General features: G+C 71.9%; 48 protein-coding genes. 27 read left to right on the forward strand and 21 right to left on the reverse strand.

Going from position 1 to position 54,908, the window contains the following annotated elements; genetic code table 11:
- Positions 1–58: 58 nt before the first annotated feature.
- The 3 genes from ACFUUZ_RS23335 to ACFUUZ_RS23345 are packed head-to-tail and all read right to left on the reverse strand — an operon-like array spanning position 59 to position 8,548.
- Positions 59–739, reverse strand: a complete 681-nt coding sequence (locus ACFUUZ_RS23335) for a hypothetical protein (protein ID WP_378699548.1) — start codon at positions 737–739, stop codon at positions 59–61.
- Positions 736–2,130: a condensation domain-containing protein gene (locus ACFUUZ_RS23340; RefSeq protein ID WP_378699550.1), complete on the reverse strand. Its 1,395-nt coding sequence runs from the start codon at positions 2,128–2,130 to the stop codon at positions 736–738. Before ACFUUZ_RS23340 ends, ACFUUZ_RS23335 begins: the two co-directional genes overlap by 4 nt.
- A gap of 28 nt (positions 2,131–2,158) precedes the next feature.
- On the reverse strand, positions 2,159–8,548 hold the full coding sequence (locus tag ACFUUZ_RS23345; RefSeq protein WP_378699552.1) for a type I polyketide synthase: 6,390 nt from the start codon (positions 8,546–8,548) through the stop codon (positions 2,159–2,161).
- Positions 8,549–8,797: 249 nt separating this feature from the next.
- Here ACFUUZ_RS23345 and ACFUUZ_RS23350 point away from each other — a divergent pair, with 249 nt between their 5' ends.
- From ACFUUZ_RS23350 to ACFUUZ_RS23385, 8 genes are all read left to right on the forward strand, one after another.
- Positions 8,798–11,002 carry an MMPL family transporter gene (locus ACFUUZ_RS23350; RefSeq protein ID WP_378699554.1) on the forward strand — a complete coding sequence of 735 codons (2,205 nt, stop codon included), beginning with the start codon at positions 8,798–8,800 and terminating at the stop codon, positions 11,000–11,002.
- A 25-nt stretch (positions 11,003–11,027) separates the two neighbouring features.
- Positions 11,028–12,011, forward strand: a complete 984-nt coding sequence (locus ACFUUZ_RS23355; protein WP_378699557.1) for an alpha/beta hydrolase — start codon at positions 11,028–11,030, stop codon at positions 12,009–12,011.
- Positions 12,008–13,429, forward strand: a complete 1,422-nt coding sequence (locus ACFUUZ_RS23360; protein WP_378699559.1) for an MFS transporter — start codon at positions 12,008–12,010, stop codon at positions 13,427–13,429. The genes ACFUUZ_RS23355 and ACFUUZ_RS23360 overlap by 4 nt, the downstream gene beginning before the upstream one ends.
- A gap of 52 nt (positions 13,430–13,481) precedes the next feature.
- A complete protein-coding gene (locus ACFUUZ_RS23365; RefSeq protein ID WP_378699561.1) occupies positions 13,482–14,897 on the forward strand; it encodes a hypothetical protein in 1,416 nt (471 codons plus the stop codon).
- Between the two features lie 30 nt (positions 14,898–14,927).
- On the forward strand, positions 14,928–16,127 hold the full coding sequence (locus tag ACFUUZ_RS23370; protein ID WP_378699564.1) for an AAA family ATPase: 1,200 nt from the start codon (positions 14,928–14,930) through the stop codon (positions 16,125–16,127).
- Positions 16,124–17,326 carry a VWA-like domain-containing protein gene (locus ACFUUZ_RS23375; protein WP_378699566.1) on the forward strand — a complete coding sequence of 401 codons (1,203 nt, stop codon included), beginning with the start codon at positions 16,124–16,126 and terminating at the stop codon, positions 17,324–17,326. Before ACFUUZ_RS23370 ends, ACFUUZ_RS23375 begins: the two co-directional genes overlap by 4 nt.
- A 156-nt stretch (positions 17,327–17,482) precedes the next feature.
- On the forward strand, positions 17,483–18,736 hold the full coding sequence (locus tag ACFUUZ_RS23380; protein WP_378699568.1) for an ATP-binding protein: 1,254 nt from the start codon (positions 17,483–17,485) through the stop codon (positions 18,734–18,736).
- 39 nt (positions 18,737–18,775) lie between these two features.
- A complete protein-coding gene (locus tag ACFUUZ_RS23385; RefSeq protein ID WP_378699570.1) occupies positions 18,776–20,830 on the forward strand; it encodes a thioredoxin domain-containing protein in 2,055 nt (684 codons plus the stop codon).
- A 3-nt stretch (positions 20,831–20,833) separates the two neighbouring features.
- On the opposite strand, the gene ACFUUZ_RS23390 is transcribed toward ACFUUZ_RS23385, so the two are convergent.
- Complete coding sequence (locus ACFUUZ_RS23390) at positions 20,834–22,318, reverse strand: adenylate/guanylate cyclase domain-containing protein (RefSeq protein ID WP_378699572.1); 1,485 nt, start codon at positions 22,316–22,318, stop codon at positions 20,834–20,836.
- 17 nt (positions 22,319–22,335) lie between these two features.
- Complete coding sequence (locus ACFUUZ_RS23395) at positions 22,336–23,028, reverse strand: hemolysin III family protein (RefSeq protein WP_378699574.1); 693 nt, start codon at positions 23,026–23,028, stop codon at positions 22,336–22,338.
- Positions 23,029–23,123: 95 nt separating this feature from the next.
- On the opposite strand from ACFUUZ_RS23395, the gene ACFUUZ_RS23400 reads away from it, so the two are divergent.
- Positions 23,124–23,930, forward strand: a complete 807-nt coding sequence (locus ACFUUZ_RS23400) for an isoprenyl transferase (RefSeq protein WP_378699576.1) — start codon at positions 23,124–23,126, stop codon at positions 23,928–23,930.
- Between the two features lie 13 nt (positions 23,931–23,943).
- Here ACFUUZ_RS23400 and coaA read toward each other — a convergent pair whose 3' ends face one another.
- A complete protein-coding gene (gene coaA / locus ACFUUZ_RS23405; protein WP_378699578.1) occupies positions 23,944–24,876 on the reverse strand; it encodes a type I pantothenate kinase in 933 nt (310 codons plus the stop codon).
- Positions 24,877–25,043: 167 nt separating this feature from the next.
- Between coaA and ACFUUZ_RS23410 the strand changes: the two genes are divergently transcribed.
- Genes ACFUUZ_RS23410 through ACFUUZ_RS23420 form a run of 3 tightly spaced genes read left to right on the forward strand, consistent with a single transcriptional unit; the run spans position 25,044 to position 28,097 of the window.
- Positions 25,044–26,252, forward strand: coding sequence for a DUF885 domain-containing protein (locus ACFUUZ_RS23410; protein WP_378699580.1), 1,209 nt, complete (start codon positions 25,044–25,046; stop codon positions 26,250–26,252).
- A gap of 43 nt (positions 26,253–26,295) precedes the next feature.
- Positions 26,296–27,588, forward strand: a complete 1,293-nt coding sequence (gene glyA, locus ACFUUZ_RS23415; RefSeq protein ID WP_378699582.1) for a serine hydroxymethyltransferase — start codon at positions 26,296–26,298, stop codon at positions 27,586–27,588.
- A gap of 38 nt (positions 27,589–27,626) precedes the next feature.
- On the forward strand, positions 27,627–28,097 hold the full coding sequence (locus ACFUUZ_RS23420) for a limonene-1,2-epoxide hydrolase family protein (RefSeq protein ID WP_378699584.1): 471 nt from the start codon (positions 27,627–27,629) through the stop codon (positions 28,095–28,097).
- 4 nt (positions 28,098–28,101) lie between these two features.
- Here the strand turns inward: ACFUUZ_RS23420 and ACFUUZ_RS23425 are convergent, their stop codons facing one another.
- Positions 28,102–28,377, reverse strand: a complete 276-nt coding sequence (locus tag ACFUUZ_RS23425) for a hypothetical protein (RefSeq protein WP_378699587.1) — start codon at positions 28,375–28,377, stop codon at positions 28,102–28,104.
- A gap of 295 nt (positions 28,378–28,672) precedes the next feature.
- On the opposite strand from ACFUUZ_RS23425, the gene ACFUUZ_RS23430 reads away from it, so the two are divergent.
- Positions 28,673–30,049 (forward strand): PhoH family protein, encoded by a 1,377-nt coding sequence (locus tag ACFUUZ_RS23430; protein ID WP_378699590.1) that lies wholly within the window; start codon positions 28,673–28,675, stop codon positions 30,047–30,049.
- 147 nt (positions 30,050–30,196) lie between these two features.
- A complete protein-coding gene (locus ACFUUZ_RS23435) occupies positions 30,197–31,054 on the forward strand; it encodes an acyl-ACP desaturase (RefSeq protein ID WP_378699592.1) in 858 nt (285 codons plus the stop codon).
- 93 nt (positions 31,055–31,147) lie between these two features.
- On the opposite strand, the gene ACFUUZ_RS23440 is transcribed toward ACFUUZ_RS23435, so the two are convergent.
- Entirely contained in the window at positions 31,148–32,548 is a 1,401-nt protein-coding gene (locus ACFUUZ_RS23440) for a class II fumarate hydratase (RefSeq protein WP_378699594.1), read from the reverse strand.
- A 154-nt stretch (positions 32,549–32,702) separates the two neighbouring features.
- On the reverse strand, positions 32,703–33,746 hold the full coding sequence (glpX, locus tag ACFUUZ_RS23445) for a class II fructose-bisphosphatase (RefSeq protein ID WP_378699596.1): 1,044 nt from the start codon (positions 33,744–33,746) through the stop codon (positions 32,703–32,705).
- A gap of 110 nt (positions 33,747–33,856) precedes the next feature.
- Here glpX and ACFUUZ_RS23450 point away from each other — a divergent pair, with 110 nt between their 5' ends.
- Positions 33,857–34,423, forward strand: a complete 567-nt coding sequence (locus tag ACFUUZ_RS23450; protein WP_378699598.1) for a DUF4245 domain-containing protein — start codon at positions 33,857–33,859, stop codon at positions 34,421–34,423.
- 109 nt (positions 34,424–34,532) lie between these two features.
- Here the strand turns inward: ACFUUZ_RS23450 and ACFUUZ_RS23455 are convergent, their stop codons facing one another.
- From ACFUUZ_RS23455 to ACFUUZ_RS23465, 3 genes are read right to left on the reverse strand one after another with little or no spacing between them, the layout of a single operon-like run.
- Positions 34,533–34,760: an exodeoxyribonuclease VII small subunit gene (locus ACFUUZ_RS23455; RefSeq protein ID WP_378699600.1), complete on the reverse strand. Its 228-nt coding sequence runs from the start codon at positions 34,758–34,760 to the stop codon at positions 34,533–34,535.
- Positions 34,761–34,762: 2 nt separating this feature from the next.
- Entirely contained in the window at positions 34,763–36,004 is a 1,242-nt protein-coding gene (gene xseA, locus ACFUUZ_RS23460) for an exodeoxyribonuclease VII large subunit (protein WP_378699602.1), read from the reverse strand.
- Positions 36,001–36,756, reverse strand: a complete 756-nt coding sequence (locus ACFUUZ_RS23465) for a lipid droplet-associated protein (RefSeq protein ID WP_378699604.1) — start codon at positions 36,754–36,756, stop codon at positions 36,001–36,003. Before ACFUUZ_RS23465 ends, xseA begins: the two co-directional genes overlap by 4 nt.
- Before the next feature lie 114 nt (positions 36,757–36,870).
- Between ACFUUZ_RS23465 and ACFUUZ_RS23470 the strand changes: the two genes are divergently transcribed.
- Entirely contained in the window at positions 36,871–37,875 is a 1,005-nt protein-coding gene (locus tag ACFUUZ_RS23470; RefSeq protein WP_378699606.1) for a 4-hydroxy-3-methylbut-2-enyl diphosphate reductase, read from the forward strand.
- 1 nt (position 37,876) lies between these two features.
- Here the strand turns inward: ACFUUZ_RS23470 and ACFUUZ_RS23475 are convergent, their stop codons facing one another.
- On the reverse strand, positions 37,877–38,626 hold the full coding sequence (locus ACFUUZ_RS23475; protein WP_378699608.1) for a DUF6542 domain-containing protein: 750 nt from the start codon (positions 38,624–38,626) through the stop codon (positions 37,877–37,879).
- A 150-nt stretch (positions 38,627–38,776) separates the two neighbouring features.
- On the opposite strand from ACFUUZ_RS23475, the gene ACFUUZ_RS23480 reads away from it, so the two are divergent.
- Together ACFUUZ_RS23480 and ACFUUZ_RS23485 are read left to right on the forward strand one after the other, a co-directional pair.
- Positions 38,777–39,952, forward strand: coding sequence for an exonuclease SbcCD subunit D (locus ACFUUZ_RS23480; protein WP_378699610.1), 1,176 nt, complete (start codon positions 38,777–38,779; stop codon positions 39,950–39,952).
- Entirely contained in the window at positions 39,949–43,350 is a 3,402-nt protein-coding gene (locus ACFUUZ_RS23485; RefSeq protein ID WP_378699612.1) for an AAA family ATPase, read from the forward strand. The genes ACFUUZ_RS23480 and ACFUUZ_RS23485 overlap by 4 nt, the downstream gene beginning before the upstream one ends.
- Before the next feature lie 2 nt (positions 43,351–43,352).
- Here the strand turns inward: ACFUUZ_RS23485 and ACFUUZ_RS23490 are convergent, their stop codons facing one another.
- From ACFUUZ_RS23490 to ACFUUZ_RS23515, 6 genes are all read right to left on the reverse strand, one after another.
- Positions 43,353–43,904 carry a methylated-DNA--[protein]-cysteine S-methyltransferase gene (locus ACFUUZ_RS23490; RefSeq protein ID WP_378699614.1) on the reverse strand — a complete coding sequence of 184 codons (552 nt, stop codon included), beginning with the start codon at positions 43,902–43,904 and terminating at the stop codon, positions 43,353–43,355.
- Positions 43,904–45,364 carry an AlkA N-terminal domain-containing protein gene (locus ACFUUZ_RS23495; RefSeq protein WP_378699616.1) on the reverse strand — a complete coding sequence of 487 codons (1,461 nt, stop codon included), beginning with the start codon at positions 45,362–45,364 and terminating at the stop codon, positions 43,904–43,906. Before ACFUUZ_RS23495 ends, ACFUUZ_RS23490 begins: the two co-directional genes overlap by 1 nt.
- A 96-nt stretch (positions 45,365–45,460) precedes the next feature.
- On the reverse strand, positions 45,461–45,631 hold the full coding sequence (locus tag ACFUUZ_RS23500) for a YbdD/YjiX family protein (protein ID WP_378699642.1): 171 nt from the start codon (positions 45,629–45,631) through the stop codon (positions 45,461–45,463).
- Positions 45,632–45,687: 56 nt separating this feature from the next.
- Positions 45,688–47,934 (reverse strand): carbon starvation CstA family protein, encoded by a 2,247-nt coding sequence (locus ACFUUZ_RS23505; RefSeq protein WP_378699618.1) that lies wholly within the window; start codon positions 47,932–47,934, stop codon positions 45,688–45,690.
- 104 nt (positions 47,935–48,038) lie between these two features.
- Positions 48,039–48,440: a VOC family protein gene (locus ACFUUZ_RS23510; RefSeq protein WP_378699620.1), complete on the reverse strand. Its 402-nt coding sequence runs from the start codon at positions 48,438–48,440 to the stop codon at positions 48,039–48,041.
- Positions 48,441–48,450: 10 nt separating this feature from the next.
- Positions 48,451–49,284 (reverse strand): helix-turn-helix domain-containing protein, encoded by an 834-nt coding sequence (locus tag ACFUUZ_RS23515; protein ID WP_378699622.1) that lies wholly within the window; start codon positions 49,282–49,284, stop codon positions 48,451–48,453.
- A 35-nt stretch (positions 49,285–49,319) separates the two neighbouring features.
- On the opposite strand from ACFUUZ_RS23515, the gene ychF reads away from it, so the two are divergent.
- The 3 genes from ychF to ACFUUZ_RS23530 all read left to right on the forward strand — a co-directional run bounded on the left by ychF (position 49,320) and on the right by ACFUUZ_RS23530 (position 51,959).
- Positions 49,320–50,414, forward strand: coding sequence for a redox-regulated ATPase YchF (gene ychF / locus ACFUUZ_RS23520; RefSeq protein ID WP_378699624.1), 1,095 nt, complete (start codon positions 49,320–49,322; stop codon positions 50,412–50,414).
- 56 nt (positions 50,415–50,470) lie between these two features.
- Entirely contained in the window at positions 50,471–51,373 is a 903-nt protein-coding gene (locus ACFUUZ_RS23525) for a hypothetical protein (protein ID WP_378699626.1), read from the forward strand.
- 91 nt (positions 51,374–51,464) lie between these two features.
- A complete protein-coding gene (locus ACFUUZ_RS23530) occupies positions 51,465–51,959 on the forward strand; it encodes an HD domain-containing protein (RefSeq protein ID WP_378699645.1) in 495 nt (164 codons plus the stop codon).
- Here ACFUUZ_RS23530 and ACFUUZ_RS23535 read toward each other — a convergent pair.
- Positions 51,952–52,422: an NUDIX hydrolase gene (locus ACFUUZ_RS23535; RefSeq protein WP_378699628.1), complete on the reverse strand. Its 471-nt coding sequence runs from the start codon at positions 52,420–52,422 to the stop codon at positions 51,952–51,954. The two genes, ACFUUZ_RS23530 and ACFUUZ_RS23535, sit on opposite strands and share 8 nt — an antisense overlap.
- Positions 52,419–53,174 (reverse strand): helix-turn-helix domain-containing protein, encoded by a 756-nt coding sequence (locus tag ACFUUZ_RS23540; protein WP_378699630.1) that lies wholly within the window; start codon positions 53,172–53,174, stop codon positions 52,419–52,421. Before ACFUUZ_RS23540 ends, ACFUUZ_RS23535 begins: the two co-directional genes overlap by 4 nt.
- Positions 53,175–53,321: 147 nt before the next feature.
- Between ACFUUZ_RS23540 and ACFUUZ_RS23545 the strand changes: the two genes are divergently transcribed.
- From ACFUUZ_RS23545 to ACFUUZ_RS23570, 6 genes are all read left to right on the forward strand, one after another.
- Positions 53,322–53,552 carry a helix-turn-helix domain-containing protein gene (locus ACFUUZ_RS23545; protein ID WP_067652935.1) on the forward strand — a complete coding sequence of 77 codons (231 nt, stop codon included), beginning with the start codon at positions 53,322–53,324 and terminating at the stop codon, positions 53,550–53,552.
- Complete coding sequence (locus ACFUUZ_RS23550) at positions 53,549–53,716, forward strand: hypothetical protein (protein ID WP_378699632.1); 168 nt, start codon at positions 53,549–53,551, stop codon at positions 53,714–53,716. The genes ACFUUZ_RS23545 and ACFUUZ_RS23550 overlap by 4 nt, the downstream gene beginning before the upstream one ends.
- Complete coding sequence (locus tag ACFUUZ_RS23555) at positions 53,716–53,865, forward strand: hypothetical protein (protein ID WP_378699634.1); 150 nt, start codon at positions 53,716–53,718, stop codon at positions 53,863–53,865. The genes ACFUUZ_RS23550 and ACFUUZ_RS23555 overlap by 1 nt, the downstream gene beginning before the upstream one ends.
- The gene (locus tag ACFUUZ_RS23560; RefSeq protein WP_378699636.1) at positions 53,862–54,263 is read left to right on the forward strand and encodes a hypothetical protein; all 402 of its coding nucleotides are present in this window, start codon (positions 53,862–53,864) and stop codon (positions 54,261–54,263) included. The genes ACFUUZ_RS23555 and ACFUUZ_RS23560 overlap by 4 nt, the downstream gene beginning before the upstream one ends.
- A gap of 11 nt (positions 54,264–54,274) precedes the next feature.
- A complete protein-coding gene (locus tag ACFUUZ_RS23565) occupies positions 54,275–54,532 on the forward strand; it encodes a hypothetical protein (protein ID WP_378699638.1) in 258 nt (85 codons plus the stop codon).
- Positions 54,529–54,908 (forward strand): RRQRL motif-containing zinc-binding protein (locus tag ACFUUZ_RS23570; protein WP_378699640.1); only part of this gene is annotated, 380 nt, incomplete at its 3' end. The genes ACFUUZ_RS23565 and ACFUUZ_RS23570, both read left to right, overlap by 4 nt.

Genomic DNA, 54,908 nt, shown 5'->3' on the forward strand with positions numbered 1-54,908 from the left:
GTATAAGAGACAGACCCCGCGCCGGCTCGGCCGGCGCGGGGTCGCGAATTACCGTGAGCTACGAGACCAGCTCCATGGTCCCGCGCGGGTCCCATGGCATGGGCCCGGTGGGGAAGCCGAAGCGGATCATGCGGTGCGGCGCCGCCACCTCGATGTGCGCCACCGCGGGCGGAAGGAACCCGCTGAGCATCTTCTCCAGCAGCGCGTTCAACCCGGAGAGCCGTGGCCGCAGCCGCACCTGCCAGCACTCCACCTCCCCGGCGGGCACCTCGATCACCGAGCGCTGCTCCACCTTGGCGCTCACCGGGACGTGCACCGAGAAGGCGAGCCAGAGCGCGAGCTCCTCTTCCACGCCGTCGGCGAAGTCGAGCCCGCGGAGCAGGGTGAGCCCGCCCGCCAGCGGCATGAGGTCGGCCGGGAAGGGGGCGACGCCGCCACCGAACCGGAGGTGCGTCGTCCCGACGAAGGTCGCCTCCTCCCGGCTCACCACGGTCCCGCCGGAGCGGGTCTCGGCCCGGTAGCTCGCCGCCCTGAGCCGATCCCCGACCCGCTGGAACCGCTGCTCGACGTTCACCGAGAAGTCCCCGGACCCCACCTGGGTGATCGTCCGGTACCCGTCCCGGTCGTGCCCGATCGCATGGACCAGCTCGACCGCGGACGGCTGGTTCGCCACCCGCAGGGTGTAGACGGACTTCTCCCCGTCCGGGATCCCGGGATCGCGAAACACCGTGTCGATCACGACTTCCCCTCCGCCGCCGCCGCGAAGACCCGCCGCAGCACCGTGACGTACCGCTCGACCGATTCGTGCGCCACCGGGGTGTCCGGGTAGATGACGCTCAGCGTGGTCTCGCCTGCCAGCCGGTTGATCCAGATCAGAACCTGCTCCGAGGCAGCGCGATTGGCGTACAGCCCCGCCGACGCCGCGTCGAAGAACTCGTTCCCGAGCAGCTCCCGCGCGTCCACGAAGGAGATCATCGGGCAGGACCAGCCGGGCTTCAGGTCCAGGTCGGAGTCGGCGGGCAGCAGCTCCACCACCCGCTGGAACGAGGTGGGCGCCAGCCGGAGCCCGTTCTCGTAGGCGTGCTGCGCCAGCTTGACCACCCGGTCGAACGAGGTGGCGCCGAGCGGGAAGGCGACCGGGAGCAGCGTCACGTACCAGCCGACCGATGCCCGCTCGGCGAGGCTGCTGCGCGTGCTCACCGGGGTCATGCCGAAGTAGTAGTCGCTGTCGAGCAGCTCCCGCTCGACCAGCGCGGCGGCGGCGAAGATGCCGCCGACGAACTCGGCGCCGTTCGCCCGGCACCGCTCCTCGAAGCGGGACGCGGTGTCCTCGTCGAAGAGCGTGACCGTGCGGTGCGCGCTGCGGTTGTAGCCGTCCGTGCGCTTCCCCAGCTCCAGCGGGAAGGACGGCAGCCTGCCCTCGTTGCCGCGGATGAGCTCCAGCCACTTGCGCACGCCGGGCGAGGTGAGCGACATCTGCCCGGTGTAGGCCCGCTCGGCGGTGCAGTACGCCAGGTAGCTGGCGGCGGGTTCCAGCATGTCGGGGGCGTCCGGCCAGACCTCGCGGGTGTAGAGCATGGCGAGGTCGAAGCCGGAGAGGTACTGCCCGAAGCCGTCGGTGTGCAGGTGGTCGACGGCGAGGTAGACGGTGGTCGACTCCGCGCGCTCGATCGCCCCGAAGGTGAAGCAGTCCCACTCGAACGGGCCGGGGGTGGTCTTCTGCACGTGCTCCCGGACGGTGGCCGGGTCGTCGACCCGGCCGTGCTCGACCGGCACGAACTCGACGTCCTCGGCGGGCACCAGGTGCCGCTGGACGACCCCGCCCTCGATCCGGAACCAGGTCCGGAAGGTGTCGTGCCGCTGCAGGAAGGCATTGACCGCGGTGGTCATGGCCTCCCGGTTCAGCTCGCCGGTGGGGATCTCCGCGGTGACCAGGCAGAGCCCGGAGTAGCGGAACTCCGCCGCGGCGTGCTGGGCGGCCGCCTTCAGGTACTGCTCCTGCTGGTGCGAGGGCGGGGCGGGGTGGGCCGGTGCCAGCCCGGCCCGCACCACCGACTCCGGTGACGCGGTCCAGGTGGTCAACCGGCCCGGCGCCGGTGCCCAGTCGTCGATCAGGCCGAATTCGACCACGGTGCAACCTCGTTTCGACGGGTGCCGGTCACGATGGCGCGCCCACCGGCACCGGCTCGGCCGCGGCGGCCTCGGCGATGAGCTTCGACGGGTCGAGCCCGCCGCTCGCCGACTCCGCGGCCAGGATCAGCTCGGCCACCTTCGGCCCGGCCTGCTCCAGGCTGAACGAGCGCCCCATCTGCAGCGACATCAGGTCGATGCCGAGCGTCTTGGTGACCCTGGCGCCGAGCTCCACCGCCATCAGCGAGTCCAGCCCCAGCTCGGGGACCGGGACCGTCATGTCGATGGACTCCACCGGCACCCCCATGACGACCGCGAGCTCCTCGGCCATCTTGCGGGCGACGAAGGCGCCGCGCTTGCCCTCCTCGATGGCGGCCACCTCGGCGCGCAGCTGCGCCAGCTCCGAGGTGTCCTTCGCCGAGACCTGGGCCAGCGCGATGGTGCGGCCGGTCCTGGTCAGCTGCGGGAAGGTACCCGTCAGCTTGCCCCAGTCGGTCGGGATGATCCCGGCCCTCGGGTCGCCGAGCCGCAGCGTCTGCTCCAGGTAGGCGGTGGCGTCGGCCATGTCGAGCGGGTCGAAGCCGACCAGGTCGAGGTACTTGACCGCGGTCTCGTCGGCCGCCATGCCGCCGGTGGCGCCGGAGAGGTGGCCCCAGCCGATGCAGAGCGCCCGCTCGCCGCCCCGCGCCCACTCCTGCGCCATGGTCTCCACCGCGACATTGGCGGCGCAGTAGTTGTACTGGCCGTAGATGCCGTACATGGAGCCGCCGGAGGAGCAGAGCACGAACATGTCCAGGGTGATCCCGGCCTCCGCCACGGCCCGGTGCAGGACCCGGGCGCCGTGCACCTTGGGCCGGTACACGATGTCCAGCTCGCGGTAGGTCATGGCGGCCAGGCGGTTGTCCGCCACCGAACCCGCCGCGTGGAACACCCCGCGCAGCGGGTGCTCGGCGGTGTGCGCCCTGGCCACGATGGCCGCGACCGCGTCGGCGTCGGTGATGTCGGCGCGCTCGTCGACCACCTCGACCCCCGCCGCGTGCCAGGCCTCCAGCTGCCGGTGCGCCTCGTCGGTGGTCGGCCCGCTGCGGCTGATCAGGACCAGCCTGCGCACGCCGCGCAGCGCGAGCCAGCGCCCGATCGCCATGCCGAACCCGCCGAACCCGCCGGTGACGAGGTACGTTCCGGCCGCGTCGAACTCGACCTCGGGCAGGTACGGCCGGACCGCGGGCAGCGGGGAGTCGATGCGCAGCGCGATCCGGTTCAGCCCGGTGGAGCGGATGGTCTCCTCGAAGGCGGTCGCCACCTCGTCGGTCTCGAAGGACCGGTAGGGGAGCGGGGTGTAGGTGCCCGCCAGCACCTTCTCGTAGACCCGCTGCAGCAGCGCGATGAGCCGCTGGGCGTCGACCGCGACCAGGCGGTCCAGGTCCATGGAGAAGTAGGCCACGTTCTTGTCGAAGTTGGCCAGCTCCAGCAGCCCGCCGGTGTAGATGTCGGCCTTGCCCACCTCGACGATGCGGCCGAACTCGGCCACCGCGTTGAAGTTCTGCCGCAGGATCTCGCCGGGCGCGCTGCTCAGCACCACCTCGACGCCCTTGCCGCCGGTGATCGCCAGGACGTCGTCCACGAAGTTCAGCGAGCGGGAGTCGACGGCGTGCTCGGCGCCGAGCGCGAGCACGTGCGCCCGCCGCTCCTCGGTGCTCGCGGTGCCGATGATCCGCGCGCCGCGGTCCTTGGCGACCTGGATGGCCGCCGTGCCGACGCCGCCCGCGGCGCCGTGGATCAGCACCCACTCGCCCGGCTCGATCCTGGCCAGGTCGTGCAGCGCGTACTCGGCGGTGCCGAAGGCGATGGTGCTGGTGCAGTAGCCGGGGTCGGCGTCAGGGGGCAGCGGGATGGCCCGGTTCCGGTCCACCAGCACGTAGCGCTGCATCATGCCCTTGGTGGCGATGGCGACCTGGTCGCCGACGGCGATGTCGGTGATGCCGGAGCCGACCCGCACCACCTCGCCGACGCCCTCCATGCCGGGCACGGTGCCGAAGTAGGTCGGGGCCAGCTCGCGCTCGCCGAGCAGCCCGATCACCTTGAGCGGGTCCTTGTAGTTCAGCCCGATGACCTTCATCCTGACCTCGACCTGGCCCGCGCCGGGCTCCGGCCGCGGACACTCGCGCCAGGCCAGCGCGGAGAGCACCCTGGTGCGCGGCATCTCCAGGGCGAAGTTGGCCTCCGGGTCGGCGAGCGGGGCCGCGGTGTCCAGCGCCTCCAGGCGGTCCGGGAGCGGCTTGGTCACCAGCGGGGCCCAGCGGGTGCCGGAGCGCAGTGCTACTTCGTCCAGGTTGTCGTTCCAGAAGGCGCCGGGGACGGCCAGCTCGGTGACCAGGTCGGCGGTCTCGGTGGCGGGCTCGACGTCGATGAGCCGCCAGCGCAGCGTGGTCTGCTCGTTGAGCAGCACGCGGCGCGCGCCCGCCAGCGCGGCCTGGCCGGTGTCGGGGAGCGCCGGGTCGTCCGGGATGGCGAAGGCGCGCTCGGTGACCAGTGTGACGTGGCACTCGCCGTCGCCGAAGACATCGCCGATGCCGCGCTGCTCGCCCTCGGCGGGGTGCGCGAAGGCGTCGATGGCGACCGCGACCTGCTCCAGCGTCCAGAGGTCGGCCACGTCGTCCTCGACGGCGCCCGCCACGACCACCACGTGCAGCCGCTCGGTGCCGTCCGCGCGGGTGGCGGCGAGCGTGTCGGCGAGTCCGGCGGCGGGCTCCTCACCGGGCAGCCCGGCCAGGTGCAGCCTGGCGCCGGGGATCGCCTCGGCCAGCGCCTCGGCGCGGCTGTTGGTGCCGCCGAGCGCGACCACGACGGTGCTGACCGAATCCTGGGGCAGCGCGGTGGGGTCGAGCGGGTCGCGCTGCTCCATGGTCTCGACGTAGAAGAAGTCGGCCATCCGGCGCAGGGGGTCCTGGCCGGGGGTGAGCGCGCCGATCTGCAGCCCGCTCAGCCGCATGACCAGGTTGTGCTCGTCGTCGAGCAGGTCGACGTCGGCGCGCAGCTTCGCCTTCGGATCGCGCCGGGCGACCACGGTGACCCGCTCCGGCAGCGGCGCGACCATGCGCGCCGCGGCGACCCCGACCGGCACCAGCGTGCCCTCGTCGATCCTGGATTCGGCGAAGAGCAGCGCGGCGGTCTGCATGGCGGCGTCCACCACCGCGGGGTGCGCGAGGTGGCCGGAGCCGGCCGCGATCGAGCCGTCCACGGTGGCGACCACCGCGTCCTTCCCGACGCGGGCGGTGAGCACCCGCTGGAAGGCGGGGCCGTACTGCAGCCCGGCGGCGGCCAACCCGGTGTAGAACATGGCCGGGTCGACGTCGACGCCGACCGCGATCTCCGGCACCTCGACCTTCGTCTGCCGGTGGCTGCCGGTGAGCGTGCGGCCGGTGGCGTGCAGCGTCCACGCGGTGCCGGTGGCCGAGCGGGAGCGGATGACGAAGCGGCCGCTGGCCTCCTCGATGGTGAGCGCGAGCAGCGGGGTGTCCGGCTGTCCCATGATGAGCGGCGCCACGAAGCGCACCTGCTCCAGCGCGACCCGGTCGACGCCGAGCCGCTTGGCGGTGGCGCTGAGCGCCGCGTCCAGGTAGGCCGCGCCCGGCATGATCTTGATGTTGTTGACCACATGGTCGGCGAGCCACGGCAGCAGCTCGGTGCCGACCTGCAGCAGGTAGTCCGGCCTGCCCTCGACGTCGGGGTCGCCGAGCATGGCGTACCCGCCCGGCGTGCCGAGCCTGGCCTGCTCGAAGAGCGGGAGCGCGGAGTGCAGCCGGGTGCGCTGCCAGGGGTAGCGCGGCAGCGGGGTGTGCGGAACCGTGCCGTCCTCGGCCGGGAACAGGGCGTCCAGGTCGAGCACGCCCGCGCCGTACAGCCCGATCAGGGTGCGGCGCACGCTCTCCGAGTCGGGCTGCTTGCGGTCCAGCGTCGGGACCGTGGTGCCGTTCACGTCCGCGCCGAGCAGGATCTCCCGGATATTGCCGGAGAGCACCGGGTGCGGGCCGACCTCGAGGAAGACCCTGCGCTCGGCGATGAGCTTCGCGATGGCGTCGGCGAAGCGCACCGGCTCGCGGACATTGGCGCACCAGTACTCGGCGCCCCAGTCCGGGCCGGTCACCTCGTCGCCGGTGACCGAGGAGTACAGCGGGATCGTCGGCTGCCGCGGATCGAGCTGGGCCAGGACCGTGCGCAGCTCGTCCAGGATCGGGTCCATGAGCCGGCTGTGGTAGGGCACCTCGACCCGCAGGCGGCGCGCGAAAACGCCGTCCTCGGTGAGCTTCTCGGCGATCTCGTCCAGCCGGTCGACATCGCCGGAGAGGGTGAGCGAGCTCGCGCTGTTGATCGCGGCGATATCCACCCGCGGGTCGTTCTCGACCAGTTCGCGGGCGGCGTCGGCGCTGAGCCCGACGGCGAGCATGCCACCGGTCCCGGCCGTGGTGGCCTGGAGCCGGGCGCGGTGGTAGGCGACCAGCACGGCGTCGCGCAGTGAGAGCACCCCGCTGACGTAGGCCGCGGAGACCTCGCCCACGCTGTGCCCGACGATGGCGGCGGGCGCCACCCCGTACCGCGCCAGCTCGCGCACCAGCGCCACCTGCACCAGGAAGTTCGCGGGCTGCGCCACCTCGGTGCTGGTGACCCGCGACTCCTCCTCCGGCTTCAGCAGCTCCTCGATGATCGACCACCCCGCGAGCGCGCGGAACTCGTCGTCGATCTCCTTCGCCGCCTCCGCGAAGGGCCCGTCGGTGGCGAGCAGCTCGCGCGCCATGCCCCACCACTGCGGGCCCATGCCGGAGAAGACGAAGACCGGCTCGGTGCTGCGCGCCACGATGGTGCGGACCGCGTCCCTGCCCTCGCCGCCCGCGAAGGCGCGCAGGTCGCGCACCAGCTCGTCGGTGTCGCCGAGCAGCATGCCGGTGCGGTACTGGTGGTGCGCCATCCGGGTCCAGGCGGCCTCGGCCAGCCGGGCCGGGTCGGCGCCGCCGGTGATCAGGTCGGCGAAGCGGCCCGCCAGCGCGCGGGCGGCGGCGGTGCCGCGGGCCGAGATCGGCAGCACGCCGTAGTGTTTCGGCGCGCGAGCGGGCTCGACGACGGTGGCGGGCCGGTACTCCTGCAGGATGGCGTGCGCGTTGGTGCCGCCGTAGCCGAAGCCGTTGACCGCGATCGACATGGGCGGGGCGTCGGCGGGCAGCGGCTCGGCCTCGGTCTGGACGTGCAGCCCCAGCTCGTCGAAGGGGATGTCCGGGTTGGGCTTGTCGATCCAGCCCTGCGGCGGGATGGTCCGGTGCTTGATCGCCAGCGCGGCCTTGATCACGCTGGCGACGCCCGCCGCGGCCTCGGTGTGCCCGATGGTCGACTTCACCGAGCCGACGCCGAGCGACTCGGTGCGCCCGGACGGCGCGCCGAAGACCCGCCCCAGCGCGCGCAGCTCCACCGGGTCGCCGACCAGGGTGCCGGTGCCGTGTGCCTCCACGTAGGTGATCGACTCCGGGGCCAGCCCGGAGCGCACGCACACCTGGCGGGCCAGCGACTCCTGCGAGTCCACGTTCGGCACGGTGATCGCGGTGGTGCGGCCGTCCTGGTTCGAGCCGGTGGCCTTGACCACGGCGTAGATCCGGTCGCCGGCGCGCACCGCGTCGTCCAGCTTCTTCAGCGCCACCATGCCCGCGCCCTCGCCGCGGCCGTAGCCGTCGGCGGCGGCGTCGAAGGACTTGCAGCGGCCGTCGGTGGCGAGGAAGCCGCCCTTGCACATGAGGACGAAGGTCTCCGGCTGCAGCATGACGTTCACGCCGCCCGCCAGCGCCACCTCGCAGTCGCCGTTCGCCAGCGCCTGGCAGGCCAAATGGAAGGCGACCAGCGACGACGAGCAGGCCGTGTCCACGGTGATCGCGGGCCCGACCAGGTTGAGCGCGTAGGCGATCCGGTTCGACAGCATCGTGTAGGAGGCGCTCGCCGGGGTGTGCATGTCGGTGTGGAACAGCGCGGGGCCGACCACGCCGATCACCGACTGGTCCACCACGAACCCGCCCACGTACACGCCGACCGAGCTGCCCGCCGCGTGCCGCGCGATCCCGGCGTCGTCCAGCGCCTCCCAGGTGACCTCGAGCATGAGCCGCTGCTGCGGGTCGAGCACCGTGGCCTCGCGCGGCGAGATGCCGAAGAAGTCCGGGTCGAACTCCCACGGGTCGGTGGTCATGAAGGCGCCGTGCTTGGTGTAGCTGCGCCCCGGCGTCCGCGGCTCGGGGTCGTAGTAGCGGCGGTAATCCCACCGGTCCGACGGCATCTCGACCACACCGTCACGCTTGTCGAGGACGAAATCCCAGAAAGTGTCCGGGGAATCGATTCCACCTGCAAAACGGCAACCGATACCGACAATTGCGATATCCGACATGCACATCCTCCCGAGCCGGATTGATTCGAGCGCCATCGATGTCGGGCGACTCGTGAAATTGGCCTGCGCAGCTGGCGACTGGGGTCAGCGTAACCACGCTCACAGGTGCCGCTCGATGTTTCAGGGACAGTTCACAACACGCTCTCGAATCGGTTGTGGAATCTCGAACCGACCGAATCGGGGGGCTGTGGATGCCGTTGCCGGTGCTTATGTTTCAGGTGTCCCGGAGTGGGGTTCCAAGGTCGGGAGGTGGCTTTGTCCGGTGGATTCGGCCGGTGGATCGAGCTGATCGTCCGGCGTCGATTCCTGGTGCTCACGGTGGTCGTCGGCGGGCTGCTCGCGCTCGGCGGGTACGGCCTCGGGCTGCACGCGCACCTCAGCGTGAGCGGCTGGGACGACCCCGGCTCGGAGTCGGCGCTGGCGCTGCGGGTGCAGGACGAGGCGTTCGGCCCCAACCACGTCGCCGACGTGCTGCTGGTCTTCCACGCCCCCGCCGGGCGGACCGTGGACGACCCGGCGTTCGCGGCGACCGTCACCGGCTTCCTGAACGGGCTGCCCGAGCGCTTCCCGGACCGGATCGAGAAGATCAACGGCAGCTACTGGGAGACCGACACCGGGCTCGCGGTGCCCGACGTCTTCGGCACGCCCGACGGCGAGCACGCCTTCGCCTCGGTCGCGGTGCGCGGCCGGGACGACACCGAGGTGCTGAACAACTACCGGCAGGTCGCCGACGAGTTCGTGCTGCCCGGCGTCGACCTGGAGGTGGCGGGCGCGCAGCCGGTCGCGCTCGCGCTCAACGACACCATGGCGCACGACCAGCGGCGGATGGAGCTGATCGCCATCCCTGCGGTCGCGGTGCTGCTGTTCTTCCTGTTCGGCGGGGTGGTGGCGGCGGCGCTGCCGCTCATCGTCGGCGGGCTCACCGTGGCCGGGGCGTGGGGCGTGGTGCGGCTGCTGACGCACGTCATGGAGGTGAACTCGTTCGTCTCGCCGGTGGTGTCGATGATCGGGCTCGGCCTCGCCATCGACTACGGCCTCTTCATCGTGAGCCGGTTCCGCGAGGAGCTGGCCGCGGGCAGGCCGGTGCCGGAGGCGGTCGCCCGCTCGGTCGCGACGGCGGGCCGCACCGTGGCCTTCTCCGCCACCATCGTGGTCGTCGCCTCCGGCGCGATCCTGCTGTTCCCGCACGGTTTCCTGCGCTCCTTCGCGCTCGGCGCGATGATCACGGTGGCGCTGGCCGCCGCGGTCTCGGTGACCGTGCTCCCCGCCGTGCTGGCGATCCTCGGGCACCGGGTGGACCGGCTCGGCTTCAACCGCTTCCACGCCCGCCGCGCCGACATCGAGCAGCGCAACAACCCGTGGGGCCGGATCGCCGGTGGGGTCATGCGGCGGCCGTGGCTGGTGGCGGTGCCGGTGGTGGCGCTGCTGCTGCTCCTCATCGCCCCGGTGCGGGAGGTGCAGTTCGGCGGGATCTCCGAGCGTTTCCTGCCCCCCGAGCACCCGACCCGCCTCGCCCAGCAGCACTTCGACGAGCTCTTCCCGCTGCGCCAGATCAACCCGGTCGACCTGGTGGTGATCACCTTCGACACCGCCGTGATCGGCGAGGTGGTCGAGCGCGCGAACGGCGCCCCCGGGCTGGAGGCGCCCTTCCCGCCCGCGCTGCACGCCCAGTCCGACCTCGGCGTCTTCACCACGAACACCGTGGTCATGGACTCGCACGACGCCGACGCCACCATCGACTACCTGCGCTCGATGCCCACCCCGCCGGGGACAACCGTGCTGGTCGGCGGGCAGCCCGCGAGCGAACGGGACAGCGTGGACGCACTGCTCGACCGGCTGCCGCTCATGGTCGTCCTGGTCTTCCTGATCACCACGGTGCTCATGATGGTGGCCTTCGGCTCGATCGTGCTCCCGCTGCAGGCCGGGCTCCTGAACCTGCTCGGCCTCGGCTCCACGCTCGGCGTGCTGACCTGGATCTTCGTCGCGGGCAACGGCGCAGGGGTGCTCGGCTTCACCCCGCAGCCGATCATGGCGCTGGTCCTGGTGCTGATCGTCTCGGTGATCTACGGCCTCTCCACCGACTACCAGGTCTTCCTGCTGGCCAGGATCGTAGAGGCGCGGGCCGAGGGCGCCTCCACGACCGAGGCGGTGCGTGACGGCATCGCCCGCACCGGCTGGATCATCACCGCCGCCGCGCTCGTCCTGCTCGTGGTCTGCGGCGCCTTCGCGCTCTCGGACCTGGTGATGATGCAGTACATCGCGGTCGGCATGGTGACCGCGCTGGTCATCGACGCCGCCGTGCTGCGCGTGCTGCTCGTCCCCGCCGTCATGGCGATCTGCGGGGACGCCTCGTGGAGGGGAATTGGGAAACGTATCGAACCGCCCCGCACCGCACTTGGTGAGAACCACAGTAATTCCCGAATTCCGGTATCGGCCGGCCGTGCACAACGTTGACTACGGTCCGGGGCCAGGAGTGGATATGCCGAAGAATCTGCGACGAACGGGCGCGGTCGTGCTCGCTTTCGCGCTACTGCTCGCCGGGGTGTGGTCGGATGCGCACGCCGAGCCGAGCGCTGCCGCGGAAATAGCGGAAATCCGACCGGGCCCCGGAAGGCAGCAACAGGTGGAGGTGTATTCCGCCGCCATGGACCGCGTGGTGGAAATCGCCGTGCTGCCCGCCGCCGACCCGGAGAAACCGGCGCCGACGCTTTATTTGCTGAATGGTTCCAGCGGCGGCTCCGACGGGAATTGGATCGACCGCACCGATATCGCCGAATTCTTCGCGGACGAGCAGGTCACCGTGGTCGTCGTGCTGGACGGCGCGGGCAGCTACTTCACCGACTGGCGCGCCGACGACCCGGTGCTCGGCAAACAGCGCTGGGGCACCTTCCTCACCGAGGAGCTGCCGCCGCTGATCGATGCCGAGTTCGACGGCACCGGGGCCAATGCCATCGCGGGCGTCTCGATGGCGGGCACCTCGGTCTTCCAGCTCGCGCTGGCGGCCCCCGGCTTCTACCGGGCCATCGGCTCCTACAGCGGCTGCGTGCGCACCAGCGACCCCGCCGGGCAGACCATCGTGCAGGCGGTGATCACCACCCAGCGCGGCACCCCCGCGAACATGTGGGGCCCGCCGACCGACCCGGCCTGGCGCGCCAACGACCCCTTCCTGCAGGCCGACAGGCTGCGCGGCACCGCCGTCTACGTCGCCACCGGCACCGGGCTGCCAGGGCCGAGGGAGAACATCGCCGACGCGGGCGACCTCCCGAACCTGCTGTACCAGTTGATGTTCGGCGCCCCTTTGGAGGTGGTGGCGAACGCCTGCACCAGGCAGCTGCAGGAGCGGCTGCGCGCCGCGAACATCCCGGCCACCTTCGACCTGCGGCCCACCGGCACCCACGCCTGGAGCTACTGGCAGGACGACCTGCACCGCTCCTGGCCGATGTTCCGGGCGGCGCTGCGATGACCAGGCAGGAGGCGACCACCGCGATCGGGGCGTTCAGCGCCTGCCTGCTCTCGGTCTTCATGCAGATGATCGACGTCACCATCGTCAACACCGCGCTCCCGGTGATCACCACCGAGCTCGGGGCCTCGCGCGCGCAGCAGCTGTGGGTGGTGGCCGGGTACTCGCTCGCCTTCGCCTGCGCGCTGCTCACCGCGGCCAGGCTCGGCGCGATCCTCGGGCGCCGCCGGATGTTCCTCTGGTCGGCGGCGGCCTTCACCGCCGCCTCGGTCTGGTGCGGATTGTCCGACAGCGCACTGGAACTGGTGCTCGCCCGGATCGTGCAGGGCGTGGCCGGGGCCGGGATGGCGGCGCAGACCATCGCGGTGATCACCGCGACCTTCCGGCGCGACCACCAGCCCTACGCCTTCGCCGTGTACGGCGCGGTCGCCGGGTTCGCGGGGATGCTCGGCCCGATCCTCGGCGGCGTGCTGATCACCGTCGACCCGCTCGGGCTCGGCTGGCCGGTCATCTTCCTGATGAACCTGCCGCTCGGCATCATCGCCATCGCGCTGGCGCTGCGCTTCTTGCGGATCGGCCCCGCCCCCGAGCGCCCCCCGCTCGACCTGCGCGGCTCGGTGCTCGCCACCGCCGCGCTGTTCCTGCTGCTCTTCGCGCTGGCCGACAGCCAGCAGGCCGGGTGGCGGCTGCTCCACCTCGCCTGCGTGGCTGCTGCGCTCGCGCTCGGCGCGGGCTTCGTCGCCTACGAGCGCGCCACCCGGCGCCGGGGCGGCACCGCGCTGGTGCGGCTCGACCTCTTCGCCGACCGCGGCTTCGCCGTCGGCTCGGTGCTGGTGACGGTCTTCTTCGGGCTCTTCACCGCCTTCGTCTTCACCGTCTCCATCCTGCTCCAGGACGTCCTCGACTTCTCCGCCCTGCGCACCGGCATCGCCATGACCCCGTTCGCCATCGGCGCGGGCGCGGGCGCCATCATTTCGCCGATCCTGGTGAACCGCTTCGGCATTCGCGCCCTCGCCGCGGGCATCGCCTCGTTCGGGTTCTGGGTCGTCGTCGGCGTCTGCTACCTGCACATCACCGACGGCGCGGTGAACCTGCTGCTGGTCACCGGCCCGGTCTTCCTGGCCGGGTTCGGTGTCGGGGTGTTCGGGATCCCCCTGCAGCCGATCATGCTGGCCGGGCTGAACGACCGCGACCTCGGCGAAGCCTCCGGGCTGCTGCCGACCGTCGAGCAGATCGGCAACTCGGTCGGGCTCGCCGTCCTCGCCGCGCTCTTCTTCCGCGCGCACACGCTCGGCGGGAGCATGGTCATGCTCTCCGCCATCGCGGTGGTCGCGGTGCTGCTCGCCGGGGTCACGCTGGCGTTGCCGGAGCGCAAGGCGGCCATCGGCGCCACGCCGTGGGTGCTATCGTCGAGAGCGTGATTGCCTCTTCTGAGCAAGGAACGGGGGTCTCGTTCGCGCACGGTGCGTGCTGATGAACGATTCCCGACTCTCCCTCTGGCTCCGCGTCCGCGAATTCGCGGTACCGGCCGCCATGATCGAAACCTGTACCGTTCGGCGGCTCGCCGGTGACTGGGCCGGGGCCTGCGCCGCGGCCGGTTTCGATCTCGACCTCGATCCGCGGGCGCTACCGCCCCCGATACGCACCGATCTCCGCCACCTCGCGCCCGATCTGCTGCGCTGGCACCTGCCCCGGGTCGCCCCCGACGGGCTGCTGCGGCCGGGGCTGACCTTGACGCTGGCCCGGTACGGGCCGGTGCACCTGGTGGTGCGGACCGCGCCTGCCTGGGCGGATGCCGGGCAGCGGGTCAGCATCGCGCTGTGGGACGGGGGTGCGGCGGGTGCACACCCGCACCCGCGGCCCGACCGGCGCTTCCGGCTCGATCTGCACCGGCACCTGTGGGACGCTCGCCGGGCGGGTGAACTGCGGATGCGTTGCGGTGCAGGAGATTATCTCGACATGCACGCGGCCGGTGTGGGCACCGTCGGCTTGCGTGCGGCCGCAGTGGACGCCATCGCCTTGCGTGCGGCCGGTGCGGACACCCTCGGCCTGAGTGCGGCTGGATCGGAGACTGCCGACCCGCGGGCGTCCGGCGCGCGTAACGGCATCTCGTGGGTGTCCGAAGGGGCCGGTCGTGCGGCTGATTCCGGCGAGCAACCCCTGCCGTCCGGTTGCGCCACCGAGCGCTGGGCGGACGAAGCGCGAATCCTCCTGCACGCCGACGCCCTCCCGCCCGGACCCGTCCTGGTCCGGGTCGGCGCCCGCCGCCGCGCCCTCGTCGACCCGTACCCGGACGCACCCCGCCCCCGAGGCGCACTCCCGGTCCTCCCCGACGCCGCCACCTGGACCCTCCCAGACCTGCAACTCCTGCGCGCGGGCGCGATCACTCCTGACCGCCTGCACCCCCTGGTAGCGAACGCACTCGCCCCCGGCCACACCCGGACCACCAAACCCGACACCGCACAGCAACTGCTGGTCGACTGCCGCGGCGAACAGCATCGCCTCGGCATGCGCGACGGCACCCTCACGGCCCTCGACCACACGCAGGCCGAACTGCACCGCGAGGAACTCCTGGTCGCCCTCACCGGCACCCCGCTGCCCTGCCTGCGCGTGATCGACCGGGCGCACCGCAACCCCGACGCCCTCGCAGGCGTCGGCGAACGCCTGCGCCACGGCGACATCACCGGCGCGCTCGCCGTCGTCGAGGGGCTGCTCGGCCCCGACACCCTGCTCCGCGACGGCCCGCTCCGCGCCGAACTGGAAGCCGCCGCCGAGCGCAAGATCACCCACGGCCTCTACCGCGCCGGGCTCACCCCGGTCGGCCCGCCACCCCGGCGCGCGCAGCGCCGCGTCTCCGGCGCCCACCCGCGCCACGCCACCCACCGCTGATCCCCCCTACTTCCCCCACGGTGATGCCCCATGCCTGAAATGTCCCAGCTGAACGCTGCCCGCGAACTCCTCACCCTGCTCCGCGCGACCACCACCGAACCCCGCCCCGACACCCAGCTCGACGCCCTCACCCTCGCCGTCGCCGCCGACCTCCCGGTGCTGCTCTGGGGCGAGCCGGGCATCGGCAAGACCGCCGCCCTCACCCAGCTCGCCGCCACCCTCGACCTCCCGCTCACCACGGTGATCGCCAGCGTGCACGAGCCGTCCGATTTCTCCGGGCTCCCCGTCATCGGCGCCGACCCCGCCACCGAGGGTGTCCCGATGGCGCCGCCGGACTGGGCCGTCCGGCTGGTCCGCGCGGGCCGCGGCCTGCTCTTCCTGGACGAGCTCTCCACCGCGCCGCCCGCCGTGCAGGCCGCCCTGCTCCGGCTCGTGCTGGAGCGCCGGATCGGCACCCTCCACCTCCCGGACGGCGTGCGCATCGTCGCCGCCGCCAACCCGCGCGCCTCCGCCGCCGACGGCTGGGAGCTGAGCCCGCCGCTGGCCAACCGCTTCGTCCACCTGTACTGGACCCACGACCACGACGTGGTGGTCCGCGGCCTCGGCGGAACCTGGCCGCGCGCCACCCTGCCCGCGCTCGACCCCGAGAAGTTCACCGCCGCTGTCGATTTCGCCCGCCGCGCGGTGTGCGAGCTGCTCGCCGCCCGACCCCTGCTCGTGCACCGGCTGCCGAGCGGCGAGACGCAGCGCGGCGGCGCATGGCCGTCACCGCGCAGCTGGGAGATGACGGTTCGGCTGGTCGCCTTCGCCACCGCCGCGGGCGTCGGCCGGGACGTGCTCTCCCTGCTGGTCCGCGGCGCCGTCGGCGACGGCCCCGGCTTCGAGCTGCTGAGCAGCATGGACCGCATGGACCTGCCCGACCCGGAGACCCTGCTCGCCGACCCCGCCGCCGCCGAGCTCCCGGACCGCGGCGACCTGCGCCAGGCGGCGCTGGACGGCGTCGTCGCCGCCGTGCGCAAGCGTCCGGAGCGGGCGCGCTGGGACGCGGCCTGGGCACTGCTGGTCCGCGCCGTCGAGACCGGCCCGCCGGACCTCGTCGTCGTCCCCGCCACCACGCTGGCGACCCTGCGCCGGGACGACTGGGTGGTGCCGGAGGCGATCGAGCGGCTCGCCGGACTCGTCGCGGTCGCGCAGGGAGCGGACCGCGCCGCCGCGCAGGTGGGCCGATGACCACCGAGAAGCTCTACTCCGCCCGGCTGCTCGCCGCCAAGGCGCGCCCCTACCTCGCCACCGTCCTGTACGCGCTGCACCTCGTCGAATCGCGGCGGGTGCCGACCATGGGCGTCGACCGGTACTGGCGCTGCTACGTCTCCCCGGCCTTCGTCGAGCGCACCCCGGTCCCCGAGCTCGCCTCGGTCCTCGTGCACGAGGTCTCGCACCTGATCCGCGACCACCACGGCCGCAGCGACCGCTTCGCCCGCGCCAACGACCTCACCGGCCCCGCCGAGCGGCTCCGGATGAACATCGCCGCCGACGCCGAGATCAACGACGACGCCTTCGGCGACGGGCTGGTCCAGCCCGAAGGTGCCGTACTGCCCGCGACCCTCGGCCTGGAGAGCGGCAAGCTCATGGAGGAGTACCTGCGCGAATTCCGCCTCGGCCGACACACCCAGGAGATGGCCTGGCTGGACTGCGGCAGCGGCGCCGACGGCCTCGACCGCGGGTGGGAACTCGGCCCCGACGGCGCCGACGCCCTCAGCGACCAGGACCGCGAAGCCGCGCGCTTCCGGGTCGCGCAGAGCATCGCGGGCACGCCGGGCACCGCGTCCGGCAGCTGGCGCCGCTGGGCCGAGCAGGTGCTGCACCCGCCGCAGCCGTGGCGCGACCTGCTCGGCGCCGCCCTCCGCGCCGCCGCCGCGGCCGGGGGTGCGGGCGACGACTACACCTACGGCCGCCCCGCCCGCCGCTCCACCGCGCTCCCCGGCCTGGTCCTGCCCAGCCTGCGCCGCACCCCGCCCCGCGTCGCCGTCCTCATCGACACCTCAGGCTCGGTCTCCGACACCGACCTCGGCAGCGCCCTGCTCGAAACCGCCGCCATCGCCCGCGCCGTCGGCGGCCGCCGCGACCTCGTCACCGTCATCTCCTGCGACGCCGCCGCCCACATCGCCGCCCCCCTCTGCCGCGCCACCGCCATCCCGCTCATCGGCGGCGGCGGCACCGACCTGCGCGCAGGCTTCAAGAAGGCCCTGCGCACCCGACCCGACGTCATCGTCGCCCTCACCGACGGGTACACCCCCTGGCCCGACACCCGCCCGCCCTGCCGCACCGTCGTCGGGCTGTTCGGCGGGCCGACGGCGAGTTACCACCGGAATTACGGCTACCTCCGCGAGCGTCCGCCGCCCTGGGCCCGGGTGGTTCGGATCGGGTGACAGTGCCTTGAGGTCATGGGCAGAACGCGCAGTCCCGACACCGGCCAGGCGTCCAGCGCCGAAGCGTCCAAATGTCCACGAAAGTAGCGTCCAGATGACCACCAACTCTGCGTCCAGATGACCACGAGTACGGTCTCACGGTGCCATACTGGCACGGTGAACGCGCGAAACATCCTCCCGCGACGGGCCGAGTCGTTGATCGGCGAAGCGCTGGCGGATACCCGGGTGGTGCTGGTCAACGGCGCGCGTCAGACGGGTAAGAGCACGGTCACCCGGCTGGTCGGCGGCGCTCGCGGGGACGTGGTCTTTCGGCTGTTGGACGACCCGGCCACCCTGCGCGCCGCGCAGGACGATCCCGCGGGTTTCGTCGACCGCGAATCCGGGCTCATGGTCATCGACGAGATCCAGCTCGCTCCCGAACTGCTCCGTCCCATCAAGCTGACGGTCGACCTCGACCCGACGCCGGGCAGATTCCTGCTGACCGGCTCTTCGCGCATCCTCGCCCTGCGCACCCTGCCCGACGCGCTGCCCGGCCGCATGGAGGTGATCGAGCTGTGGCCGTTCTCCCAGGGAGAGGTGGACAGCGGGCCGGATCGCTTCGTCGACGCCGCTTTCCAGCACGGCCCCGCCGTGGAGCACTCGACGACGCTGCGCCGCAGGGACTACCTGGAGCGGGTCGTGGTCGGCGGTTTCCCGGAGGCGCACCGACGCACGCCCCGGCGCCGGTCGGCGTTCTTCGAGTCCTACCTGCAGACCCTGATCGAACGCGACGTTCTCCAGCTGGCGAGCATCGAGCGCCACGGTGAAATGCTGAAACTCCTGAGCCTGCTTGCCGCGCGAGCGGGCGGTCTACTGGTGCCATCGACCCTGGCCGGGCAGTCCGGAATTCCCCGGACCACGCTGGTGCGATACCTCGAACTCCTGCAGTCGGTCTTCCTGATCAAGAGCATCCCGGCCTGGTCGCCGGGCTCGACGCAGCGCGCCATCGGCACCCCGAAGCTGGCCCTCGTCGACAGCGGCATCGCGAGCCATCTGCTCGGCCAGAGCGTGGCACGCCTGGACGAGCTGGGCGGCGCCGCCGGGCCGATGCTGGAGAACTTCGTCGCGATGGAGGTCGCGCGACAGCTCAGCTGGTCCGAGGAGCGGGTCCGCATGTTCCACTACCGCACGAAGGACAAGGTCGAGGTCGACGTGGTGCTGGAGACACCCGATGGCCGGATCGTCGGGATCGAGGTGAAGGCGGGCGCGACGGTGCGGTCGGAGGATCTCGCCGGACTGCGGAATCTGGAGGCGGCCGCGGGGGAGCGGTTCGTCGCGGGATACGTGCTGTACACCGGCAAGCAGACCCTGCCCTACGGCCCGAAGCTCCGGGCGGTGCCGATGGACGCGCTCTGGCACTGCGCCCCGTGAAGAACGTGTGCGACCGGACATCTGTGGAACGCTGAACGTATGAACCGGCTCGGAACCGCGACCTCCCCGTACCTGCGCCAGCACGCCGACAACCCGGTGCACTGGCGCGAGTGGAGCAGCGAGGCGCTGGCGGAGGCGCGGGAGCGGGACGTGCCGATCCTGCTCTCCATCGGCTACGCCTCCTGCCACTGGTGCCACGTGATGGCGCACGAGTCGTTCGAGGACGAGGCGACGGCGGCGCAGATGAACGCCGACTTCGTCTGCGTGAAGGTGGACCGCGAGGAGCGGCCGGATCTGGACGCCGTCTACATGAACGCGACCGTCGCCATGACCGGGCACGGCGGGTGGCCGATGACCTGTTTCCTGGCGCCGGACGGGTCGCCGTTCTACTGCGGCACCTACTACCCGCGGGTGCCGCGCGGCGGGTCGCCGTCGTTCACCCAGGTGCTCACCGCCATCACCGACACCTGGCGCAACCGGCGCGACGAGGTGGATCAGGCGGCGGCGCAGGTGGCGGAGGCGCTGCGCGCGCAGGCGACCGGGCTGCCGGACGCGGGCGGGGCGATCGGCGCGGACCTGCTGGACCACGTGGTGGGCGCGGTCCGCAAGGACGAGGACACGGCGTTCGGCGGGTTCGGGGGCGCGCCGAAGTTCCCGCCGTCGGCGCTGCTCGCGGGGTTGCTGCGGAGCTGGGAGCGCACCGGCGACCCGGAGACCTACGCCCTGGTCGAGCGGACCGCCGATGCCATGGCGCGCGGCGGCATCTACGACCAGCTGCGCGGTGGTTTCGCCCGGTACTCGGTGGACGAGCGGTGGCTGGTGCCGCACTTCGAGAAGATGCTCTACGACAATGCGCAGCTGCTGCGCGCCTACGCGCACCTGGCCCGCCGGGAGCTGCCCGCCGAGACCGGCACGGGTGGGCAGTCGCTCGCCGCGCGGGTGACGGCGGAGACCGCAGCCTTCCTGCTGGACGACCTCGGCACCGAGCACGGCGGGTTCGCCTCCGCGTTGGATGCCGACACCCCGGTGCGCCCGGGGGAGCCCGGCGTCGAGGGCGCCACCTACGTCTGGACCCCGACCGAGCTGATCGCCGAGCTCGGCCCCACCGAGGGGGCATGGGCCGCAGCGCAATTGGGCGTGACAACGGCGGGCACGTTCGAGCACGGCACCTCGGTGCTCACCCGGCTCACCGAGCCGGACGACCCGGAGCGGCTGGACCGGGCGCGCACGGTGCTGCGCGACGCCAGGGACCGGCGGCCGCAGCCGGAGCGGGACGACAAGGTGGTCACCGCGTGGAACGGCATCGCCATCACCGCGCTCGCCGAAGCCGGTGCGGCGCTGGATGTTCCGGCGTGGGTGGCGGCGGCGCGGCGCTGCGCGGAGTTCCTGCTGCGGGTGCACGTGGTGGACGGCCGGGTGCTGCGCGCCTCGCTCGGCGGCGCGGCCGGGGGATCGCCAGGGGTCCTGGAGGATTACGCCTGGCTGGTCACCGGGTTGCTCGCGCTGCACCAGGTGACCGGGGAGCCGGAGTGGCGGGCGCGCGCCGAGCAGATCCTGGACGCCGCGGTCGCGCACTTCGCCGACCCGGAGGAGCCGGGCAGCTGGTTCGACACCGCCGACGACGCCGAGACGCTGGTGGCGCGGCCGCGCGACCCGATCGACGGCGCCACCCCGGCGGGGGCGTCGTCGCTGGCCGAGGCGCTGCTCACCGCCGCCGCGCTGGCCGAGCCGGAGAACGCGGTGCGGTACCGCGAGCTGGCGGATCGCACGCTGGCCCGCGGTGCGGTGGTGCTGGCGCGGGCGCCGCGCTCGGCGGGGCAGTGGTTGACCGTCGCCGAGGCGGCGTTCCACGGTCCGCTGCAGATCGCGATCTCGGTGCCGCCCGGCGGTGACGCCGCCGAACTGCTCGCCGCCGCGCGCGCCTCCGCACCCGGCGGAACGGTGATCGTCGCGGGCGCACCGGACTCGGCGCCGCTGCTGGCTGAACGGCCACCGGTCGGCGGGCAGCCCGCCGCCTACGTCTGCCGCGGCACCGTCTGCGACCTCCCGGTCACCGGCGCCATCGACCTGACGGCATCGCTCGCCCGTCGCTGAGGGTCACGACGGATCCGCATCCGTCCAGCACGGCGTGGGCTCGCCCATCCCGCGCAACTGAATATCCGCGAGATGCACCCAGTGCGTCCGCTCCGCACCCGCCGCCGCCTCGATGACGTCCGCGCTCACCAGCACCCGCCGCGGCACCCGCTTCGCCTCGCTGGTGAGCCGGGCCGCCCGGTTCACCGCGTCCCCGATCACGGTGAACTCCAGCCGGGTATCCGCGCCCACGTCACCGGCGAAGACCAACCCCCGCGCCACCCCGATCCCGATGTCCAGCTCCCCGGCGGCCCGCACCTCGTCCCGAATCCGCCGAGCGGCGCGCAGCGCGGGCGTCGCATTGTCCGGCAGCGCGATCGGCGCCCCGAAGATACAGAGCGCGGCATCGCCCTCGAACTTGTTGACCAGCCCGCCGTTCTCCTCGGTCGCGGCGATCACGGTGGCGAGCAGCCGGTTCAGCTTGGCCACGAACTCCTGCGGCGGCAGCCCGGTGGAGAGCGCCACCGACCCGGTGACGTCGACGAAGAGCGCCGAGACCACCCGCACGTCCCCGGTCAGGTCGACGCCGCGCGCCACCAGCGCCCGCTCCGCCACCTCGGGGCCGACGTGCCGCCCGAACACCTCGCGCAACCGCTCCCGATCGCGCAGGCTGGCGGCGAGCTCGTTCACCGAGTGCTCCAGCCTGCCGATCTCACCGACGCTGCCGACCGGAACCCGCACGTCGAGCTCGCCGAGCGTGATCCGGTCCAGCGCGAGCCGCAGCGTGCGCACCGGCGAGGCCACCGCCCGAGCCAGGAAGGCGGTCGCCAGCGCGCCGACCGCGAAGCCGACGGTCGAGAGGTAGAGGGCGGTGCGCACCCGGTCCGGCGCGCCCGCGACCGGGTCGGCGAGCACCGTGATGAGCAGCAGCATCGGCATGGCCCCCGCCACCGCCCAGGTGACCAGCACCCTGGCCAGCACCGACGAACTCCAGTGCATGGTCGCGCCGAGCACCGCCGCCACCACCGGGATGGCGGGCCGGATCAGCCGGTCCACGATCAGGAAGGTCAGCGCCGACGATTCGAAGGCGCCGAGCGTGAAGATGGCGGTGGTGACCGCCGGGTTCGTGCTGTCGGCGAAGAGCGAGAAGAGCACCGCCGCGATCACCACGCCGGGGATCCACAGCGCGAGCGCCCGCACGGTGATCGCCACCGGCAGCCGGAGCAGGTCGCGCGCCTCGTTGGGGGTGGGCTTGCGCAGGTCGTCCAGCCAGCCGAAGTGTCTGCGCCGGTCGCGCACCGCGAGGACGACCCCGGCCAGGAACCCGATGGTCGGGTAGATCGCGACCAGCAGCAGCGCCGCGCGCCAGTCCGGGCCGAGCCGACCGAGGAAGCCGTTCAGCCACAGCGCGGTGACGATCACGCCGAGGCCGCTGAGGTTGGCCGCGATCACGACGACGGCGAGCCCCCAGCGGGCCTGCAGCGCCCACAGCATGAGGCGAGCGATCACGGGTGCAACCTACCCGGTCAGCGCAGCAGGACCAGCCAGATCGCGGCGTAGTGGCTGAGCGCGGCCAGCACGGTGGCGGCGTGGAAGAACTCGTGGTGGCCGAAGTCGTCGGGCCACGGATTCGGCCACTTCGTGGCGTAGAGGATGGCGCCGACGCTGTAGATGAGGCCGCCGACGACCAGCAGCACCAGCGGCGCCAGCCCGACCTCGGCGTGCAGCTGCCCGGCGACCGGCACCACCGCCCAGCCGAGCAGCAGGTAGAGCGGCACCCCGACCCAGCGCGGCGCGGTCGGCCAGAGCAGTTTCAAAGCCACCCCGGCGAGCGCCCCCGCCCAGACCACGGCGAGCAGCGTCCGCCCGGTGGAGCCGGGCAGCCCGAGCAGCGCGAACGGCGTGTAGCTGCCCGCGATGAAGACGAAGATCATGGAGTGGTCCGCGCGCTTCATCCGGATCCGCGCCTGCGGTGTCCGCCAGGTGACCCGGTGGTAGACCGCGCTCACCCCGAACAGCGCGCACACCGTGACGCCGTAGACCAGGGTCGACACCACCGCCGTCGCCGAGACCGTGGTCGCCACCCCGACCAGCGCGACCACCGCGATGGCGGCGACCCCGACGGCCCAGGTGTGGATCCAGCCGCGCAGCCGCGGCTTGCCGATCGCCTCGGCCAACTCCTCGGCGGGCGACGCGGCGGCGCCGACGGTTTCGGACACGGGATGCCTCCTACTGAACTCATCGGTAACCTACGGAACCGTAAGTTAATGGTGGCAGCCACCCTACCGGCCCGCAATCGTCGGATGCTGTGTTCATGGTCTCGAGGCGTAGGGTGACCCGGGTGGAGCTTGGAAGTCAGGTGCGGGGGTTGCCCTATCGCCTCTACGAGTCCCGGCTGTCGAAGCAGCTCGCGGGCAAGGAGCACCCCCGGCACGTCGCGGTCATGTGCGACGGCAACCGGCGCTGGGCGCGGGAGAACGGGTTCACCGACGTCAGGCACGGGCACCGCGTCGGCGCGCTGAAGATCGCCGAGCTGGTCGGCTGGTGCGCCGACGAGGGCATCGAGATGGTCACCGTCTACCTGCTCTCCACCGAGAACCTGCAGCGCGACCCGGAGGAGCTGGAGACGCTCTTCGAGGTCATCACCGACGTGGTCGAGGAGCTCTCCGCCCCGGAGCAGGACTGGAGCGTCCGGCTGATCGGCTCGCTGGACGGCTTCCCCGAGCTCATCGCCAAGCGGCTGCGCACCGCGGCCGAGCGCACCATCGGCAGGCCGGGCGTGCACGTCAACGTCGCGGTCGGGTACGGCGGGCGGCAGGAGATCACCGACGCGGTGCGCGCGCTGGTGCGCCAGGAGATCGCCGCGGGCGAGACCGGCGAGGACCTGGTGCAGTCGATCACCGTCAACGCCATCGGCCAGCACCTGTACACCTCCGGCCAGCCCGACCCGGACCTGGTGATCCGCACCTCCGGCGAGCAGCGGCTCTCCGGATTCCTGCTCTGGCAGAGCGCCTACTCGGAGATCTGGTTCACCGAGGCGTACTGGCCGGAATTCCGCCGCGTCGATTTTCTCCGCGCGCTCCGCGATTTCGCCGCGCGGCACCGCCGTTTCGGCATCTGACCTGTCGGATATCTCACAATTTCCGCAAGCGGAGCCGATTGATGGTGTGATCCGCGTCCTTGCGCAGCACCAGGGTGGCGCGCGGGCGGGTCGGCAGGATGTTCTCCACCAGATTCGGCCGGTTGGTCGAGTTCCAGATGTCCCGCGCCGCGATGACCGCCTGGTCGTCGGTGAGCGCCGAGTAATGGTGGAAATGCGCCCTCGGGTCGGCGAAGGCGCCGTCGCGCAGCGTGAGAAAGCGCTGCACGTACCAATTCTCGATGTCCTCGATCCGCGCGTCCACGTAGATGGAGAAGTCGAACAGGTCGGAGACCATGAGCCGCGGCCCGGTCTGCAGCACGTTCAGCCCCTCGACGATGAGGATGTCCGGCTGGCGGACGCAGTGCTTCTCGTGCGGCACGATGTCGTAGGAGACGTGCGAGTACACCGGCGCGCACACCTCGGCCGCCCCCGACTTCACCTCGGTGACGAATCGCAGCAGCTTGCGGCGGTCGTAGCTCTCCGGAAACCCCTTGCGGTGCATGATCCCGCGGCGGGTCAGCTCGGCGGTGGGGTAGAGGAACCCGTCGGTGGTGACCAGGTCGACGCTGGGGTGGTGGTCCCAGCGCGCGAGCAGCGCCTGCAGCACGCGCGCGGTGGTCGACTTGCCCACCGCCACGCTGCCCGCCACCCCGATGACGAACGGCACCTGGCTGTCCGGGTGTGTTTCGCCGAGGAACGTCGCGGTCGCCGCGAAAAGCCGCTGCCTGGCGGCCACCTGGAGGTGGATCAGCCGGGCGAGCGGCAGATAGACCTCCGCCACTTCTTCCAGATCGATCTGTTCCCCGAGCCCGCGCAGCCCGAACAGTTCTTCCTCGGTCAGTACCAGCGGAGTCGATTTGCGGAGTTTTCGCCATTGCTTCCGGTCGAATTCCACATACGGACTCGGCTCGCCCATTCGTGCCACTTACCCGATGCCTCCTCCGTGCGAACACGCTCCGTCGCGCGCCGGCGAGGTGAATTCGATCCGCACCTCGCCGCACAGCCGAATTGTGCTCCGCGCCGCGGGCGCACCGCACGCGGGGTCGCGATCGGCACCGCCCCCGTGCCGGGTTTCGCGCTAGTCTCGGCCGAATGGAAGCGCATCCGCTCGTCACCGAGTACCTGCGGCTCGGCCTCGCCTTCGACCGCCTGGAGGAGGGCTTCGTCGACGCCTTCACCGGCGACCCGGAGCTGCGCCGCGCGGTCGAGAACGCCATGGCCCCCGAACCCGCCGAGTTGGCGCACCGCGCCGCCGCGCTCCGCGCCGAGCTGCCGAGCGCCGGGCTGCCGCCGGAGCGCACCGAGTTCATCGACGTGCACCTGCGCGCGCTGGAGTGCTCAGGGCGCAAGTTCGCCGGGGCCGAGATCGGCTTCGTGGACGAGGTGCGCGCCTACTTCGACGTCGAGATCGCCCCCGGCGACGAGGCCGTGTACCGGGAGGCGCACCGGAAGATGGCCGAGGTGCTGCCCGGCGACGGCCCGCTGGCCGAGCGGATCACCGCGCACCGCAAGGCCGACGAGATCCCGCCGGAGCGGCTGCGCGACTGCGTCGCGGCCTTCTCCGGCGCGCTGCGCGAGCGGGTGCGCGAGCGCTTCCCGCTGCCGGACAGCGAGCACGTGACCTACGAGGTGGTCGGCGACAAGCCGTGGTCCGGCTTCAACTACTACAACGGCGGCTACCACTCCACCGTCGCCATCAACTCCGACCTGCGCCAGCAGATGGCGAACCTGCCGCACCTGATCGCGCACGAGTCCTACCCCGGCCACCACACCGAGCACTGCCGCAAGGAGGCCGGGCTGGTCGCCGCAGGCCAGGACGAGCAGACGCTCTTCCTGGTCAACACCCCGCAGTGCCTGATGGCGGAGGGGCTGGCCGACCTGGCGCTGAAGGCCATCATCGGCCCCGGCTGGGGGCTCTGGGCGCAGGAGATCTACGCCGACCTCGGGCTCCGCTTCGACGGCGAGCGCGCCGAGCAGCTCTCCCAGGCCTCGGCCGGGCTGCTCGGGGTGCGGCAGGACGCCGCGCTGCTGCTGCACGACCGGCACCGGGACGCCGACGAGGTGGCCGGCTTCCTGGAGCGCTGGGCGCTCACCACCCCGGAGCGGGCGCGGCAGTCGCTGCGCTTCCTCTCCTCGCCGCTGTGGCGCGCCTACATCAGCACCTACGTCGAGGGGTACCGGCTGCTCGGCGGCTGGCTGGACGAGGCCGCCGACCCGCCCGCCAGGGCCGAGCGCTTCCGCCGCCTGCTGGACGAACCGCTGACCCCGGGGGCACTGCGCCGCGAGCTCGCAGCCGCCTGACCCGCTGCCCGGCCGCGAGCAGCTGGTCCATAGAATCGGCGGGGTGACGCAGACGACCGCTTCGGTGAACACCCAGTCCCTCGCAGAGCTCGACCCCGAGGTCGCGGCCGCGGTGGCGGGCGAACTCGCCCGCGAGCGCGACACCCTCGAGATGATCGCCTCGGAGAACTTCGTGCCGCGCGCGGTGCTGCAGGCGCAGGGCAGCGTGCTCACCAACAAGTACGCGGAGGGCTATCCCGGCCGCCGCTACTACGGCGGCTGCGAGCACGCCGACGTCGTCGAGAACCTCGCCCGCGAGCGCGCCAAGGCGCTCTTCGGCGCCGAGTTCGCCAATGTCCAGCCGCACTCCGGCGCGCAGGCCAACGCCGCGGTGCTGCACGCGCTGCTGGAGCCGGGCGACAAGCTGCTCGGGCTCGACCTCGCACACGGCGGGCACCTCACGCACGGCATGCGGCTGAACTTCTCCGGCAAGCTCTACGACGTGCACTCCTACGGGGTCAGCAAGGAAGACCACCGGGTCGACATGGACGAGGTGCGCACCATCGCGCTGGAGTCCCGGCCGAAGGTGATCGTGGCGGGCTGGTCGGCCTACCCGCGGCAGCAGGATTTCGCGGCCTTCCGCTCGATCGCCGACGAGGTCGGCGCCTACCTCTGGGTGGACATGGCGCACTTCGCCGGGCTGGTCGCCGCCGGGCTGCACCCCTCTCCGGTGCCGCACGCCGACGTCGTCTCCTCGACCGTGCACAAGACCCTCGGCGGCCCGCGCTCCGGGATCATCCTGGCCAAGCAGGAGTACGCCAAGAAGCTGAACTCCGCGGTCTTCCCGGGCCAGCAGGGCGGGCCGCTCATGCACGCCGTCGCGGCCAAGGCGGTGGCGTTCAAGATCGCCGGGACCCCGGAGTTCAAGGAGCGCCAGGAGCGCACGCTCTCCGGCGCCGCGCTGCTCGCCGAGCGGCTGACCGGCTCGGACGTCGCCGGTAAGGGCATCAGCGTGCTGACCGGCGGCACCGACGTGCACTTGGTCCTGGTCGACCTGCGCAACTCCGAGCTCGACGGCCAGCAGGGCGAGGACCTGCTGCACGAGATCGGGATCACGGTGAACCGCAACGCCGTCCCGTTCGACCCGCGCCCGCCGATGGTCACCTCCGGGCTGCGCATCGGCACCGCCGCGCTGGCCACCCGCGGCTTCGGCGACGCCGAGTTCACCGAGGTCGCCGACATCATCGCGGGCGCGCTCGCGGGCGGCGAGCTGGAGCCGCTGCGGGCTCGGGTGCGCAAGCTGGCGCAGGACTTCCCGCTGTACTCCGGGCTGGAGGAGTGGGGCCTGCTCGGCTAGGGCTGTCGCCGTCGCGGGTATCCGCCTATCGTCGGTACATGGCCGACGATCTGGAGACCACCCGCAACGGCGGCACCGCGCCGCAGTCGCTGAACGGCAGCAGCCCCGGCACGCAGTCGGTGCGCACCGTCCGCGCCTTCCTGGAGGCGATGGAGCGCGGCGACGCCGACGCCGCCGTCGAGCTGCTGCACCCGGACGTGGTGTGGAAGAACACCACCCTGCCCGACGTGCGCGGCGCGCGCCGGGTCGCCGGGGTGCTGCGCGGGCTGGAGCGCCCGTCGCTCGGCTTCGCGGTCGAGGTGCACCACATCGCCGCGGACGGCGCGGTGGTGCTCACCGACCGCACCGACGTGCTCCGCTTCGGCCCGGTCGCCATCCGGTTCTGGGTGATGGGCACCTTCGTGCTCCGCGAGGGGAAGATCGTGCTCTGGGACGACCACTTCAGCTGGGAGAACTTCCTGCGCGGCACCGTCGGTGGCGTCGTCCGCGCGGTGTTCTCCCGGCGCTGACCCGCTACTCGGAGTGCTCGGCGAGGTACTCCAGGTAGAACGGCCGCAACTGCTCGGCCACCTCGCCCTCCCCGGCGTGCAGGTAGTCGTCGATCAGCGGCAGCACGTACGTGATGTCGGCCTCGCTGTCGCCTGCCCGGCCCGCCGTCGCCTCGGCCGCCGGGATGCGCTTGAGCAGTTGCCACAGGTATTTCACGTCGGCGCGGCGCACCGCCAGCTTGACGGCCCGGTCGTGCAGCTCCTTGGACGACAGTGCGGCGAGATCCTCTGGTACGGCCATGCCCGCGACTTTAACCGCAGCCTGCGCGGAGCGCCGCTGCCTGGTCGTTAACGACATATTCACCGCCAGTCCCGCGCTACATCCAGCGCGGTGTCGGGGGTCGGCGGTAACTTCGTTGGTGCGGACCGCGTCGTTGTGGTTCGTACGGGAGGTCCTGACCGTGACTGAGGCAATCAGTACGAGGGGGCCGGCACCCGGCCCTCGTGGCGGTTGACGCAAGTCGGCCTTCATCAGGACGGACCGGTCCAGCGCGATCGTTCGTGCGGGTGCCGTGCGAACACTTTAGGAGCCCACCGTGACTGCTGCACGCTCCGTTTCCGCTCCCGCGTCGTCCATCTCACCGGCTGAAGCAGACTCCCCGCGAGGGGAAGCCGGGGACGGCTTGAAGACCTTCGTCATCGACACCTCCGTCCTGCTCTCCGATCCCTGGGCCTTCACCCGGTTCGGCGAGCACCACGCGGTCCTCCCGCTGGTGGTCATCGGTGAACTGGAGTCCAAGAGGCATCACCACGAGCTGGGTTGGTTCGCCCGCGAGGCGCTGCGCAACCTGGACGATCTCCGGCTGCAGCACGGCAGGCTGGACGAGCGGTTGCCGATCGGGACCGAGGGCGGAACCCTCCAGGTGGAACTCAACCACACCGACCCCGCGGTGCTCCCCGTCGGCTTCCGCACCGACACCAACGACTCCCGCATCCTCGCCTGCGCGCTGAACCTGGCGGCCGAGGGCGCGCGGGTGGTGCTCGTCTCCAAGGACATCCCGCTGCGCGTCAAGGCCTCCGCGGTGGGGTTGGCGGCGGAGGAGTACCACGCCCAGGACGTGGTGACGTCGGGCTGGTCCGGGATGGTCGAGCTGGACGTCGCGGGCGACCGGGTGGACGCGCTGTACGCGGAGGGCTCGATCGATCTGGAGGAGGCGCGGGAGCTGCCCTGCCACACCGGCATCCGGCTGCTCGGCCCGAACTCCAGCGCGCTGGGCCGGGTCACGCCGGACAAGCGGGTGCAGGTGGTCCGCGAGCGCGAGGCGTTCGGGCTGCACGGCCGCTCCGCCGAGCAGCGGATCGCGCTGGACCTGCTGCTGGACGAGAGCGTTGGCATCGTCTCGCTGGGTGGTCGCGCGGGGACCGGCAAGTCGGCGTTGGCCCTGACCGCGGGGCTGGAGGCCGTGATGGAGCGGCGCACGCAGCGCAAGGTGGTGGTGTTCCGGCCGCTGTACGCGGTGGGCGGCCAGGAGCTGGGGTACCTGCCGGGCAGCGAGAGCGAGAAGATGGGCCCCTGGGCGCAGGCCGTCTTCGACACCCTCGACGGGCTGGCCAGCCGCGAGGTGCTCGAGGAGGTGCTGAGCCGGGACATGCTGGAGGTCCTCCCGCTCACGCACATCCGCGGCCGCTCGCTGCACGACTCCTTCGTGATCGTGGACGAGGCGCAGTCGCTGGAGCGCAACGTCCTGCTCACGGTGCTCAGCAGGCTCGGCAGCGGGTCCAGGGTGGTGCTCACGCACGACGTGGCGCAGCGCGACAACCTGCGGGTCGGCAGGCACGACGGCGTCGCCGCGGTGATCGAGAAGCTGAAGGGGCACCCGCTCTTCGCGCACATCACGCTCACCCGCTCGGAGCGCTCGCCGATCGCGGCGCTGGTCACCGAGATGCTGGAGGAGTACGGGCCGAACGCCTGAGTCGCCGCCGTCCGGCGGTCCCTTCCGGGGCCGCCGGGCGGTTGCCGGTTGGTATCCGCCCCTCGCGGGCGCGGCGTTCCGCTGGGTACTGCCCAGTTTCTGGACCGGGCATCCCCGTATCGGGCGCCGACCCGCTACCTTGTCTGCGTGCACACAGTGTTGACCGACCGCGAGTTGCTGGATTCGCTCACCGACGAGGTGGAGCTGAACCTGCACCGCCACGTCCAGATCGCCGACGGCTGGCAGCCGCACGACCTCGTCCCGTGGTCCGACGGGCGCAACTTCGGCTTCCTCGGCGGCGAGGACTGGGACCCGAGCCAGTCCCAGCTCGGCGAGGTGGCCAAGCTGGCGCTCACGGTGAGCGTGCTGATCGCCGACAACCTGCCCTCCTACCACCGCGAGCTGGGCAAGTCGCTGCGCAGCGGGCCGTGGTGGCGCTGGGTCGGGCGCTGGACCGCGGAGGAGAACCGGCACGAGATCCTCATCCGGAACTACCTCATGGTCACCCGCTCGGTGGACCCGGTGGAGCTGGAGCGGCTGCGCATGGACCACATGACCAAGGGCTTCCGGCGCGCCCCGCTGCACCTGATCGACGTGCTGGCCAACGCCGCCTTCGAGGAGGCCGCCTCCGGGATCAGGCACCGCAACACCGCCGCGCTGAACGAGAACCCGATCGTCACCGCCATCGCCGAGCGCATCGCCCGCGACGACGAGCTGCAGTCCGAGTTCTTCGCCGACCTGGTCTCCGCCGCCTTCGACCTGGCGCCGGACCAGACGCTGCGCGCCATCGCCGACCGGATCGCCGACTTCCGGGTGCCCACCGTCGCGCTGCCGGACGGCCGCAACAGCGACGACGTGCTCGCCGAGGCCGGGATCTACAACCCCGCCGACGAGAACCGGCTGGTCTTCGCCCCGCTGCTCGACCGGTGGAAGGTCTTCACCCGCACCGACCTCGGTGAAGAGGGCGAGAAGGCGCGCGCCGAGCTGGCGCACCTGAAGGGCTGACAGCGCGCCCCGGCCGGCGGCAGGCCCCGCGCGGGCTGCGCCTTCCGGCCGGGGCCGAGCCGCGCGGCGCGAGCCGCCCGCGCGGGGGCGGTCCTACTTCTCCTCGACCCGCGCCATCGACAGCACGTCGAGCCGACGGTCCAGCTCCTCCTCGCTGAGCTTGTCGCCGATGAGATCCCGGTCGATCACCGTCTGCCGGATGGTCTTGCCCTCCTTCAGCGCCTCCTTGGCGACCGCCGCCGCCTCCTCGTACCCGATCGCCGAGTTCAGCGGGGTCACGATGGAGGGCGAGGACTCGGCCAGCGTGCGCAGCCGCTCGGTATTGGCGACCAGCCCGTGCACGCAGCGGTCCGCGAAGAGCCGCGAGACGTTCGCCAGCAGCCGGATGGACTCCAGCAGGTTGCGGGCCATGACCGGGATGTAGACGTTCAGCTCGAAGGCGCCGCTCGCGCCGGAGAACGCCACCGTGGCGTCGTTGCCGATCACCTGCGCCGCCACCTGGGTGACCGCCTCCGGCAGCACCGGGTTCACCTTGCCCGGCATGATCGAGCTGCCCGGCTGCAGGTCGGGCAGTTGCAGCTCGCCGAGCCCGGTGAGCGGCCCCGACCCCATCCAGCGGATGTCGTTCGCGATCTTCGTGAGGCTTACCGCGACCGTGCGCAGCGCGCCGGACGCCTCGACCAGCCCGTCCCGCGCCGCCTGCGCCTCGAAGTGGTCCTCGGCCTCGCGCAGCGCCTCCAGGTCGGTGCTGCGGCGCAGCTCGGCCACGACCCGCGCGCCGAAGTCGGCGGGGGCGTTCAGCCCGGTGCCGACCGCGGTGCCGCCGATCGGCAGCTCGCCCAGCCGGGGCAGGGTGGCAAGCACCCGCTCGATCCCGGCCGCGATCTGCCTGGTGTAGCCGCCGAACTCCTGCCCGAGCGTCACCGGCACCGCGTCCATCAGGTGCGTGCGGCCGGACTTCACCACGGTGCGCCACTCGCTCGACTTGTCCTGCAGCGCCAGCCGCAGGTGGTCCAGCGCGGGGACCAGCTGGGTGACGACGGCCTCGGTGGCGGCCAGGTGCACCGCGGTCGGGAAGGTGTCGTTGGAGGACTGCGACATGTTCACGTCGTCGTTCGGGTGCACCGTGACGCCCGCGTTCGCCGCGATCGAGGCGATCACCTCGTTGGCGTTCATATTGGAGCTGGTGCCCGAGCCGGTCTGGAAGACGTCGATCGGGAACTGGTCGTCGTGCTTGCCGTCGGCGATCTCGCCCGCCGCGGCCACGATGGCGTCCGCCTTGGCCGGGTCGAGCAGCCCGAGGTCCTTGTTCACCGTGGCACAGGCCGCCTTGAGCAGCCCGAGCGCCCGGATCTGCGCCCGCTCCAGCCCGCGGCCCGAGATCGGGAAGTTCTCCACCGCGCGCTGGGTCTGCGCCCGCCAGAGCGCGTCCACCGGAACGCGAACTTCCCCCATCGTGTCCCGCTCGATCCGATACTGCGATTCCTCGGTCATACCCCGACCCTAGGCCGCGCTCCGGCGCGATGGGGGAGCCACGTTCGAGAGGAATCGCACAGCTGCTCCGGGATGAACGCCGCGCGTTCGCGCCGACGTCCCGGAACCGGCCGCGGCCTCGGCGCAGGGGTGCGCGCCGAGGCCGGGGAGCGGCTCAGAACTGCGGCGGGATGGCGTTCTCGTCGCCGTCGAAGTCGACGGAGGAGTACTCGCGCAGCTTGGTGAGGCGGTGGTAGGCGTCGATCATCCGCACCGTGCCGGACTTGGAGCGCATGACGATGGAGTGCGTGGAGGCGCCGCCGCCGAAGTAGCGGACGCCGCGCAGCAGGTCGCCGTCGGTGACGCCGGTGGCGCAGAAGAAGACGTTCTCGCCGGAGACCAGGTCCTCGGTGCCGAGCACGCGGTCCAGGTCGTGGCCCGCGTCGACCGCCTTCTGCTTCTCCTCGTCGTCCTTCGGCGCCAGCCTGCCCTGGATCTCGCCGCCCATGCAGCGCATGGCGGCGGCCGCGATGATGCCCTCCGGGGTGCCGCCGATGCCGACCAGGATGTCGGTGCCGGAGTCGGGGCGGGCCGCGGCGATGGCGCCCGCCACGTCGCCGTCGGAGATCAGCCGGATGCGCGCGCCCGCGTCGCGGACCTGCTGGATCAGGTCGGCGTGGCGGGGGCGGTCCAGGATGCAGACGGTCAGGTCGGACTTGTGCAGCCCCTTGGCCTTGGCCACCCGGCGGATGTTCTCCGAGATCGGCACCGAGATGTCGACCACACCGGCCGCCTCCGGGCCGACCGCGATCTTGTGCATGTAGAAGACCGCGGAGGGGTCGAACATGGCGCCGCGCTCGGCCACCGCGAGCACCGAGATGGCGCCGGGGGAGCCCTTGGACATGAGCGTGGTGCCGTCGATCGGGTCGACGGCGAAGTCCACGTCCGGCCCGGTGCCGTCGCCGACCGCCTCGCCGTTGTAGAGCATGGGCGCCTCGTCCTTCTCGCCCTCGCCGATCACCACGATGCCGCGCATGGACACCGAGCTCACCAGCTGGCGCATGGCGTCGACGGCGGCGCCGTCCCCACCTTCCTTGTCCCCGCGGCCGACCCAGCGGCCCGCGGCCATCGCACCGGCCTCGGTGACGCGGACCAGCTCGAGCGCGAGGTTGCGGTCGGGTGCCTCACGGCGGCTCGGTGCGGGCGAAGTTGCCGTCATCGCGGGGTGCCTCCTTGGTTCGGGAAATCCACCGCGATTGTCTCACTACGACCGGTACGCCCGTACACCCCTGTGCACGGGCTGCGCCGCAGGTGGGGATACTGGGAGGCGTGCCATCCCAGAAGCCACGCATCCTGCACGACTATAAGGATCTGTTCCTCTCGCTGATCCCGCTGGTGCTGATCGCCGTGGTGTTCGCCGGGCTGGCCAGCCAGTGCAGCTTCGCCGCCACCGGTCCGACCGAGGGGCGGATCCCGCACTTCGACGTCGCCGCCGCGCTCGGCTCCGACGCCCGCACGCTGGACTTTCCCATTCGGAACCCGGAGCTGCCCGCCGACTGGACGCCGAACTCCGGCAGCCGGGAGACGATCACCGCCGCGGGCGGCGGGCCGGTCAGCACCGTCGGCTACGTGACCGGCGCGGGCACCTACATGCGGCTCACCCAGAGCAGTGCCACCGAACAGCAGCTCTCCCGCTTCGTGCTCGGCTCCCGGTATGCGACCGGGACGGTCGACGTCGGCGGTGAGAAGTGGGCGGTCTACAGCCAGCCCACCGAGGAGACCGCCTGGGTCACCGACCTCGGCGGCGTGCGCGTCCTGATCACCGGCGCGGGCAACGACGCCGCCTTCCGCACCCTCGCGGGCGCCGTCACCGCCGCGCAGCCCCTGCAGCCCTAGGCACCGCCGCGGTCGTCGGCACCACCGCGCGTGGGCTCGCTTGCGCGCGGAGCCCCACGCGGGTGCGGGCCGCCGCGCACGCCGACAGGCTGCCGCTCCGCGCAGCGGACTACTCTCCGTGCTCGAGGTCAGCGCGGGCGAGCGCGTTCTCGACGCGCTCGCGGGCACCGGCGAGGTGCTCCTCGCAGCGATTGGCCAGCGCCTCACCGCGCTCCCAGAGCGTGAGCGATTCGTCCAGGTCGAGCCCGCCCTGCTCCAGCATCTTCACCACGGTGGCGAGCTCGTCGCGGGCCCGCTCGTACCCGAACCCCGCGATCTCGTCGACCTCGTCCGGCACGATCAGGCTCCTGTCCTCTCGGTCCCGAGCGCGGCCGCGCTGATCGCGCCGTCCGCGACCCGGATGCGCAACTGACTGCCCGCGGGCGCTTCGTCGATGCCGCGCACCACGTGCCGCTCGGCCCCGCTGACGCGCTGCACGACAGCGTAGCCGCGCGCCATGGTGGCGGCCGGACCCACCGCGACCAGCTGCTCCCGCAGGTGCCGCAGCGCGATCCGCTCCCCGCTCACCCGGTGCTCGACGGAGCGCCGCGCGGCGCTCCGCAGCCGCTCGACCTCCTCGGCCCGCCGCTCGACCTCGCGCAGCGGGTCGGCGAGCACCGGCCGCGAGCGCAGCTGCGCCAGCGCCCGCTCCTCGCGCTGCACCCAGCCGCGCAGCGCCCCCGCGGCGCGCTCGCGCAGCTCGCGCACCCCGGCCAGCTCGGCGGCGGCGTCCGGCACGATCCGCTTGGCGGCGTCGGTCGGGGTGGCGGCGCGCAGGTCGGCGACGTAATCGCTGAGCGGGCTGTCCGGCTCGTGCCCGATCGCGCTCACCACCGGGGTGGTGGCCGCGACGATGGCCCGGCACAGCGCCTCGTCGGAGAAGGGGAGCAGGTCCTCGACGCTGCCCCCGCCGCGGGCCAGCACGATCACCTCGACCGCCGGGTCGGCGTCCAGCTCGGCCAGCGCCTTCAGGATCTGCGGCACCGCCGCCGCGCCCTGCACCGCCGTATTGCGGATCTCGAACCGCACCGCGGGCCACCGGTTCCTGGCCACGGTCAGCACATCGTGCTCGGCCGCGCCCCCGCGCCCGGTGATCAGCCCGACGGTGCCGGGCAGGAACGGCAGCGGCCGCTTGAGCCGCGGGTCGAAGAGCCCCTCCGCGTCCAGCAGCGCGCGCAGCCGCTCGATCCTGGCCAGCAGCTCGCCGACCCCGACCGCGCGGATCTCCAGCACCCGCAGCGAGAGGCTGCCGCGCGCCGGGTAGAACTGCAGCTTCCCGTAGACGACCACCCGCGTGCCCTCGCGCAGCGGCACCGGCGCCGACCGCACCAGCTCCGGGTCGCAGGTCACCGCGAGCGACATGTCCGCCGACGGGTCGCGCAGGGTCAGGAACGCGGTCCTGGTCCCCGGCCGCAGCGAGAGCTGGGTGATCTGCCCCTCGACCCAGACGCTGCCCAGCTTGTCGATCCACTGCGCCACCTTCATCGAGACGGTGCGCACCGGCCACGGCTGCTCCGCGGAGTTCGCGGGGCCGGAGGTCACTGGGCCCGCACGGTGGCGATCCGGTTGGTGAGCATGGTGAGGAAGGGCGCGCGGGCCTGGGTCCGCTCCTCGTAGGCGAGCAGCGCGGAGAGGTCGTCCACCGAGAGCATGCGCAGCCGGGCGCGCAGCTGGGCCAGCGTCATCGACGGGTAGTCGTACTTCGCGGCGACCGCGGGCAGCTCCGGGTCGGGCGTGGCCCGATCCGGCTCGGCCCCGCTCTGTTCCGGCTCGGGCGCGCCCTGCTCCGGCGCGGACGCGGGGCGCGCAGGCTCGTCGACCGGCTGCGGCGCGGAGCCGGTTTCCAGCGGCTGCGCGGGGGTGATATCGGTCACCGAGGCGATGGCCTCGTCCGGCACCGGCTCGGCCGCGATCTCCGGCGCGCTGTAGCTCGGCGCCGTCGCGACGTGGCCGTTCCCGCTGCCGATATCGTCGCCGGTGTAGCGGTCGAAGCGGCTGACCCTGGCGTCCGCGATCCCGCCGGGGGCGAAATCGTCGCGGTATTCGTCGAGATCCTCGTCGAATGTCGCCCATTCCGGTTGCTCCACCGGATTTCCGCCGAGGCGCTCGAAGACCGCGTCGCCTTTCAGCGCCAAACTGGTGACGAACTGCTGCACGTGCATCGACGTCTGCAGCAGCTGGCTCACCGCCGTGATCGGGAAATGAATTGCCGCGCTCGGCAACCTGCGGCTCTCTTCGAGGGCGTACACGGCGGCGCCGGCCGCGACCCTGGCCAGGAACGGTGGTCGGAACATGGTTCCAGCCTGCCCGAAACGGTGTGTGATGCAAAGGACGAGTGTCACGGGGTGTGATTCTCCCGTGCGCACCGCGGGCGGCGGCACCCGGTTCCGATCCGTATTCTGTGGGGCATGTCCTCGGCTATTTCCCTGAACGTCGGAATCGCGCGCTCCGCCGGTTCCTCCGGTGCGGCCGATGCGAAGCGGGTGCTGCTAGCTGAACCGCGCGGTTACTGCGCGGGCGTCGACCGCGCCGTCGAGACCGTGGAGAAGGCGCTGGAGAAGCACGGCGCTCCGGTCTACGTCCGCAAGGAGATCGTGCACAACCGGCACGTCGTGGAGACGCTGCGCGAGCGCGGCGTGATCTTCGTCGACGAGACCGACGAGGTGCCCGAGGGCGCCCTGCTGGTCTTCTCCGCGCACGGCGTCTCGCCCGCGGTGCACGCCTCGGCCGCCGAACGCAGCCTGCGCACCATCGACGCCACCTGCCCGCTGGTCACCAAGGTGCACCAGGAGGCCAAGCGCTTCGCCCGCGACGACTTCGACATCCTGCTGATCGGCCACGAGGGGCACGAGGAGGTGGAGGGCACCGCCGGTGAGGCGCCCGACCACGTCCAGCTCGTGGACGGCCCCGGCGGGGTAGAGGGCGTCACGGTGCGCGACGAGAACAAGGTCATCTGGCTCTCCCAGACCACGCTCAGCGTGGACGAGACCATGGAGACGGTCCGGCTGCTGCGGCAGAAGTTCCCGCTGCTGCAGGACCCGCCCAGCGACGACATCTGCTACGCCACCTCCAACCGGCAGACCGCGGTCAAGGCGATGGCGCCGGAGTGCGACCTGGTGATCGTGGTCGGCTCGCGCAACTCGTCCAACTCGGTCCGGCTGGTCGAGGTCGCGCTGAACGCGGGCGCGAAGGCCGCGCACCTGGTCGACTACGCCCGCGAGGTGGACACCGCCTGGCTGGACGGAGTCCGCACGGTCGGCATCACCTCCGGCGCCTCGGTCCCGGAGATCCTGGTCGAAGGCGTGCTCGAGCTCCTCGCCGAGCACGGCTTCGCCGACGTCCAGCCGGTGACCACAGCGAACGAGACCCTGGTCTTCGCGCTGCCCCGCGAGCTGCGCCCCGCCCGCCGCTGAACTACCGCTTCGGCTTGCGCCGGTCGTCGTCGCGGTCGCGGTAGCGGACCGTCGGCCGCCCCGGCGCGGCGCCCTCGCGGCGCCGCGGCGGTTCACCCTCGCGTTCGCGCGTGGTCGTGCGCCCGCGAGCAGACCCCCGCCCCTTGCGCGGCGGCGCCGCGTCGGCGGGCGGCGCGGGCGGCCGCCGCGACGGCCCGGGCAGCAGCTCCGTCTTCATGTCGCTGACGTCCTCGTCGTCCGGCTCGCTCCGCGCCCGCCGCCCGCGCTCCGCCGTATCCCGCAGCGAAGTCCCGCGCCCCCAGCTGGTGCCCCGCCGCCCCTCGCTCGCCTTCAGGCTCGCCTCCTCGCGCCGCCGCTGCCAGATCCGGAACCCGCCGACCGCGAGCGCGAGCACCGTCGCCAGCAGCATGGCCGGGAACCGGTTCACCAGCGGGATCGCCAGGTTGAGCAGGATGTCCTTGATCGAGGCCGAGCCGCCCGCGGTGAGGAACTGGTAGGCCAGCGGCACCGAGGCGAAGAGCAGCAGCGGCGGCAGCACCATCGTGGTGAACAGCCCCCGGTACCGCACCGCGAGCACCGCGAGCAGGCAGCCGAGCACGTACGCCCCGGAGAAGACCGCGGTCAGCTCGCTGCCGCCACCCGCGGCGTCGACCAGGAACCCCGCGATCGTGCAGGCAGCCGCGATCGCCACCGCGACCGGCGCCGAGACGCCGCGGACCGCGGGCAGGACCGAGCGCTGCGATGCGGGCACGCCGGGTCGCACACGTTGGGAAGCAGCCACGTCATGCACACTAACCCGCCGTCGGCCGGTGGGACGGAACGGCGGGTCGCTTACCCGGGAGACCACGGTCACCGCGTGGTTGTTTGAACTGTGTCGGTGGGTTGGCCTAGGTTTCGCGGCATGCGGATGCTGCACACCTCCGACTGGCACATCGGGCGCACCTTCCACGGCGTCGATCTGCTTGCCGATCAGGCTCGTTCGCTCGCCGCCATCGCCGAGCTGGTGGCCGCCGAATCGGTCGACGTCGTGCTGCTCGCGGGTGACGTCTACGACCGCGCCATCCCCAGCGCCGACGCCATCGCCGTCTGCAACCGCGGCTTCGAGGCCATCCGCGCCGCGGGCGCCCGCATCGTGGCGACCTCGGGCAACCACGACTCCCCGGCCCGGCTCGGCGCGGGCGCCGGTTTCGCCGCCGCGGGCGGGCTGCACCTCTGCACCACCGTCGCGGCCTGCGATACCCCGGTTCTGCTCGAGGACGAGCACGGCCCCGTCGCCTGCTACGGCATCCCCTACCTGGAGCCGGAGATCACCCGCGCGGAACTGGACGTGCCGCAGGCCCGTTCGCACGCCGAGGTGCTGGCCGCCGCCATGGCCAGGATCAGGGCCGACCTGACCGCCCGCGGCACCCCGCGCTCGGTGGTGCTCGCGCACGCCTTCGTCACCGGCGGCGAGGCGACCGGCTCCGAGCGCTCGATCGCCGTCGGCGGGGTGGAGACGGTGTCGGCCTCCGCCTTCGGCGGCATCGACTACGTCGCGCTCGGGCACCTGCACTCGCCGCAGGCGCTCTCCGACGCGGTGCGCTACTCCGGCTCCCCGCTGCCGTATTCGTTCGGCGAGCGCTCGCACCGCAAGGCCGTCTGGCTGGTCGACCTGGACGCCGACGGGCTGCGCGAGGTGCGCAGGCGCGAGCTGCCCGTCGTCCGCGGCCTGCGCGCGCTCTCCGGCACCCTGGAGGCGCTGCTGGAGGACCCGGCGCTGGACGCCGCGGTCGACGACTACGTCTCCGCCACGCTCACCGACCACACCCGCCCGGTGGAGCCGCTGCGCAGGCTGCGCACCCGCTTCCCGCACGCCGTGCACGTGGAATGGGTTCGCCCTGAGGGCAATCCGGAGCTGCGCTACCGGGAGCGGGTGCACGGGCGGCGGGATATCGAGATCGCCGTGAGCTTCGTCGGCGACGTGCGCGACGAACCGTCCGCGGGCGAGGTCCGGCTGCTGGAGCAGGCGCTGGCCGCCGCGGTCACCGAGCGGGACACCGCCTCCGTCGCTCCGGAGCGCGGCGAGCTCTCCGCATGAGGCTGCACCGGCTGGAGCTGACCGCCTTCGGCCCGTTCGCGGGCAAGACCGTCATCGACTTCGACGCGCTCGGCGCGGACGGCCTCTTCCTGCTGCACGGCCAGACCGGCGCGGGCAAGACCACCGTGCTCGACGCCATCGCCTTCGCGCTCTACGGCCGGGTGCCCGGCGCCCGCGCGGAGAGCAAGCGGCTGCACTCCGACCACGCCCCCGCGCAGACCCCGCCCAGCGTGCTGCTGGAGGCCACGCTCGGCGGCCGCCGGGTCCGGATCGGCCGCACGCCGGAGTTCGAGCGGCCGAAGCGGCGCGGCGACGGCACCACCAAGGAGCAGCCCAAGGCCACGCTGACCTGGCTCGACGGCAGCGGCACCAACCTCTCCCGAATCCAGGAGATCGGCGACGAGATCCTCCGGCTGCTCGGCATGAGCGCCGACCAGTTCTTCCAGGTGGTGCTGCTCCCGCAGGGCGATTTCGCCCGCTTCCTGCGGGCGGAGAACGAGGACCGGGAGAAGCTGCTGGAGAAGCTCTTCGACACCGAGCGCTTCGGCGCCGCCGAGCACTGGCTGGCCGAGCGGCGGCGGGTCGCGGCGGCCGAGCTGGAGACCGGGCACCAGCACATCGACCGGCTGATCGCGCGCGTCGGCGAGGCGGCGGGGGAGCCCGCGACCACCACCGTCGGGCCGTCCGAGGCGGTCGGCTGGTCCCAGGAGCTGCTCGCCGCCGCGCGCACCGCCGTCGCCGAGGCCGACGCGCGGGTCTCCGGCTGCCGCACCGACTACGACACCGCCCGCGCGGCGCTGGACGCCGAGCGCCGCGCGGGCGAGCTGCGCACCCGCGCCGCCACCGCCCGCGCCCAACTGGCCGCGCACGCCGCCGACGCCGAGCGCAGGGCCGCGCTGCGCACCGAGCTGGACGCCGCCCGCCGGGCCGCCCCGGTCGCCGCCGCGCTGTCCGAGGCCCGCTCCGCCGTCCGCGAGGCCCGCGCCCGGCTGGCGGCCCGCGCCGACGCCGCGAGCACGCTGGGCGCCGCGCTCACCGAGCCCGCCGCCGCCGATATCGCCGGGGTCGGGGAGTTGCCGGTCATCGCTGGCGCCGTTACCGCAGCCGCCGATCTGGACGCGGCGGTCCGGGTCTGGAGCGGTCGGATCGGCGGCCTGGACGAGGTCGCCGCCGACGCCGCCACCGCCAAGCGGCTCGACGCCGAACTCACCGAGCTGCGAGCCAGGGAAGTCCGGCTGAGCCGCGAGCTGGACGAGCTGGCGGGCCGCCGCGACGCCCTTCCCGCCCGGCTCGCCGATGCCGAGACGCGGCTGCGCGAGTCCGAGACCGCGGTGGCCGCGCTGCCCGCGCTGACCTCCGAGATCGACCGGCTCGGGGCCGCCGCTGCCGCCGCCGTCCGGCTCGCCGAGTGCAGGCGTGAGCTCGACGTCGCGCGGGTGGAGTTCGAGACCGTCCGCGCCGCGCACACCGACGCCCGCGAACAGGTGCTCGACCTGCGCGAGCGCCGCCTGGCGGGGATGGCGGGCGAGCTCGCCGCCGCGCTCGCCGCAGGCGAGCCCTGCGCGGTCTGCGGCTCGGCCGAGCACCCGAACCCCGCCGCCGCCGCGGCCGCCGCCGTCTCCGAGGCCGCCGAGACCCGGGCCCGCAAGGCCGAGCAGGTCGCCGAACGCGCGCGGGACACGGCTCTGGCCCTGGTCACCGAGCTGGAGCGGGAGGCGGAGGCGCTGGCCGCGCGCGGCGGCGACGCCGACCGGGTCGAGCTCGCCGCGAACCTGCGCGCGGCCACCCTGCGCGTCGAGGACGCCCGCGAGCTCGCCGACTCCCGCGAGCGGACCGCCGCCGAGGTGGAGCGGCTGCGCACCGAGTCCGCCGGAATGCAGGACCAGCTGCGCGAGTACGAAACCCAGCGCGGCGCGGTCCGCTCCGCCGTTGTTGTCGGCGAGCAGCGACTGGCCGAGCTCACCGAACGGTTGCGCACCGCCGCGGGGGCCGACACCTCCCTCGACCGCCGCCGTGATCGGCTGCGCGCGCTGGTGCGCGCCGCCGAGGGGTTGCGCGCCGCGCGGGATCAGGTGAGCAGTGCGGTCGAGCGGGTGGAGTCGGTCGCGGACCGGGTCGACGGGCTCGCCAGGGCCGAGGGCTTCCTCGACCCCGCGCCCGACGAGCCCGGAACGCCGAATGCGGACCCTTTCGCCGCGGAGCCCGAGGCCCTCTTCGATCTCCCGGGCGAGCCCGACGCCCTGTTCGCCATCCCGGAGCCTGTTCAGCGCGGAACGGCTGCCACCGAATCGGCCCGGCACGCCGCGGTACCTGCGGCTCCGGCAGAGCTTGCCAATCCGGCCATATCCGCCGAATCCAACGGCTCGAGCGCGCTCCCGGACTCGGCTGTACCCGCCGAATCCAATAGCCCGAGCGCGCTTCCGGACTCGGCCGCAGGCGCCGAATCGGCGGGCCCGAGCGCGCTCGCGGACTCGGCCGGAGGCACGAACCCGGCGGCGGACGCCGATCCCCTCACCCCGGCGATCACCCGCCTGACGACCGTCTCCGACCTGGTCACCCCGGCCACCAGGGACCCCCGCTGGCAATCCGACACCGAAACCGAACTCGCCGCCGCCGACCGCCTGCGCGACCGCGCCGAAGCGGTCCTCGCCGAACCGGAGGTCGGCACCGCACTGACCACCGAACCGGCCGACCTCGACACCCTCCGCGCCCGGCTCACCGCCGCCCAGGAGCAGCGCGACCGCGCCATCGCCGAGCAGGCGGAGGCGCAGCGCCGCGTCACCCAGCTGGCGGAGCTGGGCAGCCAGCTCTGGGCCGCCGTCGACCTGGTGGCCCCGGTGCAGTCCCAGTTCGAGGAGCTGGCCGGGCTGGCCGAGGTGGTCGCGGGCCGCGGCGAGAACACCCGCAGGATGTCGCTGCGCTCCTACGTCCTGGCGGCGCGCCTGGAGGAGGTCGCCGTCGCCGCCTCGGAACGCCTGCGCCGCATGTCCGGCGGCCGCTACGAGTTCGTGCACTCCGACCGGGCGGGCCCGCGCGGCCGCCGCGGCGGCCTCGGCCTCGACATCCGCGACGACTACACCGGCAGCGTCCGCCCGGCCAAGACCCTCTCCGGCGGCGAGACCTTCATGGCCTCGCTCTCCCTCGCCCTCGGCCTCGCCGACAGCGTCGCCGCCGAATCCGGCGGCATCGTCCTGGACACCCTCTTCATCGACGAGGGCTTCGGCGGCCTCGACGCCGACACCCTGGACGCCGTCATGGGCGTCCTCGATGAACTCCGCGCGGGCGGGCGCGTCGTCGGCATCGTGAGCCACGTCGACGAGATGCGCCAGCGCATCCCGAGCCGCCTGCACGTCGTCCGCGGCCGCGACGGCTCCACCCTCCGCGCCACCGTCGCCTGAGGTCAGCGAGCAACGGCCCCGGTCGATTCGGCCGCCCCGGCCCCGGCAACCGCCCGCGCCTCGTGCGCGAGCAACCACTGCTTGGCAGGCAACCCCCACCGGAACCCACCCAGCGCACCGCCGATCCGCAGGATCCGGTGGCACGGAACGAAGAGCGCGGCCGCGTTCCTGGCACAGGCATTCGCGGCAGCCCTGGTAGCCACCGGACGCCCGGCGGCGGCGGCGAACTCGGTGTACGTGATCGGCTTCCCGGCGGGCACCTTGCGCAGCTCGTCCCAGGCGTGCAGCAGGAACGGCCCCGACCGCTGCCGCACCGGAACCGCATCGATCACCCCGACATCCCCCTCGTGGAAGTCCACGACGGCGTCCGTCACCGCGCCGAGCGCATCCCGCTCGCGCAGCGAATCCGGCCGCAGCGCGGGGTGCACGAGTCCCCGCAATCCCTCCGCATCCCCGGTCCACCCACTGGCCAGCACCGCCCCCTCGGCATCCACCAGCACGGTGAACGGCCCGATGGGCGTCGCCACCACGGCGTAATCGGCGGTCGAATTCATCACGGAACCTGCGCTTTCGAGTCGGAGAAGGCGGCGACCCGGTCGCCGAGCGCCACCTTCCACAGATGCATGGAGAGATACGACCGCCACGGCGCCCACCGCCCCGCGTCGGCCAGGTCGATCCCGAGCAGCTCGGCCCCGCGCCGCACGATCAGGTCGGTGCCGAGCAGAATGTCCGGATCGCCGAGCAACCGCATGCCGACGTAGTCCGCGGTCCACGGCCCCACCCCGGGCAGCGCCAACAGGTCGCGCCGCAGCTCGGCAACGGTCCGCCCGGCGTGCAGCACCACCTCGCCACTCGCCACCGCCAGAGCGGCCCCGAGCACCGCGGCGACCCGCCGCCCCGGGCCGGTCAGCACCTCGCCCCCGCGCTCCGCGACCACCGCGGGCTCCGGGAAGAGCACCGCCCCCTCGACCCGCTCCCCGAGCGCCGCCACCAGCCGCGCGGTGTGCGTCGCCGCCGCCGCGACCGAGATCTGCTGCCCGATCATGGTGCGCAGCAGCAGCTCCGCCCCGTCCGCGCAGCCGGGCACCCGGATGCCGGGGGTGAACCCGGGCCGCACCGCGGTCAGCGCCTCGTCGATGCCGACCGGGTCGGCGTCGAGATCGAGCAGGTGCCGCACCCGGGCCACGGTCGGCGCCAGATCGCGCATGTCGCGCAGCGCGAGCTCGGCGCGCACGTGGTCGTCGAGCAGCGTCAGCCGGACCACCGCGTGCCCGTGCGGCGTGCGCAGCGCCCTGGTGTAGACCCCGTCCGCCCAGCCCTCCAGCCCCGGCACGGTGTGCGCGGCGAGGAACCAGCCCAACCACGCCCGGTCCAGCGGCGGCCGGAAGGGCAGCCGCAGCGTCAGCGTCCCGGCGGCGGGCTCCGGCTCGGCGCCGCGCCGCCGCTGCGCCTCGGTGCGCAGCACCGTCGGGCTCACCCCGAACACCTCGCGCACCGTGTCGTTGAACTGCCGGATACTGGCGAACCCCGCCGCGAACGCCACGTCCGAGATCGGCATGGCCGTGGTCTGGATCAGCAGCCGCGCGGTGTGCGCGCGGTGCGCCCTGGCCAGCGCCAGCGGCCCGGCCCCGAGCTCGGCGGTGAGCACCCTGGTCAGCTGCCGCGGCGAGTACCCGAGCCCGGCCGCCAGCTCCGGCACCCCGCCGCGCTCGAGCACCCCGTCCCCGATCAACCGCATGGCCCGCGCGGCCAGGTCGGCCCTGGTGTTCCAGTGCGGCGAGCCCGGCGCGGCGTCCGGCAGGCAGCGCCTGCACGCCCGGTACCCCGCCTGCTGCGCGGCCGCGGCCGTCGGCAGGAAGGAGACATTGGCCCGCTTCGGGGTGATCGCCGGGCAGGACGGCCTACAGTAGATGCCGGTGGTCCGCACCGCGGTGAAGAACTGCCCGTCGAAGCGGGCATCCCGGGTGGAGACCGCCCGGTAGCAGCGTTCGAAGTCGAGAGCCGTGTCGTTCACGCCCTCAACTCTGGCAGCGCGCCGCCGCCCCGGCTAGCGGGAATCGGACGCCTGTGTACGGCGCGAATCCGGGCGAGTGCACTGCGCCGCCCGCGCTCAGCAGCAGCGGGCGCCGGGGTTCCGCTCCGCCTCGGCGTGCCGCTCCCGCCAGTACTCCCGCTCCGAAGGCACCGCCCGCTCCGGGTGCGCCCGGCGCAGGTGCGCGACGTAGCGCTGGTAATCCTGCCCCCCGAGCACCCCGTCGAACCACCACAGCACCCCGCGCACCCCGCCGAGTGCCCGGCGCAGGACGGCCGGGAGCGCGGTCCGGCCGCCCCGCCCGGTCAACTCGCCGGTTCCGGCGTCCGCGCCGGACCACCGGCCGCGTGCTCGTCCCACTGCCGCTGCACCTCCTTCTCCTCCGCCGTCGGGAAGAACCCGCTCGGCGCGAAGATCTTCGACGGCCACTCCGGCGTTTCCGTGGTCTCCGCCCCGCCGGAGCGCAGCGCCCGCACGCAGACGATCGCGCCGACCACCGCCACGATGATCACCAGCACCGCGAAGATGATGGAGAGCGTGCCCTGGATGAAGGTGTTGCGCACGACGGCGTCCACGTTCTCCGGCGTCTTGGCGGTCAGGCACAGCGTGCCCGCCTCCTGCGCCTGCTGGCAGATGCTGTGCTGCTTCCAGTAGCCCACCTTGGGGTCGGCGGAGAAGATCTTCTGCCAGGACGCCGTCATCGTTACCACCAGGTCCCAGACCAGCGGAATCCCCGGAATCCACGCCCACTTCACCAGCCCCTTCTTGATCAGGATGGTGACCACCACGGTCAGCGCGATCGCCGCCAGCAGCTGGTTCGCGATGCCGAAGAGCGGGAAGAGCGCGTTGATGCCGCCCAGCGGGTCGGTGACGCCCATGAGCAGGATCGCCCCCCAGGCCAGCACCACCGCGGCCGAGCAGCCCCAGGCCCCGACCCGCCACGACGGATCCTTGAACTTGCGCGCAGGCCCGCCGAAGTTGCCCAGCGAATCGGAGAGCATGAACCGCGCCACCCTGGTGCCCGCGTCGATCGTGGTGAGGATGAAGAGCGCCTCGAACATGATCGCGAAGTGGTACCAGAACGACTTCATCCCCGCGCCGCCCAGGAACTGGGAGAACACCTCGGAGATGCCGACCGCCAGCGTCGGCGCGCCGCCGGTGCGCGAGATGATGCTCTCCTCGCCGACGTCGGAGGCCGCCTGGCTGAGCGCCTCCGGCGTGGTCGGCGGCCCGGAGAGGCCGAGCGAGTTGGTGTAGTTCGCGGCCGTCTCCGGCGTGCCGCCGGTGAGCCCGACCGGCGCGTTCATCGCGAAGTACAGGTGCTGGTCGATGATGCAGGCGGTGATGATCGCCATCACCGCGACGAACGACTCCATCAGCATGCCGCCGTACCCGATCATCCGGGCGTGCGACTCCTTCTCCAGCAGCTTCGGCGTCGTACCGGAGGAGATCAGCGCGTGGAATCCGGAGAGCGCGCCGCAGGCGATGGTGATGAACAGGAACGGGAAGAGGCTGCCCGCGAAGGCCGGGCCGTTGCCGTTGATCGCGAACTCCGAGACCGCGGGCGCCTGCAGCACCGGCATCGTCACCAGGATGCCGACCGCGAGCAGCGCGATGGTGCCGATCTTCATGAAGGTGGAGAGGTAGTCGCGCGGGGCGAGCAGCAGCCACACCGGCAGTACCGAGGCCACGAAGCCGTAGCCGATGAGCAGCCAGGCGATGGTCACCGGCGAGAGCGTGAACCAGTCCGCGCCCCAGCTGGTCTCCGCGACCCAGCCGCCCGAGACGATGGCCAGGATGAGCAGCACGAAGCCGATCAGCGAGACCTCGCCGACCTTTCCTGGCCGCAGGTAGCGCAGGTAGAGCCCCATGAACAGCGCGATCGGAATGGTCATGCCGATGGAGAAGATGCCCCACGGGCTCTCCGCGAGCGCGTTCACCACCACCAGCGCGAGCACCGCGAGCAGGATCATCATGATCACCAGCACGCCGACGATGGCCGCGACGCCGCCGATGGCGCCCAGCTCGTCGCGGGCCATCTGCCCCAGCGACCGCCCGCGGCGCTTCAGCGAGATCCACAGCACCAGGTAGTCCTGCACCGCGCCCGCCAGCACCACGCCGACCACGATCCAGATGGTGCCGGGCAGGTACCCCATCTGCGCCGCGAGCACCGGGCCGACCAGCGGCCCGGCTCCCGCGATGGCGGCGAAGTGGTGCCCGTAGAGCACCCGCCGGTCCATCGGCACGAAATCCTTGCCGTTCTCCAGGATTTCGGCGGGCGTCGCCAGGTCGTCGCGCGGCTTGGTGATCTTCCGCTGGATGAACACCGAGTAGAACCGGTACGCCAGGATGTAGGTGCAGACCGCGGCGACCACGATCCAGACCGCGTTCACCTCTTCGCCGCGGACCAGCGCGATGATCGCCCAGGCGATCGCGCCGAGCACCGCGATGACGGCGAATATCGCCTTCTTGACCGGCGTGATCGGACGCTTGTCCACCACGCCGACCGGTGGCAGGTCCGGATCTGTCCGCAGATACTCGATCGTCGCCATCTGCTCACTCTCCCGTCGACGCCCGACTCCGTTGCCGAAACAGCAGAAACGTAGCCGATCGGGCCGCTCCGGCCTGCACTTGTTGAATATTGTTCCCGGTCGGGTCACTCCCCGCGGTAGGTTCCGAAACTCCAGAGATTGCCCTCCGGGTCGCGGACCGTGAAGCCGCGCGAGCCGTAGTCCTCGTCGCGCAGCCCGCGCACGAGCTCGGCGCCCGCCGCGGTGGCGCGCTCGAACAGCGCGTCCGGTTCGTCGGTGACCAGGTAGATGTTGTCGTTGCCGGTGGCACGGGTGCAGAACGGGTCGTCGGACTTGTTCGCGGTGCCGTACATGATGCCGCCGCCCGCGGGCCAGCGGAGTTCGCCGTGCTCCACGATCGCCGGGTCGTTCTCCCTGGTGTATTCGGCGACCTTGCGGAAGCCGAAGGCGCGCACCAGGAATTCGGTGGTCTTCGCCGCGTCGCGGAAGGAGAGGCAGGGCCAGACGCCCACGGTGTTTTCGCTCATGAATCCACCTTCACGCCAGCGGGTGGGTCCCGTCTTGGACGGATGGAATCTCGGTGTTCAGCAGGGTGGTCGGCGCGCAGCCCGCCAGCTCCGCGAAGTCCCGGTTCAGGTGCGCCTGGTCGTAGTACCCGCAGGCCGCCGCGACCTGCGCCAGCGAGACGTGCGACGGCACCCGCTCGATCATCCGCCGCGCCCGCTCGAATCGGGCGATCCGCCCCGCCAGCTTCGGCCCCAGCCCGAACTCCCGGTTGAACCGCCTGGTCAGGTGCTGCCTGCTCCACCCGATCTCCCCGGCCAGCGCCCCGACGGCCTGATCCGAGCCGCGGACCACGGTGCGCCAGGCCCAGGCCAGCTCCGGCGCGACCTGCCGCTCGTGATCCGCCAGCTCGCTGAGCACCCGGTCGACGGTCGCGAACCGCTCCGGCCAGCCCGGCCTGCCCTGCAACTCCGCCCAGAGCCGCTCACCGGCGGGCCCCGCCACATCGGCCAGCTCCAGCGACAGGCTCCACAGCTCGGCCGCGGGCAGCCCGAACAGCGTGCGGCACCCCAGCGGCGTCAGCGCGATGGCCACCCCCTCCTGCGTGCCGTCGTGCCGGATCGTGGCGGGCGCCGCCTGCAACCCGCCGAGCACGCAGCCGTATGCCTCCGGCCGCTGCCCCGGGTCCGCCTGCGCGACCACGTCGATCCGCGGCCCGATCGCCACGATGAAGGTCAGGTGTCGCGACGGCAGCCCGCGGTGCAGCCCGGGCTCGAACCCGGCCTGCCGGTAGCCGAGGTAGTGGTCGACGAACCCCGCCAGCGCGGGCGCGGGCCGGGCGGTCACCACCTCGGAGGTGGGCTGCATGGCTCACAGGCTACGCCGCGTAGACTCTGTTCCTCGTGAGTCTCACCCTCGGAATCGTCGGGCTGCCCAACGTCGGAAAATCGACGCTGTTCAACGCCCTGACCAAGAACGACGTGCTCGCCGCGAACTACCCCTTCGCGACGATCGAGCCCAACGTCGGCGTGGTCCCGCTGCCCGACCCGCGGCTCGACAAACTCGCCGAGATCTTCGCCTCCGAGCGCACCGTCCCCGCCACGGTCTCCTTCGTCGACATCGCGGGCATCGTCAAGGGCGCCTCCGAGGGCGCGGGCCTCGGCAACAAGTTCCTCGCCAACATCCGCGAAGCCGACGCCATCTGCCAGGTCGTCCGGGTCTTCGCCGACGACGACGTCATTCACGTCGACGGCCGCGTCGACCCCTCCGCCGACATCGAGGTCATCGAGACCGAGCTCATCCTCGCCGACCTCCAGACCCTGGAGAAGGCCGTCGTCCGGCTGGAGAAGGAGGCGCGGGTCAAGAAGGACCGCAAACCCGCCTTCGACGCCGCCAAACAGGCGCAGGAGATCCTCGACTCCGGCCGCACGCTGTTCGCCGCCGCCGCCGAGATCGACATGGAGCACCTCCGCGAGCTCAGCCTCCTGACCGTCAAGCCGTTCCTCTACGTCTTCAACGCCGACGAGTCGGTGCTCACCGACGAAGCCCGCGTCGCCGAACTTCGCGCCTCCGTCGCCCCCGCCGACGCCGTGTTCCTGGACGCCAAGGTCGAAGCCGAGCTCCTCGAACTCGACGAGGAGTCCGCGCTCGAACTCCTGGAATCCATCGGCCAGACCGAACCCGGCCTGCACGGCCTCGCCCGCGCCGGCTTCCACACCCTCGGTCTGCAGACCTACCTGACCGCCGGGCCCAAGGAGGCCCGTGCGTGGACCATTCACCAGGGCGATACCGCGCCGAAGGCTGCCGGGGTGATTCACACCGATTTCGAGCGAGGGTTCATCAAGGCCGAGATCGTGGCGTACGACGACCTGGTGGCGGCGGGGTCGATGGCTGCGGCGAAGTCGGCGGGGAAGGTTCGGATGGAGGGGAAGGACTACGTCATGGCCGACGGCGACGTGGTCGAGTTCCGTAGCGGATTAGCGTCTGCGAAGAAGTAGGCGCCATGCATCCACAGCGCAGACTTCGTCGGCTGGTCCGGCGGGCCGGAGATCTGTTGATCGATCTGAGCGGCGAAGCCGACCGAACATTCACCCTGCGCCAGACGCGTCAGTTGGAGTCTGCCGAAGAGCGAGGTATACGGCAGTACGTCGAACGCCAAACGCGGTGGGATCAAGAGGTGCTATCAGTGGAGCTGGTCAAGCGGCATCGGTTAATGGAGCGTCAGTACGAAGTATTCGACGTGCGATGCTCGCGTGATCGGTGGTGGGTGATCACTAATCCGACAAACCTCTACACGCAAGATGAGTTCCGATCGGCAGACTACGCTTTTTCATTCCACGTAGGCTTAATGTTGAGAATGCTCGAACGGGATCACGCTGAAGTGAGTCCCGATGCTAGAGCAGTAAGTGAACGCGCCTGGCGGAAGTTTGATGATGCCGAGGAGGCGCTAGCGGACGCTAACGATGCGGAAGATTATCAAGCCGTTGGCGTTAGGCTTCGGGAAGCGATGATCGCCCTCATTCATGACGAAGCGAACGCCGAATGGGTTGCTGATCTGCCCAAGCCTCCACAACTCTCGAATGTCAAGGGCTGGATCGCTGTCTTCGCGGCAAAGCTGTCCTCGAAGCGTCGACAGCGTGTGTACTTGCGGGCTGTGTGGGAAAAATCGTGGGATCTGGTTGTGCACCTTCAGCACGACACAGAAGCATTGCGATGGGATGCCGACTTGGCGTTCAACGCTGTCCACCACGCACTTGAAGCGTACATGGAGATGCGGGCTTGGTGGGATCGCACAGGACCTGAAAAATGTCCGCGGTGTGCGTCGCATAGATTCTCTGCCTGTCTCGACTGGGATTCTGACGATGAATTGCTGAGGTGGCAAGAGTGTTCTGCCTGCTATTACGCAACGGAGCCATCATCTGAGAAGCTTGAAAATGAACCCAGCGGCAGCGATTAGTTTTTAGTATGATCTTATTCTAGTTGACTTGGGAGTCGAAAGAATGGGATCTGTGGTGAGTTGGGCCGAGAGTCTTGCTCGTGATCAGTTGATGTCTCTGCCTCGTCGGCTCGCGCATGTTGTGGGCGTGGCCGAGCAGGCGGCTCGCGCCACGGCGGTGGCAGATGATCCGGCCCTGCTTGTGGCCGCGGCCTGGCTGCACGACATCGGCTACGCACCGGCGCTCGCGCGGCTCGGCTTTCATCCCATCGACGGCGCCGTGTTCCTACGCGACCGCGGAGCGGATGAGCGTTTGTGTGGCCTGGTCGCCAATCACTCGTGCGCCTGCGTCGAAGCGCGCCGTCGTGGGCTCACGATCGACTGGCCCGACGAGGACACAGCCCTTCGTGATGCGCTGTGGTGGGCGGATATGACCACCACCCCGGCCGGCGAGGTCACCGACGTCCGCCAGCGAATTGCCGAAGTGCAGGAGCGATACGGGCCTAACCACGTCGTTGCGCAGTCGGTCGCCGAGGCCGCGCCGCGCCTAATTGGCGCGGCGGACCGTACCGAGCACCGGCTGCGAAATCAACTGCCGCTCACGTGAAGTACGGTGCCGTCGCGCCCTCGAGACTCTTCTGAATCCGCAGCAGAATGGACTCATGGATGTCGAGCCCGGACAGTTCACCGGGCGAGAGCCAGACTACTTCCGACGATTCGGAACTGCGCTGCGGAGTGCCACCGACCGGATCGGCGCGGAAGCAGATCGAGAACTCCTGGCGAACCTCGCCGTCGTCGTACGCGATGACGTGATCCGGATCGGAGAAGACGCCGACCAGCTGAGTCACCTCGACCTCGATGCCGGTCTCCTCCCGCACCTCGCGTACGACGGCTTGCGCGACGGTCTCGCCAGCCTCCAGGCCGCCGCCGGGGATCGAGTACTTCCCGTTGTCGGTCCTCCGGATCAGGAGTATCCGTCCCTCGTCGTCCTGAACGAGCGCGCTCACCGCCACCTTGACGCTGTTCGGTGCCGGCGCTTCTGGGTCGCGAAAGTAGTCGGTGCGCGTCATTCGGGCCTCCCGAAGTTCGGTTCGTAGCTCTCGCTCCACACCTGCTCGAAGCTGGTGGTGTACGTCTCGAACAGATCGGCCGCGGGCAGCAGCCGGAGGTGCAGCGCGGGGGCGTAGGCGCCGGGCTGCCCGTAGACGTGCATGTTCACCAGCATCTCGTCATCGAACCGGAATATCGAGTTGTAGAGCGTGGTCCGGTGGTACCGGATCTCCACGCCATCGATCGCGGCAAGCGGTTCGATCAGCGCAAGCGCGTTCCGGATGCGCGCCGGAACGGTACCGGCCGCGAGACGCTCCTCGGCGCTCCTCTTGGTGGCTTCGTCCTCATCCGGATCACCGAAAAGCATGCGGACTTTCAGGCCGTCCCGCGTCTTCTGCTTGATCGTTCGTGCGAATGTCGGCTCCTCGGCGAGGAACAGCCCGGCGAGCACCAGAACGTCGATGCGCTCGGTCGCCTGCGTGAGCAGCCGCGTCCAGAGGTCGAGCGGGATGGCGCTGCGGTGGGGGTACACCTTCACCACCTCGGACTCAGCCACCTCGGCGCGGCGCTCCGGAGACAGCGCGTCCGGCCACAGGTAGTTCTCGGTCTCCCGGACCATCGAAGCGACCTTGTGGCGATGCTTCGGGTACGGCGTCCGGCTCTTGGTGATCCAGCGCTCGACGGTCTTTTCGTCGACTCCGGTCGCGGTCGCGACCGCGGCGAGATCCAGTCCGTTGCGAAGCAGCGCCTCGCGCAGCCGTTCGTTCGGCATGGCGACCCCCTTAGGGACGAATAGGGACGTCTTAAGTGTAGCCGAGACGTCCGTAGAAGGGGTTACTACGTCATTATTGAGGCGGGTGATTTCCCGAAAAGTACGGAATTGCAACGCATTTCCTACTTCACCGAGGAGTGATCGCCTGTGTCGCACAAATCGAGCCGTGAGGTCGCCGGGGCGGATTCCCGTCGGCTGATCAGCCTCAAGACCGCCGCGTCGCTGGTCGACGTCGACGCCAAGACCATCCGGAACTGGATCTCCGCCGGGCACCTGCGCGGGTTCCGGATCAACGGCCACCTGCTCCGGGTCAACCACGCCGAACTGCTCGCCCTCGTGCAGCCGGTGCTCGTGGCCGGACCGGAGGACGCGGCGTGAGCGCGCGGAAAGAGCTGGCGGCTGGCCAGCTGAACGACGCCGACCGGGTCGCCGAGTACGTTGCCGAGCTCGTGGCGCAGGCGCCGCCGATCTCCGGCGACGCGCGGGACCGGCTCGCGGCGCTTCTCGGTGCCGTGAGCGCCGCCGACCGGCGGGCGGCGTGATGCGGGCGCGTACGGCGGGGATCGCGGTGGCCGGGGTGGCGGTGGGTTACGTGCTGCTGACCGCGCCCGGGGTGGTCGGGTTCGTGTTGATGGTGCTGGGCGCGGTGGCGTTCTGGCGGGCGTCGCGTCGCTGGGGGGTTCGGCGGTGAGCGCGCAGCGTGAGCCGGAGTTCCACGATCCGGGCGAGTTGCTGGACGAGTTGGACGCGCTGCTGCGGGAGCAGATGTTGCTGCAGCGTCGCATGGAGATGCTTGCCGCCCGATATCGAGCGGTAGAGGGGCCCGCGAAGGACGGCCGGTTCGACAAGCCGGGCAAGGATCGGTTCGAGCGTGAGGAGTACGGCACGCTCAACGTCAGGTGGGCGGCCGAGGACCTGACCCTGGCCACCGGGTACGCGGAGTACGGAGTCAGGTACTTGGGCCGCGCGCGAGCGTCCGCGGTGAAGGTGCGGGAGTACCCGCAGCCGCAGTGGGATCGGGACAGCGCGCTGGCGGACTACCGCGAGACCGGCATCGAGTCGTCCGCCGAGCGGGGGCGGTCGCGGTGATCGGCCCGGTCATGAAGAGCGATGCCGCGGCGGCCCGTGCGCTCGGTGGCGTGTTCCGGGCGTTGCCGCCGCAGGTGCAGGCCGCTGTCTTGGTGCTGGGGTTGCTGGTCGGGATGGTCGGGTGCTCGGCGGCGTGGATCGATCAGCAGGACTACGTGCCGTCGCCGAACATCTGCCGCGCCGACGAGGTGGCCCGGACCGACTGCCAGCACGTGCGGCGGGTGCCGGTGCAGCAGCCGTACCCGACCCCGGCGGGGTGGGAGCGGTGAGCACCGAGCCGGAGTCCTACTCGTGGGGCACGGCGCCGTCGCATCTGCGCACGCGCCGCCAGCTGCAGGCCGAGGGATTGAGCCCGGCCGGTCAGGACGTGGCGGCCACGGTGCCGCACCGCTGGCACGGCCGCGAGCAGCAGGCCTTCCTCTACGACGCCCGCCAGGCGGCGCCGAAGCGGCCGGTGAGCCCGGCGCAGCGCGAGGCGCTGGCGGCGGCGACGCGGGAGCGGCAGCTGCGGGCGGCGGAGCGGCGCGGGATCTCGCGCGCCGAGCTGACCAACGAGGCGGATTGGGATCCGGGCCCGGCCTGGAACACCACCGCCACCGCGGCGCCGGAGGCCGAGGACAGCTGGACCAGCGCGCTGGCCGACTA

Origin of the sequence: Nocardia sp. NPDC057353, assembly GCF_042667085.1 — a bacterium.
Classification (GTDB): domain Bacteria; phylum Actinomycetota; class Actinomycetes; order Mycobacteriales; family Mycobacteriaceae; genus Nocardia.

Coding starts and splice junctions, on each gene's coding strand:
- ACFUUZ_RS23345 (WP_378699552.1), bottom strand. CDS start 8,548: ATGTCGGATATCGCAATTGTCGGTATCGGTTGCCGTTTTGCAGGTGGA.
- ACFUUZ_RS23355 (WP_378699557.1), top strand. CDS start 11,028: ATGCCGAAGAATCTGCGACGAACGGGCGCGGTCGTGCTCGCTTTCGCG.
- ACFUUZ_RS23360 (WP_378699559.1), top strand. CDS start 12,008: ATGACCAGGCAGGAGGCGACCACCGCGATCGGGGCGTTCAGCGCCTGC.
- ACFUUZ_RS23365 (WP_378699561.1), top strand. CDS start 13,482: ATGAACGATTCCCGACTCTCCCTCTGGCTCCGCGTCCGCGAATTCGCG.
- ACFUUZ_RS23370 (WP_378699564.1), top strand. CDS start 14,928: ATGCCTGAAATGTCCCAGCTGAACGCTGCCCGCGAACTCCTCACCCTG.
- ACFUUZ_RS23375 (WP_378699566.1), top strand. CDS start 16,124: ATGACCACCGAGAAGCTCTACTCCGCCCGGCTGCTCGCCGCCAAGGCG.
- ACFUUZ_RS23385 (WP_378699570.1), top strand. CDS start 18,776: ATGAACCGGCTCGGAACCGCGACCTCCCCGTACCTGCGCCAGCACGCC.
- ACFUUZ_RS23400 (WP_378699576.1), top strand. CDS start 23,124: ATGGTCTCGAGGCGTAGGGTGACCCGGGTGGAGCTTGGAAGTCAGGTG.
- ACFUUZ_RS23410 (WP_378699580.1), top strand. CDS start 25,044: ATGGAAGCGCATCCGCTCGTCACCGAGTACCTGCGGCTCGGCCTCGCC.
- ACFUUZ_RS23420 (WP_378699584.1), top strand. CDS start 27,627: ATGGCCGACGATCTGGAGACCACCCGCAACGGCGGCACCGCGCCGCAG.
- ACFUUZ_RS23425 (WP_378699587.1), bottom strand. CDS start 28,377: ATGGCCGTACCAGAGGATCTCGCCGCACTGTCGTCCAAGGAGCTGCAC.
- ACFUUZ_RS23440 (WP_378699594.1), bottom strand. CDS start 32,548: ATGACCGAGGAATCGCAGTATCGGATCGAGCGGGACACGATGGGGGAA.
- glpX (WP_378699596.1), bottom strand. CDS start 33,746: ATGACGGCAACTTCGCCCGCACCGAGCCGCCGTGAGGCACCCGACCGC.
- ACFUUZ_RS23465 (WP_378699604.1), bottom strand. CDS start 36,756: ATGTTCCGACCACCGTTCCTGGCCAGGGTCGCGGCCGGCGCCGCCGTG.
- ACFUUZ_RS23470 (WP_378699606.1), top strand. CDS start 36,871: ATGTCCTCGGCTATTTCCCTGAACGTCGGAATCGCGCGCTCCGCCGGT.
- ACFUUZ_RS23480 (WP_378699610.1), top strand. CDS start 38,777: ATGCGGATGCTGCACACCTCCGACTGGCACATCGGGCGCACCTTCCAC.
- ACFUUZ_RS23485 (WP_378699612.1), top strand. CDS start 39,949: ATGAGGCTGCACCGGCTGGAGCTGACCGCCTTCGGCCCGTTCGCGGGC.
- ACFUUZ_RS23490 (WP_378699614.1), bottom strand. CDS start 43,904: ATGAATTCGACCGCCGATTACGCCGTGGTGGCGACGCCCATCGGGCCG.
- ACFUUZ_RS23505 (WP_378699618.1), bottom strand. CDS start 47,934: ATGGCGACGATCGAGTATCTGCGGACAGATCCGGACCTGCCACCGGTC.
- ACFUUZ_RS23510 (WP_378699620.1), bottom strand. CDS start 48,440: ATGAGCGAAAACACCGTGGGCGTCTGGCCCTGCCTCTCCTTCCGCGAC.
- ACFUUZ_RS23515 (WP_378699622.1), bottom strand. CDS start 49,284: ATGCAGCCCACCTCCGAGGTGGTGACCGCCCGGCCCGCGCCCGCGCTG.
- ACFUUZ_RS23530 (WP_378699645.1), top strand. CDS start 51,465: ATGTCTCTGCCTCGTCGGCTCGCGCATGTTGTGGGCGTGGCCGAGCAG.
- ACFUUZ_RS23535 (WP_378699628.1), bottom strand. CDS start 52,422: ATGACGCGCACCGACTACTTTCGCGACCCAGAAGCGCCGGCACCGAAC.
- ACFUUZ_RS23540 (WP_378699630.1), bottom strand. CDS start 53,174: ATGCCGAACGAACGGCTGCGCGAGGCGCTGCTTCGCAACGGACTGGAT.
- ACFUUZ_RS23555 (WP_378699634.1), top strand. CDS start 53,716: ATGCGGGCGCGTACGGCGGGGATCGCGGTGGCCGGGGTGGCGGTGGGT.
- ACFUUZ_RS23565 (WP_378699638.1), top strand. CDS start 54,275: ATGAAGAGCGATGCCGCGGCGGCCCGTGCGCTCGGTGGCGTGTTCCGG.